This window comes from Bdellovibrio sp. HM001 (assembly GCF_055397275.1).
Genome location: NZ_AP029174.1, coordinates 1 through 56,731, shown reverse-complemented (window position 1 = coordinate 56,731; position 56,731 = coordinate 1). Strand labels below are relative to the sequence as shown.

The 56,731-nt window shown below is 48.1% G+C and carries 58 protein-coding genes (1 of these 58 cut by a window edge); 19 read left to right on the top strand and 39 right to left on the bottom strand.

The window, feature by feature from the left end; all coding sequences use genetic code 11:
• The 6 genes from ACZ5ZZ_RS00290 to gatC form a co-directional block, all read right to left on the bottom strand.
• Window positions 1-1,170, bottom strand: the 5' portion of a protein-coding gene (locus tag ACZ5ZZ_RS00290) for an LPXTG cell wall anchor domain-containing protein (protein ID WP_464132658.1). Its footprint begins 192 nt before the window's first position; 1,170 of the gene's 1,362 nt are visible here — the first part of the coding sequence; it begins with the start codon at window positions 1,168-1,170; the stop codon falls past the left edge of the window.
• Between the two features lie 114 nt (window positions 1,171-1,284).
• Entirely contained in the window at window positions 1,285-1,752 is a 468-nt protein-coding gene (locus ACZ5ZZ_RS00285; RefSeq protein ID WP_464132656.1) for a DUF192 domain-containing protein, read from the bottom strand.
• Window positions 1,718-2,632, bottom strand: a complete 915-nt coding sequence (locus ACZ5ZZ_RS00280; protein ID WP_464132652.1) for a Ppx/GppA phosphatase family protein — start codon at window positions 2,630-2,632, stop codon at window positions 1,718-1,720. The genes ACZ5ZZ_RS00285 and ACZ5ZZ_RS00280 overlap by 35 nt, the downstream gene beginning before the upstream one ends.
• A 12-nt stretch (window positions 2,633-2,644) precedes the next feature.
• Complete coding sequence (gatB, locus tag ACZ5ZZ_RS00275) at window positions 2,645-4,078, bottom strand: Asp-tRNA(Asn)/Glu-tRNA(Gln) amidotransferase subunit GatB (RefSeq protein ID WP_464132651.1); 1,434 nt, start codon at window positions 4,076-4,078, stop codon at window positions 2,645-2,647.
• On the bottom strand, window positions 4,068-5,543 hold the full coding sequence (gene gatA / locus ACZ5ZZ_RS00270) for an Asp-tRNA(Asn)/Glu-tRNA(Gln) amidotransferase subunit GatA (protein WP_464132648.1): 1,476 nt from the start codon (window positions 5,541-5,543) through the stop codon (window positions 4,068-4,070). Before gatA ends, gatB begins: the two co-directional genes overlap by 11 nt.
• Before the next feature lie 8 nt (window positions 5,544-5,551).
• Window positions 5,552-5,833, bottom strand: coding sequence for an Asp-tRNA(Asn)/Glu-tRNA(Gln) amidotransferase subunit GatC (gatC, locus tag ACZ5ZZ_RS00265; protein WP_464119218.1), 282 nt, complete (start codon window positions 5,831-5,833; stop codon window positions 5,552-5,554).
• A gap of 113 nt (window positions 5,834-5,946) precedes the next feature.
• Between gatC and ligA the strand changes: the two genes are divergently transcribed.
• Window positions 5,947-7,944 (top strand): NAD-dependent DNA ligase LigA, encoded by a 1,998-nt coding sequence (gene ligA, locus ACZ5ZZ_RS00260; protein WP_464132646.1) that lies wholly within the window; start codon window positions 5,947-5,949, stop codon window positions 7,942-7,944.
• 72 nt (window positions 7,945-8,016) lie between these two features.
• On the opposite strand, the gene ACZ5ZZ_RS00255 is transcribed toward ligA, so the two are convergent.
• Both ACZ5ZZ_RS00255 and ACZ5ZZ_RS00250 read right to left on the bottom strand, forming a co-directional pair.
• Window positions 8,017-8,211: a histone-like protein gene (locus ACZ5ZZ_RS00255; protein ID WP_011162677.1), complete on the bottom strand. Its 195-nt coding sequence runs from the start codon at window positions 8,209-8,211 to the stop codon at window positions 8,017-8,019.
• A gap of 88 nt (window positions 8,212-8,299) precedes the next feature.
• On the bottom strand, window positions 8,300-9,766 hold the full coding sequence (locus ACZ5ZZ_RS00250) for a metallophosphoesterase (RefSeq protein ID WP_464140732.1): 1,467 nt from the start codon (window positions 9,764-9,766) through the stop codon (window positions 8,300-8,302).
• A 30-nt stretch (window positions 9,767-9,796) separates the two neighbouring features.
• Between ACZ5ZZ_RS00250 and murD the strand changes: the two genes are divergently transcribed.
• Complete coding sequence (murD, locus tag ACZ5ZZ_RS00245) at window positions 9,797-11,098, top strand: UDP-N-acetylmuramoyl-L-alanine--D-glutamate ligase (RefSeq protein WP_464140730.1); 1,302 nt, start codon at window positions 9,797-9,799, stop codon at window positions 11,096-11,098.
• Here murD and ACZ5ZZ_RS00240 read toward each other — a convergent pair whose 3' ends face one another.
• From ACZ5ZZ_RS00240 to ACZ5ZZ_RS00190, 11 genes are all read right to left on the bottom strand, one after another.
• Window positions 11,099-13,132: a hypothetical protein gene (locus tag ACZ5ZZ_RS00240; protein ID WP_464140727.1), complete on the bottom strand. Its 2,034-nt coding sequence runs from the start codon at window positions 13,130-13,132 to the stop codon at window positions 11,099-11,101.
• Between the two features lie 133 nt (window positions 13,133-13,265).
• Entirely contained in the window at window positions 13,266-13,706 is a 441-nt protein-coding gene (locus ACZ5ZZ_RS00235; protein ID WP_464119213.1) for a hypothetical protein, read from the bottom strand.
• Complete coding sequence (gene fsa, locus ACZ5ZZ_RS00230) at window positions 13,706-14,353, bottom strand: fructose-6-phosphate aldolase (RefSeq protein WP_464119212.1); 648 nt, start codon at window positions 14,351-14,353, stop codon at window positions 13,706-13,708. The genes ACZ5ZZ_RS00235 and fsa overlap by 1 nt, the downstream gene beginning before the upstream one ends.
• Before the next feature lie 60 nt (window positions 14,354-14,413).
• Window positions 14,414-14,923, bottom strand: coding sequence for a hypothetical protein (locus tag ACZ5ZZ_RS00225; protein ID WP_464119210.1), 510 nt, complete (start codon window positions 14,921-14,923; stop codon window positions 14,414-14,416).
• A complete protein-coding gene (locus ACZ5ZZ_RS00220) occupies window positions 14,920-15,606 on the bottom strand; it encodes a 4-hydroxy-tetrahydrodipicolinate reductase (protein WP_464140725.1) in 687 nt (228 codons plus the stop codon). The genes ACZ5ZZ_RS00225 and ACZ5ZZ_RS00220 overlap by 4 nt, the downstream gene beginning before the upstream one ends.
• A complete protein-coding gene (gene dapA / locus ACZ5ZZ_RS00215; RefSeq protein WP_464140722.1) occupies window positions 15,603-16,484 on the bottom strand; it encodes a 4-hydroxy-tetrahydrodipicolinate synthase in 882 nt (293 codons plus the stop codon). Before dapA ends, ACZ5ZZ_RS00220 begins: the two co-directional genes overlap by 4 nt.
• On the bottom strand, window positions 16,481-17,338 hold the full coding sequence (gene dapF / locus ACZ5ZZ_RS00210; RefSeq protein ID WP_464119207.1) for a diaminopimelate epimerase: 858 nt from the start codon (window positions 17,336-17,338) through the stop codon (window positions 16,481-16,483). Before dapF ends, dapA begins: the two co-directional genes overlap by 4 nt.
• A complete protein-coding gene (locus tag ACZ5ZZ_RS00205; RefSeq protein ID WP_464119206.1) occupies window positions 17,335-17,526 on the bottom strand; it encodes a hypothetical protein in 192 nt (63 codons plus the stop codon). Before ACZ5ZZ_RS00205 ends, dapF begins: the two co-directional genes overlap by 4 nt.
• Window positions 17,510-18,376, bottom strand: coding sequence for a tetratricopeptide repeat protein (locus ACZ5ZZ_RS00200; protein WP_464119205.1), 867 nt, complete (start codon window positions 18,374-18,376; stop codon window positions 17,510-17,512). Before ACZ5ZZ_RS00200 ends, ACZ5ZZ_RS00205 begins: the two co-directional genes overlap by 17 nt.
• A gap of 4 nt (window positions 18,377-18,380) precedes the next feature.
• Complete coding sequence (locus tag ACZ5ZZ_RS00195) at window positions 18,381-18,953, bottom strand: hypothetical protein (protein ID WP_464132635.1); 573 nt, start codon at window positions 18,951-18,953, stop codon at window positions 18,381-18,383.
• Window positions 18,954-19,026: 73 nt separating this feature from the next.
• Entirely contained in the window at window positions 19,027-21,432 is a 2,406-nt protein-coding gene (locus ACZ5ZZ_RS00190; protein ID WP_464119202.1) for a DNA translocase FtsK, read from the bottom strand.
• 92 nt (window positions 21,433-21,524) lie between these two features.
• Here ACZ5ZZ_RS00190 and ACZ5ZZ_RS00185 point away from each other — a divergent pair, with 92 nt between their 5' ends.
• From ACZ5ZZ_RS00185 to ACZ5ZZ_RS00165, 5 genes are all read left to right on the top strand, one after another.
• Window positions 21,525-22,163, top strand: a complete 639-nt coding sequence (locus tag ACZ5ZZ_RS00185; protein WP_464119201.1) for a radical SAM protein — start codon at window positions 21,525-21,527, stop codon at window positions 22,161-22,163.
• Window positions 22,164-22,257: 94 nt separating this feature from the next.
• Window positions 22,258-22,497, top strand: a complete 240-nt coding sequence (locus ACZ5ZZ_RS00180; protein ID WP_015089245.1) for a helix-turn-helix domain-containing protein — start codon at window positions 22,258-22,260, stop codon at window positions 22,495-22,497.
• 104 nt (window positions 22,498-22,601) lie between these two features.
• The gene (gene dnaB, locus ACZ5ZZ_RS00175; RefSeq protein ID WP_464119200.1) at window positions 22,602-24,014 is read left to right on the top strand and encodes a replicative DNA helicase; all 1,413 of its coding nucleotides are present in this window, start codon (window positions 22,602-22,604) and stop codon (window positions 24,012-24,014) included.
• 14 nt (window positions 24,015-24,028) lie between these two features.
• Window positions 24,029-24,955: an SDR family oxidoreductase gene (locus ACZ5ZZ_RS00170; RefSeq protein WP_464119198.1), complete on the top strand. Its 927-nt coding sequence runs from the start codon at window positions 24,029-24,031 to the stop codon at window positions 24,953-24,955.
• Window positions 24,956-25,080: 125 nt separating this feature from the next.
• Window positions 25,081-25,284 (top strand): hypothetical protein, encoded by a 204-nt coding sequence (locus ACZ5ZZ_RS00165; protein ID WP_464119197.1) that lies wholly within the window; start codon window positions 25,081-25,083, stop codon window positions 25,282-25,284.
• Window positions 25,285-25,340: 56 nt separating this feature from the next.
• Here ACZ5ZZ_RS00165 and ACZ5ZZ_RS00160 read toward each other — a convergent pair whose 3' ends face one another.
• The 4 genes from ACZ5ZZ_RS00160 to rpsF all read right to left on the bottom strand — a co-directional run bounded on the left by ACZ5ZZ_RS00160 (window position 25,341) and on the right by rpsF (window position 28,222).
• Window positions 25,341-26,225, bottom strand: coding sequence for a S1 family peptidase (locus ACZ5ZZ_RS00160; protein WP_464119195.1), 885 nt, complete (start codon window positions 26,223-26,225; stop codon window positions 25,341-25,343).
• A 169-nt stretch (window positions 26,226-26,394) separates the two neighbouring features.
• Window positions 26,395-26,838 (bottom strand): 50S ribosomal protein L9, encoded by a 444-nt coding sequence (rplI, locus tag ACZ5ZZ_RS00155; RefSeq protein WP_464119194.1) that lies wholly within the window; start codon window positions 26,836-26,838, stop codon window positions 26,395-26,397.
• 14 nt (window positions 26,839-26,852) lie between these two features.
• Window positions 26,853-27,743: a DUF2232 domain-containing protein gene (locus tag ACZ5ZZ_RS00150; protein ID WP_464119193.1), complete on the bottom strand. Its 891-nt coding sequence runs from the start codon at window positions 27,741-27,743 to the stop codon at window positions 26,853-26,855.
• Between the two features lie 20 nt (window positions 27,744-27,763).
• Window positions 27,764-28,222 (bottom strand): 30S ribosomal protein S6, encoded by a 459-nt coding sequence (rpsF, locus tag ACZ5ZZ_RS00145; protein ID WP_464119192.1) that lies wholly within the window; start codon window positions 28,220-28,222, stop codon window positions 27,764-27,766.
• A gap of 148 nt (window positions 28,223-28,370) precedes the next feature.
• Here rpsF and ACZ5ZZ_RS00140 point away from each other — a divergent pair, with 148 nt between their 5' ends.
• Together ACZ5ZZ_RS00140 and ACZ5ZZ_RS00135 are read left to right on the top strand one after the other, a co-directional pair.
• Window positions 28,371-29,060 carry an FHA domain-containing protein gene (locus ACZ5ZZ_RS00140; RefSeq protein WP_464119190.1) on the top strand — a complete coding sequence of 230 codons (690 nt, stop codon included), beginning with the start codon at window positions 28,371-28,373 and terminating at the stop codon, window positions 29,058-29,060.
• Window positions 29,061-29,072: 12 nt separating this feature from the next.
• Complete coding sequence (locus tag ACZ5ZZ_RS00135; protein ID WP_464140719.1) at window positions 29,073-29,951, top strand: alpha/beta fold hydrolase; 879 nt, start codon at window positions 29,073-29,075, stop codon at window positions 29,949-29,951.
• Between the two features lie 100 nt (window positions 29,952-30,051).
• On the opposite strand, the gene ACZ5ZZ_RS00130 is transcribed toward ACZ5ZZ_RS00135, so the two are convergent.
• The 5 genes from ACZ5ZZ_RS00130 to ACZ5ZZ_RS00110 form a co-directional block, all read right to left on the bottom strand.
• Window positions 30,052-31,695, bottom strand: coding sequence for a S8 family serine peptidase (locus tag ACZ5ZZ_RS00130; RefSeq protein WP_464140718.1), 1,644 nt, complete (start codon window positions 31,693-31,695; stop codon window positions 30,052-30,054).
• Between the two features lie 211 nt (window positions 31,696-31,906).
• Window positions 31,907-32,155, bottom strand: coding sequence for a hypothetical protein (locus tag ACZ5ZZ_RS00125; RefSeq protein ID WP_464119186.1), 249 nt, complete (start codon window positions 32,153-32,155; stop codon window positions 31,907-31,909).
• Between the two features lie 330 nt (window positions 32,156-32,485).
• Entirely contained in the window at window positions 32,486-33,274 is a 789-nt protein-coding gene (locus ACZ5ZZ_RS00120) for a succinate dehydrogenase/fumarate reductase iron-sulfur subunit (RefSeq protein ID WP_464119184.1), read from the bottom strand.
• Between the two features lie 10 nt (window positions 33,275-33,284).
• Window positions 33,285-35,201, bottom strand: coding sequence for a fumarate reductase/succinate dehydrogenase flavoprotein subunit (locus ACZ5ZZ_RS00115; protein ID WP_464140716.1), 1,917 nt, complete (start codon window positions 35,199-35,201; stop codon window positions 33,285-33,287).
• 12 nt (window positions 35,202-35,213) lie between these two features.
• The gene (locus ACZ5ZZ_RS00110) at window positions 35,214-35,873 is read right to left on the bottom strand and encodes a succinate dehydrogenase cytochrome b subunit (protein WP_464132627.1); all 660 of its coding nucleotides are present in this window, start codon (window positions 35,871-35,873) and stop codon (window positions 35,214-35,216) included.
• A gap of 181 nt (window positions 35,874-36,054) precedes the next feature.
• Here ACZ5ZZ_RS00110 and ACZ5ZZ_RS00105 point away from each other — a divergent pair, with 181 nt between their 5' ends.
• From ACZ5ZZ_RS00105 to ACZ5ZZ_RS00070, 8 genes are all read left to right on the top strand, one after another.
• Entirely contained in the window at window positions 36,055-36,828 is a 774-nt protein-coding gene (locus tag ACZ5ZZ_RS00105) for an electron transfer flavoprotein subunit beta/FixA family protein (protein WP_464140714.1), read from the top strand.
• A 12-nt stretch (window positions 36,829-36,840) separates the two neighbouring features.
• Window positions 36,841-37,809, top strand: coding sequence for an electron transfer flavoprotein subunit alpha/FixB family protein (locus tag ACZ5ZZ_RS00100; RefSeq protein ID WP_464140713.1), 969 nt, complete (start codon window positions 36,841-36,843; stop codon window positions 37,807-37,809).
• A 161-nt stretch (window positions 37,810-37,970) separates the two neighbouring features.
• Window positions 37,971-38,477 carry a lysophospholipid acyltransferase family protein gene (locus ACZ5ZZ_RS00095; protein ID WP_464140710.1) on the top strand — a complete coding sequence of 169 codons (507 nt, stop codon included), beginning with the start codon at window positions 37,971-37,973 and terminating at the stop codon, window positions 38,475-38,477.
• A 103-nt stretch (window positions 38,478-38,580) separates the two neighbouring features.
• On the top strand, window positions 38,581-39,390 hold the full coding sequence (locus ACZ5ZZ_RS00090) for a peptidylprolyl isomerase (protein ID WP_464119177.1): 810 nt from the start codon (window positions 38,581-38,583) through the stop codon (window positions 39,388-39,390).
• Window positions 39,391-39,402: 12 nt separating this feature from the next.
• Complete coding sequence (locus ACZ5ZZ_RS00085) at window positions 39,403-40,371, top strand: peptidylprolyl isomerase (RefSeq protein WP_464132623.1); 969 nt, start codon at window positions 39,403-39,405, stop codon at window positions 40,369-40,371.
• Complete coding sequence (locus tag ACZ5ZZ_RS00080; protein WP_464140708.1) at window positions 40,364-41,308, top strand: peptidylprolyl isomerase; 945 nt, start codon at window positions 40,364-40,366, stop codon at window positions 41,306-41,308. The genes ACZ5ZZ_RS00085 and ACZ5ZZ_RS00080 overlap by 8 nt, the downstream gene beginning before the upstream one ends.
• The gene (locus ACZ5ZZ_RS00075) at window positions 41,301-42,251 is read left to right on the top strand and encodes a 4-hydroxythreonine-4-phosphate dehydrogenase PdxA (RefSeq protein WP_464140706.1); all 951 of its coding nucleotides are present in this window, start codon (window positions 41,301-41,303) and stop codon (window positions 42,249-42,251) included. The genes ACZ5ZZ_RS00080 and ACZ5ZZ_RS00075 overlap by 8 nt, the downstream gene beginning before the upstream one ends.
• Before the next feature lie 47 nt (window positions 42,252-42,298).
• Window positions 42,299-43,666 (top strand): phosphomannomutase/phosphoglucomutase, encoded by a 1,368-nt coding sequence (locus tag ACZ5ZZ_RS00070; RefSeq protein ID WP_464132619.1) that lies wholly within the window; start codon window positions 42,299-42,301, stop codon window positions 43,664-43,666.
• Window positions 43,667-43,702: 36 nt separating this feature from the next.
• On the opposite strand, the gene ACZ5ZZ_RS00065 is transcribed toward ACZ5ZZ_RS00070, so the two are convergent.
• Window positions 43,703-44,149 carry a hypothetical protein gene (locus ACZ5ZZ_RS00065; protein ID WP_464132617.1) on the bottom strand — a complete coding sequence of 149 codons (447 nt, stop codon included), beginning with the start codon at window positions 44,147-44,149 and terminating at the stop codon, window positions 43,703-43,705.
• Between the two features lie 145 nt (window positions 44,150-44,294).
• On the opposite strand from ACZ5ZZ_RS00065, the gene ACZ5ZZ_RS00060 reads away from it, so the two are divergent.
• Together ACZ5ZZ_RS00060 and ACZ5ZZ_RS00055 are read left to right on the top strand one after the other, a co-directional pair.
• Window positions 44,295-44,642 (top strand): hypothetical protein, encoded by a 348-nt coding sequence (locus ACZ5ZZ_RS00060; RefSeq protein WP_464140704.1) that lies wholly within the window; start codon window positions 44,295-44,297, stop codon window positions 44,640-44,642.
• Window positions 44,643-44,663: 21 nt separating this feature from the next.
• A complete protein-coding gene (locus tag ACZ5ZZ_RS00055) occupies window positions 44,664-45,227 on the top strand; it encodes a hypothetical protein (RefSeq protein WP_464140702.1) in 564 nt (187 codons plus the stop codon).
• 101 nt (window positions 45,228-45,328) lie between these two features.
• Here ACZ5ZZ_RS00055 and ACZ5ZZ_RS00050 read toward each other — a convergent pair whose 3' ends face one another.
• The 10 genes from ACZ5ZZ_RS00050 to dnaA all read right to left on the bottom strand — a co-directional run bounded on the left by ACZ5ZZ_RS00050 (window position 45,329) and on the right by dnaA (window position 56,631).
• Entirely contained in the window at window positions 45,329-45,643 is a 315-nt protein-coding gene (locus ACZ5ZZ_RS00050) for an ATP synthase F0 subunit C (RefSeq protein WP_464119165.1), read from the bottom strand.
• Window positions 45,644-45,674: 31 nt separating this feature from the next.
• On the bottom strand, window positions 45,675-46,364 hold the full coding sequence (gene atpB, locus ACZ5ZZ_RS00045; RefSeq protein WP_464119164.1) for a F0F1 ATP synthase subunit A: 690 nt from the start codon (window positions 46,362-46,364) through the stop codon (window positions 45,675-45,677).
• Complete coding sequence (locus ACZ5ZZ_RS00040; protein ID WP_464119162.1) at window positions 46,354-46,710, bottom strand: hypothetical protein; 357 nt, start codon at window positions 46,708-46,710, stop codon at window positions 46,354-46,356. The genes atpB and ACZ5ZZ_RS00040 overlap by 11 nt, the downstream gene beginning before the upstream one ends.
• Complete coding sequence (locus ACZ5ZZ_RS00035) at window positions 46,707-46,943, bottom strand: AtpZ/AtpI family protein (protein WP_464119160.1); 237 nt, start codon at window positions 46,941-46,943, stop codon at window positions 46,707-46,709. Before ACZ5ZZ_RS00035 ends, ACZ5ZZ_RS00040 begins: the two co-directional genes overlap by 4 nt.
• Complete coding sequence (locus tag ACZ5ZZ_RS00030) at window positions 46,943-47,740, bottom strand: tetratricopeptide repeat protein (RefSeq protein ID WP_464140700.1); 798 nt, start codon at window positions 47,738-47,740, stop codon at window positions 46,943-46,945. The genes ACZ5ZZ_RS00035 and ACZ5ZZ_RS00030 overlap by 1 nt, the downstream gene beginning before the upstream one ends.
• Before the next feature lies 1 nt (window position 47,741).
• Entirely contained in the window at window positions 47,742-50,222 is a 2,481-nt protein-coding gene (gyrA, locus tag ACZ5ZZ_RS00025; RefSeq protein ID WP_464140698.1) for a DNA gyrase subunit A, read from the bottom strand.
• A gap of 22 nt (window positions 50,223-50,244) precedes the next feature.
• Window positions 50,245-52,665 carry a DNA topoisomerase (ATP-hydrolyzing) subunit B gene (gene gyrB, locus ACZ5ZZ_RS00020; RefSeq protein ID WP_464119155.1) on the bottom strand — a complete coding sequence of 807 codons (2,421 nt, stop codon included), beginning with the start codon at window positions 52,663-52,665 and terminating at the stop codon, window positions 50,245-50,247.
• A gap of 87 nt (window positions 52,666-52,752) precedes the next feature.
• The gene (gene recF, locus ACZ5ZZ_RS00015; protein ID WP_464119153.1) at window positions 52,753-53,877 is read right to left on the bottom strand and encodes a DNA replication/repair protein RecF; all 1,125 of its coding nucleotides are present in this window, start codon (window positions 53,875-53,877) and stop codon (window positions 52,753-52,755) included.
• A complete protein-coding gene (gene dnaN / locus ACZ5ZZ_RS00010) occupies window positions 53,877-54,983 on the bottom strand; it encodes a DNA polymerase III subunit beta (RefSeq protein ID WP_464119151.1) in 1,107 nt (368 codons plus the stop codon). Before dnaN ends, recF begins: the two co-directional genes overlap by 1 nt.
• 232 nt (window positions 54,984-55,215) lie before the next feature.
• Window positions 55,216-56,631 carry a chromosomal replication initiator protein DnaA gene (dnaA, locus tag ACZ5ZZ_RS00005; protein WP_464119149.1) on the bottom strand — a complete coding sequence of 472 codons (1,416 nt, stop codon included), beginning with the start codon at window positions 56,629-56,631 and terminating at the stop codon, window positions 55,216-55,218.
• Between the last annotated feature and the right edge of the window lie 100 nt (window positions 56,632-56,731).

The window sequence follows — 56,731 nt, the reverse complement described above, 5'->3', positions numbered from 1 at the left end:
AACCGGTGGTGGTGGTGGAGGTGCCATTTCCTGAGCCATATCCGGTGGCGGAGGCGGAGGCGCCATTTCGCCAGCCTGATCCATTGGAGGTGGAGGCGGGATGTCCATCTGCGCCTGCTGCGCCATTGGATCTTCAGGCATTGGTGGAGCTGGAATCTCTTCCTGCATTGCAGGCGGAGCCTGCTCTGGCATCGCTGCCGCTACTTCCTGATGCTGCTGAGGAGCTGGAGCGGCCGGAGCTGCGGCCACTGCGCCACCTCTCCAGTAACGAAGTTCTGTTCCTTCTGCGATCTCACCTTTGGAATCAACAGAGTTGGAAGCCCAAACTTCTTTCCACGCATTATCATAACCCAGAAGAGTCTTGGAAATTTTTCTGATATTGTCGCCAGCTTTTGCCACATATGTTTCAGGAGCCAGTCCGTTGTCTTCATAGTAAGTGATCATACGGGCCGAATCATCCGGACGGTGTGGGGAGTTGTAGTAAACTTTGTCTCCGGCGCGCACATCGCGTGAATGATAAGTGGGGTTTCCTTTTTTCAGCTCAGCTCTTTTATCCGTACCGTAGATCATCTGGCTGATGCTCTTAAGCGTGTCGCCAGGACGGGCAAAGTAAACTGTATTAAACCAAGTGCCGCCGGCTTTCCATGGCGTCGTTGCCACTTTCTGCAAAGGAACGTTGGCTTTTTTCGGAGCTTCCGAAGGGGCTGAATCAACAACTGTTGTGGAGGAATCACTGACTGAGGAGCTTTCAAACACTGAACTGGATGTTTCAGACTGAGCTACAGATGTGGAAGTTTCAACAGGTTCTGGAGTTGTGGCTGTTGTTGTGGTTGATTCCGCGAAAGGATCTGCCGGAAGAGTTTCTGTCGTTGTTGCAACATCTGTTTGTTCCGTTGTCGCCTCACTGTCGGCAACCGTAGTTTCAGTTGTTGTGGTCGTGGTTTCCGTCGTGGTGGTTGTTTCACCCAAAGCGTCTTCAGGAAGTTGATCACTGGCCAGGGAATCATCGCCCGCGATCTCAAGAGCCTCGTCACCTTCCAGCTTCTCAAGGTCAGCAGAGTCAAAATCAGCAGCTACTTCAGAGTCTGCTTGGCTATCCTTAGACGTACAGCTTGTTACTTGGAATGCCAGACCGAGGCACGCTAGTAAGACAACGAGTTTTTTCATCATGTATTCATCCTTGATTGATGCCACGAAACATACTGTTTCAGTTAAGCGTTATTAACAATCTAATGCACAAGATCGAAGGCTTGCAAATACTAAGAAATTCACTGGACTTTCGATCTAGTGAATTTTCAGTTTCGATCCCAGCTTTATCTTATTCTTATCGAACCAACCTGCGTTCATTTCAAGTGCGTACTTTGCTGGTTGTGCGCTGGCATAAGAAGGCAGAGCCGAGTCCGGGACACCTTTGCCAGATTTCATCTCCTTGATATCTATCAGTTTCATTTCTGCATCGAAGTAGCCAATAGACAAATCAATCAGGGTGTTCTTCATCCAGAAAAAACGTGTCTCAGTGTTCTTAAAGATGAAGAGCATTCCTTCATCTTCCCCCATTTTGGTCCTGAACATCAAACCGCGTTCGTGCTGATCCGGAGTCTCCGCCACTTCTACGACAAAGGTCTTGCCACCCAAAGAGATTTTCTTTTTGGAAAAATCCTTGGCAAAAGCTGACGGCATTATAAGGACAACAAGCAGACTGACCTTCGCGAAAAAATTAACGAGACCTAAGCATTTCAAGCGCCACGCCATAACGAACTCCTTTGGTGGATACCATCATCCCGTCCAGGCCCAGGGCCTCGACGACAGCCAGTAAGATGGAAGCCCCCGCAAAAATAATATCAGCTCGTCCACCGAGTTGATACTTGGTCTTTTTTTCTTCGACTGTGGTACGGGCAAACTCTTCCACCCAGTGATGCAGACGATCTTTCTTTAAGAAGTATCCATCCACTTTGGCCTCGTCAAAACCGCCCACCTCAATAGCCACCAGAGATGTCGGAGTTCCGGCCACAGCAATAATTTGATCAATGTTGTGCTTTTCCAGCTCGGGAAGAACTGTCTTCAGCTGTTCCTGAATATATGCTTCCAGGCGACGGCGATCGTCTTCCTTCACTGGTTGAGCGCTGATAAACTTCTCTGTCAGTCGCACGCCACCGATATCTAGGCTTTCCCCGAAAAGAATGTCCGAGGCCTTGCCCACAATCAGTTCTGTTGAGCCGCCCCCCACGTCCACCACCAAAGATGTCAGTTGAGGATTTTTGGCGCCTGCGGTGGCCCCTTGATAGGTGATACGGGCTTCATCTTCGCCAGGGATGATCTCAATCGGAATGCCCAGCTCTTCACCAATACGGAAGAGCTCCTGACCGTTGCGCGCATCACGTGCGGCTGATGTCGCCATCGCCAGAACCTGATCAACTCTTTCAGCGTCAATTTCCTTCTTGAATTCCGTCAGACACTTTCGCGCCCTTGCCAAGGCATCAGGATGAAACTCGCCCGTTTGACCAACACCTTGACCTAAACGCACCACCTGAACAAGATCCCGATGCACTTTGCGAATACCGTTTTCATCACCATCAGCAATCAGACACAAAAATGTGTTCGTTCCCAGATCAAGAGCAGCAACCTTCTTCATTCCTTTTCCTATCTACTTTAACTTTTCCTGCAGAATCTTATTAACCATATCCGGATTTGCCTGCCCCTTGGAAGCCTTCATAACGGCCCCCACGAAGAAACCAAAAAGATTCTTCTTTTTGCCCGAACGGTGGTCCTCCACCACCTGAGGGTTGGCTGCCAGAACTTCATCGACAATCTTTTCAATGGCCGCCGGATCAGAAATCTGCACCAGACCTTTTTCTTTAATCACAACTTCAGGGTCTTTGCCGGTATCCCACATTTCCTGAAAGACAGTCTTGGCTATCTTTCCAGAGATAGTTCCTTTATCAATCAACGCAATCATGCGCCCCAACTGGGCTGGCTTGATCGGGGAGTCCTTGATGCTTTTCCCGGCGCTGTTGAGCTCACGCATCAGCTCCGTCATAATCCAATTTGACGAAGCTTTAAAGTTCTTCGCTTCCCTGGCGGTTTCTTCATAATAGTCCGCCACATCTTTTTCCATGGTCAGAACCGAGGCGTCGTAGGCCGGCAGGGCATGTTCCGTTTCAAATCTTTTGGCCCTTGCAATTGGCAACTCGGGAAGCTCCTGACGGAATTTTTCAATCATGCCGTCTGTCACGATGATTGGCAGCAGATCCGGATCTGCAAAATATCGATAGTCTTGAGCATCCTCTTTACTGCGCATCGAGAACGTCCGGTTCTTATCCGGGTCCCACAAGCGGGTCTCCTGCACGATCTTTTCCCCGCGTTCAACCTCATCAATCTGCCTTTCAATTTCATATTCGATGGCTTTTTCAACGAAGCGGAACGAGTTGATATTCTTAATCTCGACACGAGTCCCAAGCTGCGGATCGCCGATCTTGCGTACGGAAACGTTGCAGTCACAGCGCAACGATCCTTCCTCAAGATTTCCGTCGCAGACATCCAGATAGCGAACTATCTGACGAATGGTGCGTGCGTATTCGGCGGCTTCCGCCGGTGATCTGATATCAGGCCCGGAAACCACCTCCAACAAGGGAATGCCCGAGCGGTTGTAATTGATCAGTGTGTATTCACCAAAGTGTGTGGATTTGCCCGCATCTTCTTCCATGTGCGCACGCGTGATGGAAACGGTTTTTTCCTTCCCATCAACCGTGAATGTCACAGAACCATTTTCACAGAGCGGCAGATCATATTGAGAAATTTGATACCCTTTGGGTAAGTCCGGGTAGAAATAGTTCTTGCGGGCAAAAACAGATTTTCTTCTGATGTCACAGCCCAAAGCCAAACCCGTTTTTATGGAGTACTCAATCGCCTTGGAATTAACGACAGGCAAAGTTCCCGGCATTCCCACACTGACGGGAGAGGTATTTTCATTATCCCCAGCCTCAAAAGAAGTGGAGTCACCACAGAACATTTTTGTTTTTGTGCTGAGCTGAACGTGAATCTCTATGCCGATGACGGCTTCATAACCTCTATACGACATGGGGATTTTTACCTTTCACCGGCGAAGCGCCTTCTAAAGCATAAGCCACATTCAGCATCTTCTGCTCCTCGAAATGCGCCGCCGTCAGTTGCACACCGATCGGCAGCCCCTCTTTGGACATTCCAAAGGGAACACTCATCCCCGGAAGTCCCGCCAAATTTGTGGAGGTGGTAAAGATGTCATTCAAATACATCGTCAAAGGGTCCGAAATGCGCTCGCCCAGCTTAAATGCCGGCGCCGTGGTGACCGGACTTAGAATCACATCACATTGTTTGAAGGCAGACTGATATTCTTCCAGTAACAAACGGCGAACCTGACCCGCCTTGGTGTAATAAGCATCATAGTAACCACTGGACAGGCAGTAGGTCCCCAGCATAATTCGACGCTTTACTTCGGCGCCGAAACCCTGCCCGCGTGTTTGGCTGTAAAACTCTGCCAGATCAACTGACGACAGATTTTTAAATTCGGCTCTGAATCCGTACTTGACCCCGTCGTATCGGGACAGATTCGAAGACGCTTCGCTGGCTGCCACAAGATAGTAAACTGGGACCGCATACTCGGCCAGTGGCAAAGACACTTCAACAATTTCAGCACCGAGTTTTTTAAGCTCAGTGACGGCGTTTTCCACAGTTTTTTGCACATCAGAGTCCAGACCCTGGGCGGATAAATATTCTTTGACCAGCCCGACCTTTAAGCCCTTCATATTGGCATTGAGGTTGTGACTCCAGGCGGGTACGGCTTTCTGAGAAGTGGTGCCATCCTGCGCATCAAAACCTGAAATCACTTCAAGAGTCAGGGCCGCATCTTTGACCGTGCTGACCATGGGGCCGGCCTGGTCCAATGAAGACGCATAGGCGATGATGCCATAACGACTGACACGGCCATAAGTGGGCTTCACACCCACAATGCCGCAAAAGCTGGCGGGTTGGCGAATCGATCCGCCGGTGTCAGTGCCTAGTGTGCCCGCCACTAAGCGCGCCGCCTGTGCCGCCGCAGAACCACCCGATGATCCTCCTGGAACTCTTTCCAGATCCCATGGATTTCTGACAGCTCCATGAAAAGACGTTTCATTGGAGGACCCCATGGCAAACTCATCCTGATTCAATTTTCCCAGAACAACGGCACCAGCAGTTTTTAACCGAGCCACCGCCGTGGCATCATATGGCGGCACAAAGTTTTCCAGCATCTTAGAACCCGCTGTCGTTTTAAGTCCTTTGGTGCAAAACATTTCTTTGATACCAAAAGGAACTCCCGCAAGAACGCCCGCATCTTCACCTTTGGCGATGCGCGCATCAAGAAGTTCGGCTTCTTTCAATGCATTTTCATTCAGCGAGGTGAAGGCGTTGAGTTTTCCATTCAGCGAATCGATGCGATTTTGAAAGTGCGTTGTGACTTCTTTGGCGCTGATCTGTTTGCTCTTCACAGCCTCGGCAATCTCGGACAGGGTGGCAAAAGTTAAATCCATAACGTTCCTTAAACTACCGGTGGCACTTGGAAAAGGTTTCCTGATTTTGCCGGCGCGTTGTTTGTCATCTCTTCGGCAGAGAAGTCCTGTTTTACGACGTCTTCCCGCCAATAGGATTCAATTTCTGTGGGTGTAATCAGGGGCTCAACACCGGCTGTGTTGACCTTGGATATCTTTTCAAAATGCCCTAGGGCTTTCGCCAGCTGGGTGCTGTATTCCAGCGCCTCCTGTTCAGTCACATGAAGTCGGGCCAGTTTGGCAATATGCTCAATGGTTTCTTTATCGATCATTTGAAAAACTCCTTGAGATGGCACATACAAGCTATCTTAAACGGCAACACACGTCACTCTTGGGACGTGCAATTTCTTGGTGACTGGACCTTCAATCATGGTACAAAGAGGGCATGTCCAAGAAACGCCACGAAGAGCTTAAGAAGATCATCTCCGAACACGACCATAGCTATCATGTTCTTGATAAGCCCACCATTACGGATTTTGAATACGACAAACTCTTTTCCGAGCTGTTAGAGCTTGAGAAAACAGAGAAAGGTCTGGACCTGGCGGATTCTCCCTCTCAACGAGTGGGTGGAAGCATTTTAGAGGGGTTTGAAAAAGCCCCGCATCGTCTGCCCATGCTTTCTTTGGCGAATAGTTATTCCCCCGAGGACATCTTTGATTTTGATGAACGCATAAAAAAATTTCTCAATACCGACGAGCCCATAGAATACCTCTGCGAACTGAAATTCGATGGACTGTCCATGGAGCTGATCTATGAAAATGGTCACTTCGTCAGGGCGATCACACGCGGTGATGGTTCCGTAGGCGAAGACGTCACCCAGAACATCAAAACCATCAAAAGTATTCCATTAAAATTACGTCATAAAGATCCGCCGGCTCTTTTTGAGGTTCGCGGAGAGGTTCTGATGTTCAAGCAGGACTTTGCCAAGCTCAATGAAATGCAGCAGGAGAATGGCCAGCAGACGTTTGCCAATCCTCGCAACGCCGCCGCGGGAACAGTTCGTCAATTGGACTCAAAAATTGCAGCCTCCCGTCCTTTGCGGTTCTTTGGATATGCCCTGGGAGCCACCGATGGGGTTGCTTTTGAAACACAAAAAGAGATCCAAGAGTACTTCGCTGCACACGGCATACCGACAACTCTGAAATACAAGGAAGACCTTCTGCGGGTTGCAAAAGGACCTGAAGAGGTGGTCGAGTACTATCACCACATCGAGAAGGTTCGGCCCGCTCTGCCTTTTGATATCGATGGCGTCGTTATCAAGGTCAACTCTCTGAGATTGCAAGAGGACTTGGGACTTGTCGCACGCAGCCCTCGATGGGCCACGGCCGCCAAGTTTAAACCTGAACAGGCTTTGACGACCATTGAAAATATCGTGGTGCAAGTTGGTCGCACAGGGGCGCTGACCCCCGTGGCGATCATGAAGCCCGTCAAAGTCGGCGGCGTCACCATCACCAACGCCACCTTACACAATCAAGACGAGATCACCCGTAAAGATATTCACATCGGGGACACGGTGGTTATCCAACGTGCCGGGGATGTCATCCCTGAAGTCGTCGAGGTTGTGAAGGACAAACGCCCCAAGGGAAGCACGCTGTTCTTGATTCCTGAAAATTGTCCTGCCTGCGGCTCCAAGGCGGTGAAGGCCGAGGGTGAGGTCGTTACCCGCTGTGTGAATCCACTTTGTATCGCCATGGTCAAAGAATCACTGAAACACTTTGTGGCTCGACGTGCGATGAATATCGACAAAGTCGGTGACCGTTTGATTGAGACTCTGGTCGATAATAAACTGCTTTCCAGCTTTTCAGACTTCTATCGCCTGTCCAAAGAAAACATCCTGTCTTTGGATCGCCAGGGCGATAAGTCCGCAGAGAACATCATCAAATCCATCGAAGCCAGCAAACATCCAACACTGGCACGATTCATCTTTGCCCTGGGAATTCGTTTCGTCGGAGAGCAGACCGGAAAACATCTGGCCGATCACTTCCTGACTATTGAAAAGTTCCTTGGCGCCAGTGAGGAAGAGCTGCTTCTGGTGCCAGAGATCGGCCCTAAAGTGGCAAAGTCCATTCGTGATTGGACCTCCAATCAACGTTTGGTGGATGATGTCCATGCCATGATCAAGTTGGGAGTGAAGATCGCAGAACCCCTGCGCTCTCAAGAGGGGGCTTTGTCCGGAATGAGCTTCCTGATCACTGGAACGTTGCCCGTGAAGCGGGATGATGCCAAAGACCTGATTGAAAAGAATGGCGGAAAGATTCTCAGCTCTGTTTCCTCTAAGCTGAACTACTTGGTGGTGGGTGATGATCCCGGCTCTAAAGTTGAAAAAGCTCAAACTCTGGGCGTAAAAATCATCTCTTGGGACGACTTGCAGAAAATGATCTAAGCACCAAAAAACAAAAACCCACGGTTACAAGCCGTGGGTTTTATAAGCGCCTTGCAAAGGCTTTTGACCGAATTAAAGGTGGTCAATAACGATGTCGCGAGCCATTACAGTCTTACGACCGTCAGCTTTCGCGCTCTCAACACCTTTTAGGCAAAGTTGCTCAATTGCCTTACTGAGTACGTCGATAGTCTCAGCAGATGTGTTCATTTGACCTTTTTCTTTGATAAGTTTTTTTACTTTGCTTGTAACTACAAGTACTTCTGCCATGATATACCTCTCCATCCATGTTAAAACGAACAATAAAAGGTTTGCATAGGGTCCTGGGATTGACAATATGAAATCTTCTTGCGCCGCACTAATTTATAGAGCGGCCCGGGTTCAATAAGAGCTCTGACTTGCCATCGACGAACTTGAAAAGCTCTGCCTGCCTTGTCCCACTTTCACCTGGGGATATCCATACAAAAGTTTTTTGATCCAATGGCTTTGTACATTCAACATCCAGGAATGCGGGTGACCAGCAGCCACTATTTAAGTGTTCGACCGAACCGATGATCTCATGCCGGGTGTGGTGTGTGTGTCCATAAACTATTCGATTCACCTTGGTGATTGCACTGGTCATTGCCAGCACACGGTCGTCGGGCTCTTTGTACCCAGAAACCAAAGATGTAACTGACTTACTATAAAACAAGAAGAATGGCAGAAGCAGAAACAACGGAATGAAAGCCCAGAAGAAGGAGATTTCATAGATTGAACGAACAACCACCATCAGCTGAAAGATCAGATAGAACGCGACAAAAATAATAAACGCTCGATCCAGCCACAGCTCTCTGGCCAATAAAAAGGGATTGCTGGCAGCCGGGGCCACAAAGAGTTCTTTCAGTTCGCGAACCATCCGCGGCTCTGCATTTGCTTTTTCAGCAATGAAGGCCACTCGATCTTCGATCTTCAGCGGATTACGTATCGGGGCCGCCAGGCGATCAAAGAACGAATGCAGCAAAGTCACCACCGAACCCCAGAACCACGTCAACACCAGGCCGGGTTGAGCCCGCAACATATACTTTAGGAAGAAGCGAATATACTCCGGAATCGACATGATGTAGTTGCTGTCCACGTGGGGGTTAAAAAATCCCATACCATTCATTAGATAACGGCAGGCCAGATTTCCGAATGGGAGCTTGAGCGACACAAAGTTATAACCCCGAACATAAGGATTGATCGGGTCTTCACACATGCAATACGGATCGTATTGATTGCCATGCTCAATCAAGGTGTCCTGGTTGCTGATGTAGAACCATTCCACAAAACGCACCTGCATCTTTTTGTCTTCTGGCAAAGCCAAGTGCTTATAAACTTCCGCCTGCACTTCCGTGAAATGCAACTCGAGGTCATGATTGCCAATAACAAACACAGCCCGATTCCCACGCAAAATAAATTCCCGTAAAGCACGAACCCACTCGGCGTGATCTTGCAGAATGACTTCAATTTTGTAACGGGACCGCTCTTCGATCGGGAAAAGTCCCCGATGCTTCTCCAGCCAGCTCATGTGGAACACGGGTTCATCAGGCAGCTTTAATACACTGTCAAAGTCGAAAATATCCCCATTCAGCACCAGCTCCACCGGAGCCCCCTGAGCCCGTTCTTCGCAATGCTTTAGGAAAGACTCAAAGACATCGTCAAAGAAAAACTGACGTGTCTTAAACTTCTTCCACAGAGGAAAACGCAGGTTGACCGGTTCGGCTTCGCACAAATGCAGATCACTGATGATTGCCGTATGCGAGGCTGTTTTAAAATCAGGAAAGGGTCTTGAAAAAAAAGTGGGCAAAGCTGCCTCCCACGATCTATGATCGTGCAGATGAAAGAATTTATCAAGAACCTGAAGACTCCAATTGCAATTGTCGGCATGGGTAAAAGTGGTGAAGCCGCTCGACGCCTGCTGCTTCTGGCGGGATATGCCCCAGAATCCATTCTTACCTTTGACGGCAAACTAGAGTCTGCTCACTTTCGTGATCCACAGGCTCTTATGTCGCAAGGCGCACCACGCACTTTGGTGGTTTCTCCCGGGGTGCCGCTGGCTTCGCCATGGATACAGGAAGCTCGCACCAAAGGTGTTGCCATAACCAGCGAAATTTCGTTGGCCTGCGCCACACTGGAGAACGAAAAACTTATCGGTATCACGGGATCTGTTGGCAAAAGCACCACCGTGTCCATACTGGGCGCTGGCTTGCACGCCTTTTCCAAAACGGGTTTTGTGGGGGGCAATCTAGGGACACCCTTTGCCGACTATGCTGCCGATGTTCTGGAAAAAAAACGTCCTCGTGCTGACTGGATCATACTTGAGCTTTCCAGTTATCAGTTGGAAAACTGCGAGGGTCTGGAATTGGATTATTCCGCCATCACGTACTTCACTTCGAACCACCTTGAGCGATATGAAAACCTAGAGCACTACTATCAGACAAAGTGGAAGATCCTTTCTTTGACGAAGAATGTGCTTTTATTGAATCGCGAAGGTGGCGATCTTGTGGAGTACTTCAACAAGAATGGCTCTTCCCAGCAGATTCAGGTCATTTCCCGTCAGGATCCGTCTTTACAAGCCCTGCATCTGGAGCAGGCTGAACTCATTGGACAACACAATCAGGACAACCTGGCACTGGCAAGCTCACTGGCGCTGGCCGCTGGATGGCCAGTGACGGCCATTGCGGGCATGAAGGCGTTCAAGGGGCTTGCCCATCGCCTTGAAAGCGTCGGCACTGTCAAAGGTGTGCGCTTTATCAATGACAGCAAAGCCACGGCCATGGACAGCGTTCTGATTGCCGTCACCGCAGCTCATGACACTCTTCAGTCCGCGGGCAAACTATGGGTTCTTCTTGGTGGCCGCGACAAGAACCTTCCCTGGCAGGATCTGAAACCGCTGGAGGCCCTGCAAAACACTGAGTTTGTATTCTTCGGTGAATGTCGGCAAACGGCTCAAACCAAATCAACCTTGCCAGGAAAATCTTTCGTCAGCATGCAAGACGCCATGGAGTTCATCCTGTCACAGGTAAAACCCGCCGACACAGTATTGTTAAGCCCTGGGGGCACCAGTCTTGATGCCTTTAAGTCCTTTGAAGATCGCGGAGATGTCTTTAAAGCGATTGTGCGGGATTTCGCACGATAGTTATTCTCTGAAGTTCAAAACAGATAGCGTGTTCGGATCCACAGGAAGAACACGCGAATAGATTTTCTGAGTTCTCTCGCCAACGACAACTACTTCATGAATATCTTCAGGGACGTTGTAGATAATAAAGCCCCCGCCAGCGATCCCTTTTCCATTCTGCAGAATGCGACCCTGCATATCAAAGTACACTATCTGACGTGGATTAATATTGTCGTAGGCGGCCAGATACACCTCGAAGTTTTCATCCGGGACAAAACCTACGATCACGCCTGCTGATGGCAAATCATCAATCTTCAGATAGTTCTTAATCGCACTCAACCACGACCAGTGAACAACTGGAGCGTGCACGAACTCATCGTTGTCGTTATAGACATAACGAGCTGCCACGTAATCTGCACCCTCGGGCTGAACACGCATCAGACCGTAACGCTTCAGATTCGGCAGTGTGACTGTTGCGACCCCTGTAACCTGCAGTTCTTCAGAAAGACTTTGCATAGTCACAAGACCCGTCACAGGTTCACCTGTGAAAGCATCGTAAACCCTTAACGGCACGGATTCATTTTTAATCGTAGCGGCAATATCACCCTGAGCAACTGAGCCTTCTTCCACAACCACGTTCTGGTAGCCGAGAATCACATCCGCTCGAGTCGCCAGAAGGGAATGGAATCCGGGGGAAGCATCGACAAAAGCAAACAGACCGTTTTCACTGGTGGCCTGCAGACTTGGATCAGGAAGCATAAATTGATTGAAGTAAACCGGCACCAAGCTTTGATCAGATTCCACCTGCACTTCGATACCAGCCAGGGTCTTGCCATCCAAAGTCACTTTACCCCAAATGACTGTTGGAGCCCCATCAAATGACATCTGCCTTTGCTGAGAAAGAATGTCCTGCAAAGCCTGAATCATCGTATTTGGATAAAGGGGAGTCTTAAATTCCGAACCGGAAACTACAATTGCCGCCGTCTGCATGTGAGAAGGGGCTGCGGCTCGCATTACCGTGGTGGAACCACGGGTGACATTGTCCATCGCCACGGCTCCATCTTTTCTGGGGGCGACTTCTTTAGCACCTTTTACAAAGGTCACAAGTGTTTTTGCTGGGGCTGCATCATCCGGTCGCGGGTTATAGGCGCTTGTCACAATACCCGCAAAGTCAGGATGCGGTTGAATGCGGATCTTGGGTCCCTGCAGAGTGTTCTGGCCCACGGACGCAACCCGGTTCAGGCGGAAGCTGCCTTCGCCCAAAGTCTTACCTTCTTTATCCACCAGCTTGGCGACAATAGATCCGGTCACATCCTCGACCTCAATATTATATTGTCCCTGCACCAGATTCACACGGCCCAGTTCTTTCAGGACACCTTCGTCACTGCGACGGATCTCGATATGATGTTCGTTGGTCACTGCAAGTCCGCCAGTGATTTCCAACGGCCCAGAGATGGTCCGAATTCCAGCCGGCTTTTCTTCCACCAATCCATAGGAAGGCAAGTTCGGATCTTCCCCGGCAGATTCGTTCTTAGGCGCTACATAGACATCTGCTTTGGGGACTGACGTGCTGGCGCGCCCCTTTGAATCGATTCCCGCAACATACACTTTCGAATTTGCTACGCCTGTTTCGGCCGTGATACCGGATTTCTGCAGGACTTCCCGGGCCATGTCCGACCAGGTTGGTTGGCTCCAATCCTGAGACAACACTTCGTTTTTTTGCTGGGCCACCTGCAGGCGTCTGGCTTGCGCAGCAGGAAGTTCATTTATCCACTGCGAAGGATCGCTGTCGATGGTTCCTGGAGTCTGTGCTGATTGCGAGGCAACAAATCTTTCCGGCGTTTTCTGAATGACCATTTCAGTCAGCTCGATCTTCTTGGCAAAAAGAGGAGCAGAGGATTTTTCCGACGCCAGATTCAGTGGTTTGATTTTTTCGATGCGGACCCATTCCGAAAGTTGCCTCTCGGATTCCAGCATCTCTTCAAACGCAATGTGTGGTGGTGAATTTTTCTGAGCCTTGATGACAAGTGCATCGTAAATAGGAATGAACTTCAAGCCACCTGTGGGGCTTGACCAGTATAAGCATCCAGCAAATACGGTCAGCGGTATCAACAACCGCTTCAGTCGCAGTCCTTGCAACAGTCACCTCATTATAAGAATAGTCACTTCTGACCAGTCTTTATCGTATTTAGAAGGAACGGAAGTCGTCAATCACGTTGCGACTGTCGCGACTTTGGTTAAGCGTCTGGCGCAGCTTTTCCGCGATGGGAGCGGCTCTGTCGTCATCGCGGTCAAGGAGGTCAAAACCTCCTTCTTCATTACGACCTTCGACCAGAACCTGCACTTGCACATCATAAGGACGGCGATCGCCCAGAATTGTGACGTGCGTATAATATCTTTCTTTGGCCATATCCATCTTCTCGATATTGCTGCCTTTTTTGTCGTAATAGCGGGACGTCATTTCGCGCCCGTTCTGGCTTACCGTGCGAGGCTCACCAATCACAGACATGACCACACGACGTGTCTCGCTGAGGTTCAGGGGCGTTTCACGTAGAATCACGCCCCCAGTTCGACAACTGGACAAAAGAACAGTCATTAGAAAGACAAATAACAAAGAAAGTTTGTTCATTACTTCTTCTGAGCCTTATTCCAATCGTCCATAAAGGCTTTAATACCTTTGTCGGTCAGTGGGTGATGAGTCATCTGCTGCATCACTTTAAATGGAATTGTAGCGATATCGGCACCCATTTCAGCTGCAAGTTGAATATGCATCGGGCTACGCACGCTTGCGACCAAGACTTCAGTGTCGAAATCATAGTTGCGATACATTTGGATAACCTGATCAACCATCTGCATACCTTCAACACCAATGTCGTCCAAACGACCCACAAACGGGGACACCATGGTCGCACCAGCTTTTGCAGCCAACAAGGCCTGCATTGGAGAGAACACCAACGTGACGTTGGTCTTGATCCCTTCCGCTTTCAGTTTCTTAACAGCAATCATGCCGTCTTCGCACATAGGGATTTTTACAACGACATTTGAAGCCAGCTTTGCCAGCTCTTTACCTTCGCGCACCATCTCTTCATGTTGAAGACTGATCACTTCGGCGGACACTGGACCTGAGATCTCTTTGCAGATTTCTTTGATCACTGTGTGGAAGTCTTTACCGCTTTTTGCGATCAAAGAAGGGTTTGTGGTCACACCATCAACCCAACCACGCAGGTTGGCTTGCTTGATTTCTTCAATTTCTGCCGTGTCGATAAAAAACTTCATGGGAACTCCAAGATTCTAATCAGTGATTTTAGATACTCACAATTTGTACGTTGGCTGATTTTAAAAATCAACCAGGCTTTTACCCTGAATATAAAACTCTGCCTGCTTCGCTGGTTGTGCCGTCTTGGCAATCTCACTGAGGCTTTTTTGATAGATGGGATGCTCATAAGCCCCCCAGGCCTCAGCGGCACAGCGGATAATCAGCGGATCCTGATGCATCTGCGGGTATGGCAGAGTCAGGCGGGGAGACATCACAATCATGTCATCAAAAGTCAGCAGCGTCAGTTCCGCATGGCTGCGCTGAAGTAAACCCGGGGCACCCTGTTCACACTGGGATAAAACCAGATGCAGGCACTGATCCACGGATAGAGATGTCTCAAATCGCACAACAAATTCCATGCGTGCGCTCAGATCCTGACGTTCGTCGGTAAGGTAGCGCTTGTAAACGGAGGAGATGGCAACGATCTCCCCACACTCTGAAAGCTTCTCCAAAAGTCTTTTGGCTTTTTCGACCCCGCCGACAAGATCCAAAGTCAGATAAATCAGCGCGATATGCCGCTTGGAATTCATTTCTTCTTCCCAAAAAGTACATCACGGATCTGATAAAGGCCTGGCTTCTGTTTTACCAGCCATTCCGCCGCCTGGACGGCTCCTTTGGCGAACACCGTGCGATTTAAAGCCGTGTGTTCAAAGGTCAAAACCTCTTCGTCGCTCATCGCGAAAATCTTATGAACCCCGAACACACCACCCCCACGGATGGCCAAGGCGTCTGGCAGTTTTTTGCCAACCGCTTTTTCCAGATTCTCCTGAAGAGTGATCGCCGTTCCTGAAGGACGGTCTTTCTTGCGATTGTGGTGAATTTCTTCAATTTGAAAGTCAAAATGTGAAATAGCCGACAGAGACTTTAAAGCCTCGTTCAGTACCGCCACACCCAGACTCATATTTGAAGACCACAGAACAGGGATCTTCGCGCTGTACTTTTGCAGAAGATCCTTTTCTTTTTTTGAAAAACCCGTCGTGCCACAGACAACAGGGGTTCTGTGCTCGGCCGCCTTTTTTAAGACATCCTTCAAGGCCTCTGGAGATGAAAAATCAATCCACACATCCACAGCCGAAGCTTTCTTTTCATCCCACTTTTCACCCCGCAAGGGCGCATAGACCAGATCGCACCGAGGATTTGCCTCGATAACAGCGGATATTTCCTTGCCCATTCTGCCGGCGGACCCAAACAGTCCGATTTTGATTTTTTTCACAGAAGACCCACTTTTTTCATTTCTGCACGCAAGGCCTCGGTGTGTTCCGGCGCCAGCTCAACCAGCGGCAATCGAAGCTCTGCAGATTCAATCAGACCCAAAAGCTGAACGGCTTTTTTAACCGGGATGGGATTTGCTTCCACAAAAAGAAGATTGATCAGGTCATTGTACTTCGCAATATCAGCGCGAGCTTTTTCGATAGCGCCCTCTGTGACCCACTTCTTCCACTGCACCATTTGTGCAGGGATCACGTGCGTTGCCACCGAGATCACACCATGACCACCGACACCCAGGAACTCCACGTAGGTTCCATCATCACCGGAAAGCATCACAAAGTCCTTCCCGCAGGCAGCAATCAGCTCTTTGGCAACATCGATTTTTCCCGTGGCATCCTTGATGCCGATAACTCCCGCGACCTTGGATAGATCACGAGTGGTTTCTGCGGATAAAGACGTGATCGTTCTTCCCGGGACATTGTATAAGATCGTCGGAATCTTGACTGAACTGGCCACCGCCTTAAAGTGCTCATACAAACCCCGCTGCGGAGGTTTGTTGTAGTAGGGAACAACAACCAGGATTGCATCAGCCCCCAGCTCTTCGGCTTTGCGTGAATCTTCAATCGTTTGCGCCGTGCTGTTCGAACCCGTTCCCATAATCAAAGGAACGCTGTTTCCACAGACTGAACGCAGGTGCTGCAACAGCTCTGCTTTTTCCTGTCCTGTCAGCGTCGGACTTTCCGCTGTTGTCCCATTGACAACGAAACCGTCAATGCCGTTTTGCAATTGGTGCTTCACCAGCTTATCCAAAGACGCAAAGTCTATTTTGCCATTTTTAAATGGCGTAATTAGCGCCGTGAAAGTTCCTTTGAAATTTTTCATCCCACCACCTCAAGATTATATTTAAAATCACCAATAAACACGGCATCGCCCTCCATCAGTGGATGGGGGTCGCCCGCGATGAAGCTGACAAACATCACTCCACCAGGCATCTGCACTTCAACGCGGGATTCTTTGGTTTGTTGCGAATACACAAAGGCAGCGGCCACCGCGCCGGTCCCGCAGGCCAGAGTGTAATCCTCAACGCCACGCTCGAAAGTCACGGCACGAATTTTCGCAACAGATTCTTCGGCATAAAAAGTGACATTGGCCCCCGCAGGCTGCAAGTCATGATGCGAACGTGCTTCACGCGCCATATCCTTCAGCGCAACGGTGTCAGAGAAAGCGTGGATCTTCTGAACCAGATGAGGGACGCCGGTGTTCACCAAAGCAAACGTCTCCGTCGAACTGGATTTGGTTTTTAGTTCAATCTGCTCCTGAATGAATCGTGCCTCAGGCATACGAACGCGGACACGAGTGTCCCCAAGAACATGGGCTGTCACCAGACCCGCACCGGTTTTAAAGCGTAAGGCCCCCGTGGGACTGCCGCCCAGGTTTTCATAACAAAAACGGGCCGCACAGCGTGCAGCATTGCCGCACATTTCTGCGGTTGATCCGTCATTGTTGAAGAAGTCCCAGTTGTAATCAAATCCCTCAGATCCTGATTCAATCAAAAGAAAGCCGTCCGTTCCCACGCCCAGAACCCGGTCACAGACCAGCTTCGCAAATTGAGCCCGGGTCATCTTCAGATGGCTTTCAATGTCCTTCCAGATCGAACCATCGCGAGCATCCACCAAAGCGAAGGTGTTACCCGCGCCAGACATCTTCGTGATCGTGATTGGCAAAAAGGCACTCATGGCTGTCCAGCCTCTGAATCCTTGGACTTCTTTTTAACGGGAGTTGGGGATGTGGAATCTTTGAAAGTCGGCTCACCGCGCCCCAAAGGCGCCGGATTCAGCGGAGGAAGAGGGCGTCCTTTCACTCCGCAACCGAACATCGCTAGTGAAAGAGCTGCCAAAATGATCGTTTTATTCAGATGTTCCATGGATCCCCTTCAAATCGCCTTCCACCTCGGTGATACGGCGACAAAGCATGGGGTCTATCATATACTGTCTATACTGGTTCGCTGAAATGTTTTTGCAGGTCATCACGTATTTCTGAGCTTCCTCAGTATTGGGGCTCTTCTGCATCTGACTGACCTTCCAGATCCAATAGAAAGACTCAGGATATTTATCATCAGCCTTCTTTAATAGAGCCAAGGACTCCTGAGCTTTGACAGGGCTGTTGAGCTCCAGATACTTCTGCACTTCCAGGGCATACCAGAATTTCTGCTGGGGACTCTTTTTAACTGCCACTGAGTCGATAACTTTCTGATATTCAACCCATTTCGACTGGCAGGCCAATGCCTGAGCCTGGGTCAATTTCAGCTCTTCATCAAAAGGGACCACCAAAAGCTGCTTTCTAACAGTCTCAAGACCACCTTTGCAGTCTCCTTTTGCGATCATCAGACGTGAAAGTTCGTTCACGATCGGGAAGTTATCAGGCTCGATACGAGCGGCCTCAGCCACCTTGTCCAGAGCTTGATTGATCTCGGACTTACGCAAGGACACGCCGGTCTCAAAAAGTTGCTGAGCCTTGTCACTGAAGAAGATGTTGGAAACCTCATTCACTGTCTTTTTCAGTTCACTGACAGCCTGAGGACGGGTTTCTCGTTGAATCGCGCTGGACAGAATATTGAGCGCCTGTTGGCGATCGCGCTGCAGACTCAAGTTATAGGCTTTTTCAATAATGTCTTTATAGGTCTCAGACTTGGGAGCTTTGGCCTGAGCAAAAACGAAAGGGCTGGAAAGAGTAAGAGCCGCTAAGACAGCGGCTCTTAAGAACTTCAACTTCATTGAACTATTTCTTTTGGAAAGACTTCAAAGCAACAGTCACGTTACCGAACTGGCTTGGAGCCACTTGTTTCAAAAGACCGGACATTGGGATTTGCTGTGGGTTGATCCAAGCATTGATCTCAGAGTTGTCTTCTTTGTTTTTCAAACGAGCGTGGATGCAATCGAAAGTACCTGCTGGAACAGTGATACGATCTTCTTTAACTTCAATTACTTCTACGTCTTGTTTAGGTACTTGTTGTTCTTTACCGTTCACCAACAACTTTTTAGTTTCGCCAGTGTTTGGATCGATCAACATTTCCATTTTTTGCTTACCAGCAAAACCAAGATCCACGTCCTGATTCAACCAGATGCCATCAGCTCCGATGGATTTTACAGACATGATCATGGAACCTTTGATGAAACCCATGTCCACGCTGTAGTCAGCTCTGTCGCCAACTTTCCAGTCCAAACCGGTTGTCTGAGCTTGCTCCAGAATACCAGGCATTTGTGCCTGAACCAGAACGTCCGTTACAGATGGTGCTGCAACTGCATTAACAGAGAACGCCAAACCTAGGGCCGCAATAAGAGCCTTGAACATAAAATTCCTCCTTGAATGGTTATATGGTCCCCTAATGAGACCACGACCAAGGGTAGTGCAGTCAAGACTCTATTTACTGTTCTCTGTAACTACTCACCAGAACTTGACGCGGCTTGCTGCCATTCGCTGGGCCGACGACGCCTTCTTTTTCGAAGATCTCAATCATGCGTGCTGCTCGCGGATATCCGAGTCTGAATTTGCGCTGAATTAAAGACGCAGAGATTTCTTTCTGCTCAGAAGCCCACGACAGAATTTCATCGTATCTCTCATCGTACTCTTCTTCACCAAAGCCACCACCGTCGCCGCCGCCAGCTTCACCGCCATCCCCCCCAGCAAATCCATCCAGCGCTTTCATGGCCAGAGGATCGTATTCAGGTTCTGCTTGAGATGCCCAGTGTTTTACAACATTGCCAATTTCACCATCAGACAAATAAGGACCGTGGTGACGGGTCGGCTTACCAACACCTGGTGCCTGGAACAACATATCCCCATTCGGAAGCAGGCGTTCCGCACCCGAGTCATCAATGATGATTCGCGAGTCCATCTTAGAAGCCACCTTCAGGGCCACGCGGCCCGGGATGTTTGTTTTAATCAAACCCGTCACGACGTCTTTACGCGGAGACTGGGTCGCCAGAATCAAGTGGATACCGCAGGCGCGCGCTTTTTGTGTCAAACGCTGGATCGGCTCTTCGATGTTTTGTTTTTCCACGATCATCAAGTCTGCCAACTCGTCTACCACAATCACGATATAAGGAAGTGGCTGATAGTAGTACTGATCCAGCTTCGCTTTGCCTTCTTCCAGCTCCAGGTTGATCTTTTCATGCTCTTCAACTTCAGCCTTGGAAAGGTTGCCGGTTTTTTCGTTGAACGCCTCAATTTTACCAACACCGAATTTGGACAAAGACTTATAACGCTTTTCCATTTCACGCACAGCCCACTTCAGTGCTGTTGCCGCCTTCTTCGGCTCGGTCACGTGTGGTAGCACCAGATGCGGAACAGTGGAGAACGGCGCCAGGTCGACCATCTTCGGGTCAATCAAAACCAAACGAAGTGTTTTAGGGGAGTGACGGAACAAAAGCCCCGTGATGATAGAACCCACAAACACCGACTTACCCGACCCCGTTGTACCGGCAATCAGCAAATGCGGCATCTTTCTTAGATCCACCACCTTCGGCTCTCCATCCACCGCACGGCCCACGGCCATCGGCAGCGCCAGGTCTTCGCTCCAGAACTGATCCTCGGCAATCAGGTCTTTGTAATAAACGGTTTCACGCTTCAGGTTCGCGGTTTCGATACCAACCACATCCGTGCCCGGAATGTGACCCACCACACGCACAGATTCTGAAGATAGGGCCAAAGACAGGTCATCTTCCAGCTCCGAAATCTTCGAAATTTTCACATCGGCATTGGGCTTAAATTCATACATGGTCACCAAAGGACCCGGCTTGGCATCCTGAATGGTTCCTTCGATCGAGAAGTTTTTCAGCTTCTCGACCAAAGAGTCGGCTTTGCGCTGAATCTCGGCCTTGTCAATCTTGATACGGGACGCTGGAGGGTCTTCCAGCAGCGCCAGTTTCGGCATATCCCAGTTTTCAATACGACGAGGCGGCTTGGCCTTCATCACAACTTTGCGCTTCTGTGCCAGACGAACCGCAGGAACCTCTTCTTCCTCTTCTTCGTCAGACTCCTCGGAATCCTCTTCGTCAGATTCTTCTTCGTCTTCTTCTTCGGCGGCGGCCAGAAGTTCTTCCAGCTCTTCGTCCTCTTCTTCTTCCTCGGCGTCTTTTTCTACGAACTTCTTGTCAGAAAGAGGAAAGATGCTCTTGGCTTTGGTTTCTTTGGCATCAGATTTTTTAGATTTTCCTTTTTTACCTTCCTGCACAAACATTCCAGAGAAGAATGCCGCCACCTTATCCATGACTTTCTTTTTCTTCATGGAGGCCAGAAGTCCCTGTGGAACTTCGGCAAGCTCTTGCAGTGTTTTTTCAGAATAGAAGACCACCAACACGGCCATCAGTGACCACAGAATGACCTGCACGCCCACAGAGTTAAAGGCCCCCATCAAAGCCTGAGAAACGCCCAGACCCAATAAGCCGCCTAAATAGATTTGCCCCTGGAAAATCTTGGTGTTCGGCAAATACAACGAGAATAGAGCGGCCACATTCACTATCAGCAGAAAGGCCCAGACAAAACGAATGTTTTTAAGATTCAGGGACTCACCTTTGAAAGCAGCATAGGCAATTTTGACAAAACAGGCCACGACCACCCAGGCCGCCAGGCCCATGCCCTGATACAGCATATCGGCAAGGAAACTGCCCACAATTCCGCAATAATTTACAGCTTTTAGCCCTTGCCCTATGGAATTTAGGGAGGGGTCTAGGGGGTTGTAGCTAATCAGGGAAAGAGCAAAGAACAGCCCTAAACCCAAAAAGCCTATTGCAATGACGTCCTGTCGAAACTTTTTAAGGAATTGGTTCATTTAAAAAATTTACGAAATTCCCAGCAGTTAGTCATGCACCCTGGGGCCTTCCTTGACTTAAGCCCCGGGGTGCAGGACAAAGAGCCAGTCAAATGCTTAAAATAAATGAGATTTTCTATAGTATTCAAGGTGAAACCACCTATGTCGGCTGTCCAACAGTCTTTGTGCGCCTGACCGCCTGCAATCTGCGCTGCACCTATTGCGACACCAAATATTCCTATTATGAAGGCGAGATGCAAACGCTGGAAAATATTCTGGCGGAAATCGATTCCCACAAAGCCCCGAACGTCTGCATCACGGGTGGAGAACCTTTGTTGCAAAAAGAAGTGCACACATTGATGAGAATTCTTTGCGATCGCGGTTACAAAGTTTCTTTGGAAACAAGTGGATCAAAAAGCATTGCTGAAGTTGATGCGCGTGTGAAAATTATTTTGGATGTGAAAACTCCAGATAGTGGTGCAGCAAATTCATTTGTGATGGAGAACATCGGCTTTTCCACTCCCAGCACGGAATACAAGTTCGTGATTTGTTCAGAAAAAGATTTCGAATGGTCTGAGGAATTCTGCCGTCAACATAATTTATTTGAAAAATTTGTGGTTTTATACAGCCCATCATACGGCCAAGTCTCTGAACGCTGGTTGGCAGAAAAAATTTTGCAGAAAAATTCATCAGCAAGGTTGCAATTACAGCTGCATAAGTATATTTGGAATCCCGAAACACGCGGAGTATAGTCCTTAACGATTCATCTGAAATTTTGGGAGTTCCATGACGCCGAACCTAAACAGTTCCGATAATCTTTTTGTCGCCAACCTTCAATCTGTAAGCTTGGAGAAGTTAGTTAAAAGCAAACTTGAAGTTTTGTTTGCTCAACAAAAAGAAGCACAAGTTGAGTTGAATGGTTTGTACAATGTAGTTCTGGAACAAGTAGAAAAGCCACTTCTTGAGCTTGCTTTGCGCGCCTATAATGGCAACCAGGTGAAAACCGCGCAAATGCTGGGCATCAATCGCAACACTCTTAAGAAGAAAATTGACAACTACAAGATTCGTGTAAAGAAAATGAACTAAGATTCGTTCAAGTCTTGCATCAGCGGGCCAACCGAGAACCACCACCACGCACGAGGCCCGCAAACTTTGAGTTCTATTAATTTTCGCCACTCTAGAGGGGTTCAATGAGTACGCGAATACCACCACAAAATATTGACGCCGAACAGTCCATTCTGGGCGGTTTGATGCTTGATCGTGAAGCACTCGATCAGGTCGGTGACGTTCTGATGGCTGATGACTTTTATAAGCCAGGCCATCAAAAGATCTACGAAGCCATTAAAGAGTTGCACGCCAAAGGCCAGCCTATTGATATCATCACTGTGACGAACGTTTTGCAGTCACAGGGACACATGGATATTGCCGGCGGCCCTGAATATCTGATCAGCCTTTTGGATAAAACCATTTCTTCTGCCAATATCGGCACGCATGCCAAGATCGTTAAAGACAAGGCCACTTTGCGTCGCTTGATTGCAATTAATTCCTCTTTGATCGAAAAAGCCTACGAACAAGATTTCGTGGACGTGGAATCTTTCGTAGATCAGGCAGAATCTGAAATCTTTAAAGTGGGCGAAAACAAAACCAAAACAGGTCTTGTGGGCTCTATGGAAATCGTCAAGGCTTCCATTCAAAAGATTGAAGAACTTTACAAGAACAAAGCCGAGATCACCGGCCTTGCCACAGGCTTCAAGAAGCTGGATGAAATGACCGCCGGTCTACACCCGGGCGAGATGACGATCATCGCCGCTCGTCCGTCCATGGGTAAGACAGCCTTCTCTCTGAACATTGCTCAGCACGTGGCCCTTCGTCTGAAAAAGACTGTGGCTTACTTCTCTTTGGAGATGGGTAAAGAGTCCATGATGATGCGTATGCTGTCTGCGGAATCCAAAGTCAGCATGAGTGAAATCCGTAACGGTCGTATTCAGGATTCGGCATGGCCGAAGCTGATCAACGCGGCCAGTGCGCTTTCTGAAGCATCTATCTTCATTGATGATACGCCGGGTGTTTCTCCGTTTGAGATCCGTTCCCGTGCACGTCGTTTGAAAGCCGAACACGGCCTTGATCTGATCATGATCGACTACTTGCAGTTGATGAGCATGAAACAAAAGATGCAATCACGTGAGCAAGAGGTTGCCGAGATTTCCAAATCTTTGAAAGCCATCGCCAAGGAACTTCAGATTCCGGTGATCGCTCTGGCCCAGCTGAACCGTGGGGTTGAGGGACGTACAGAGAAGAAACCAATGCTTTCTGACCTGCGTGAGTCCGGATCTATCGAGCAGGATGCCGACGTTATCATGATGCTTTATCGTGATGACTACTACGACAAAGAAAATCCAGACAAACAAGGTCACGCCGAAGTGATCGTGGGTAAGCAGCGTAACGGTGCCACAGGCCCTGTGAAAATGCGCTTCGATGCCCAGTACAATAGATTCCGCGATGCAGACCCGGAAGGCCCAGTGAGTCCACTGCCTCCACCGCAGGCGCCCCCACCAATGCCGGGCGGCAGACCTAAAAACTTTGCACCTGGATCAACCGTCTAAGATAATGGGGCCCTATGAGGCCCCTTATTTATTTTTTCCAACGTAAGAAACCTCAACACTATAAGCCTGTCGTTCTGATCACGGGATGCAGCTCGGGTATCGGCATGGCTGTCGCCAAACTTCTGCATGAACGCACAGAATATCGTGTGGTCGCCACCGCTCGCGAAAAAAGCCTGGAAAAAGTTCGCAATGAGTTTCGCGAAGACGATCGTTTCCTGATCCGGGCTCTGGATGTGACTGACGAAAAAAGCCGCCAGCATCTGATCCACGATATCAGTCGCACCTGGGGTGGCGTGGATATTTTAATTAACAACGCCGGCATTTCCTATCGCGCCGTGGTTGAGCACATGACGGAACAAGATGAAGAACTTCAGATGGCCACCAACTATTTCGGTCCCATGGGGTTGATTCGTCTGTGTCTGCCACATATGCGTGAAACGGGTCGGGGCAAGATCATCAATATCTCCTCGGTCAGCGGGATGCTGGCCATGCCGACGATGTCTTCATATTCAGCCTCTAAGTTCGCCCTGGAAGGCGCCAGCGAGGCTTTGTGGTATGAGATGCGCCCCTTTGGCGTCAGAATCTGTCTGGTTCAACCGGGCTTTATCCACAGCCCTTCGCACAAGAACGTCTATCACACGCCGCAATCAGATCCGACTCGGAACTGGAGCGGGCCGTACTGCGATTTCTACAAGAACATGACCCCCTTTGTGGAGCGTATGATGAACATGTCGCTCACAACGCCAGAAAAGGTGGCCAAGCAGATCCTGAAGGCCATGAAAACTGAAAATCCGCCACTGTGGCTTCCGGCCACTCTGGATGCCACAGTGTTTTACTATATTCGCCGCTTGCTGCCGCGACGGGTGCTTTTGCCGTTCCTGTACTGGTGCCTGCCGGGCGCACGGAATTGGGCCAAGGAACATTCCCATCGGCGCAGCTAGGGGTTTTGTAAGTCCAAACTGGACCTTGGACTTGATTGCGCCTTTGGGGTTGAGTTCGCGTTAACCTCTTGATGGACTGGATTCGTCTTCACTACAGAGACCTTTGAAAAGCATGGAGGCTGATCATGGGAAATAAACTGGCGAAGGCAGTGGTTGCGGCAACAGGACTGCCCCAGGACCCTGTCGAAAGAGAATTTAACAACCTGCTGGAAAAGCATGGCAAGAACCCCGAAAGCCTCACGCTCGAGGAACTGCGGGAAGTGATGGCAGACTACCTGCAAACTGTGTTTTTGGAAATGCAGGTCGAAAACAGCGCCGAGAGCGCATAAAAAAAAGGGTCCTCATCGGGACCCTTTTCTATTTTCTAAATCTCTTCAGATGAAGATTATTGTTGTTGAGCCAGGCGCTGTTGTTGTTGCTCTCTTTTGCTCAAAGTTTTGATCGCTTTGTTGATGAATGTCGCTTGAGATTTTACCTTCGTGTAAACCGCTACAAGTGAACAGTCATCTTTGCCGTCCTTACCAGCTCCACGGCTTGTGATGCCCCAAACGTATTGAACACCATTCACTTCAAGGAATGCTGGGCCACCAGAGTCACCATGGCAAGCGCCTTTACCTTGAGTTTGATCCAACAGCATTTCAGTTTTACCGAAGCTGTCAGCGATCTCGACATCCACCTTGCGAAGACGATCGTCAGATTTTGTATTCACACCATCGGTTTCAATCAATCCGTAACCTGCCAATGTCACCTTTGTGCCCGGAACAAGAAGTGATTCGTCAGACAAGAACTTTGCAATCTGGTAGCCCGGCGCCATGCCGCCTGCGAATCTTAGAACCGCAACGTCACTGGCGTCTTCGCCATCCTGACCGATTTTACCGTAGTCTTCATGAACTTCAGAATCCACCACCAGGCGGATGTCAGTTCTTTGCATTTTATTGATGTCTGTATTGAAGATCACATACAAAGACACTTCTTTGTATTCTTCACCCACCTGAGGAACACAGTGGCCTGCAGTCAGAACCATATTGTGTTTAAGAAGGGAGCCTGTACAGATGAACTGACCTTCTTGATCGTCCGCTGTCTTTACAGAAGCGATGATCGCCACAGTCGTCTTTGCAATGCTGTCTTTGGTATCCACCGGCTGACCACCGATAATACCTGTGCTTTGTGTGCCGGACTGAACAGAGTTTTGAGTTGCTGGGGAACAAGCCGCCAAGGCCGCCGCCACACCCGTAAGAACCAAAGATTTTGTAACATTGATAAGTTTCATATGCCCCCCACCTTCCCCTAAAAGGTGAGGCCTTTAAACACCCAAAATGGCACCGGTGCAATACAATTTTTCAAATCAAATCCATAAGAAAGTCTTATGGCAAAAAAGTAAAAGGGACCCGTTGGGGTCCCTTTTAAAGAAACTTTCGCTTCAGATGCTATAAATCGGCTTACGCGCGCTCAACAGCGATCTGGATCTTTGCTTCCATACCTTCAGAGTAGCGAACCACAGCTTTGTGTTGACCCAAAACTTTGATTGGCTCTTCAAGATGGATGTCACGACGATCTACGGAGTGACCCATTTTTTGAAGTTCTTTGGAAATGTCTGTAGTAGTTACAGTGCCGAAAAGCTTATCAGTTTCACCAGCAGCCAACTTGAATGTGATAGTTGTGCCGTTGATCTTGTTAAGAAGCTCTTGTCTTTCAGCTTGAGCTTTTTTCTTCTTAGCTTCAGCAACGCGTTTCAAGTGTTCGTACTCTTTTACGCGTTTTTCAGTAGCTTCCGCAGCCAATTTGCGTGGGAACAGGAAGTTTCTTGCGAAACCTTCAGAAACGTTCACCAACTCACCAACACGACCTACATCTTTAACATCTTTTTGAAGAATAACTTTCATGTGATCTCCATTTTTTAGCTGTTTTCAGTCGGAGTCTTCATCTTGCGAAGACGCGCCCTGAAATCAACCCAGTAATCGACCAAGCCAACCACTGCCAGAATCGGCAATAACTGACCGACCAAGATTATGTACGTCAAAACTCGCATGAACAATCCTGCTCGCATCGAGTTTAGAAATACCTCCAACACCGCCAGCCCCTGAAAGAAATAAAGAACGATTGAAACGTTCAGTATATTAACTGCGAGGATAGCAGTGGCCTTACCGCCAAAACTCACCATTGTTAGAAGGAAGGCTGTCATCGCCACCCAAATAAAATAATCGGGCAAACGATATTCCAACAACTTGAGCTGAGAGGCAATTTTCTCGCGGGGCAAATTGAGCCACGAAAAAACCCTTCTCTCAAAAATAAGTCCCAAACCCAGGGCTAACACTAACATGATAACCACGGCTGAGGGCACCTGCTGGATCAAAACACCCGGATCCAACTTCACCGCCGGATTCATTTCCTGAACCTTTTGGGAGAACTGTTCCACCAGCTTCTGAACTTCAGCATACGTGTTGATCCCGTTTCTTTTGAAAGCTCCCATGATCCCCAGGCCCGCAGCCACAGATCCCACAGCAACACTCAAGAGTCCCGAAATCCACCACCCAAGTCCTCTTTGTTCTAATTCCATGTAGGCACCTAAAGTCATCCAAACGGAGCCTAAGAACAGAGCCAGAGGTTGAGCGTTCAGGAGCCACGCAGCTCCTGTGACTACGATCCCTAAAATCCAAAAGGCGATAGGACCGTAGGCTTTGCGCAAGACACGGAGAAGGGGGGCGCCCATAATCCCTGTGAGCATCGACAACAAAATCGAGAGTGATGAAATTGTGATGAACTTTTGGGGGGTCGCCGTCTTCTTCATGGCTTACGCCTTTACTTTAATTATTCGCCTTTATCGAAACGCTCAGAACGCTCTGCTTTTGCAGCTGCGAAAGCAGCTTTACGAGCAGCAGCTTTTGCTTCACGTTCTTTTTCACGAGCAGCAGATTCAGCAAGACCTTTTTTGAAGCCTTCCATGAATTTTGCCAAAGAAACGCGATCATCCAAGCGAGTGTGCATGAAGCGAAGAACTTTATCGTTGATGCGCATTGTACGTTCCAACTCAGCGATAGCTTGTGTGTCAGCTTCGAATGTAGAGTGGAAGTAGATTGCCTTTTTCAACTTGCCAATTGGAGTTGCCAAAGTTCTTTTGCCCCAAGTTTCCAAAGAGTTAACAGAACCTTTGTAAGATTCGATTGTCGCTTTGTTCTTCTTGAATAGATCTTTTTGATCTTCCAGAGTTGCATCTGGATGCATGATAACGACAACCTCGTAAGGTTTTTTCGTTGTAGTAGTTTCCATTGAACTATCCTTTCGGTTTATAGCCCCCACTTCTGTAAGCGGGAGCAAGGATGACTTTTTTAAATGTTTAACGGGTTTAGCACGGCTTTGGCCCAAGCACAAGGATTAGGCAATTGAATCCCCAAGAAACCAGTCCTAGAATGTGTAAATGGTCACTTTTATTGAGATAATGGACGGCCCCAACGAAGGCTCCCGATTTAAGGTGGAAGAGGGTTTGACCCTCGGTCGATCGAAAGCCGACATCATCATTAAAGACGGTAAAGTCTCTAGCACCCACGCCCAGTTTGCCCTGGACGGGAAGGGGCAGTACGTTCTGCAGGATCTGGATTCCTCTAACGGGATTCACATTAACGGCCGGCGTGTGAAAAAAGTGGCGTTATTACCGGGGGTTATCTTTGAGCTGGGCAGAACCCAGTTCAAAGTCGTGACCGTCGAAGAAGAGCTCGCATTGGACTTTTCCCGCCTCATAACTTGGCGCAGCATTTTGCGGGACCGTCTTGGGGACATCCCTGCGCCGGAAAACTCAACGCCTGCCAATCTGCAAAGCTTCAGTCCGGCTTTGCGGCTTCAGTTCATTCAGGGCATTCAAACTGATGAGGAAATTATTTTAGGGTACGGACCCCGATCGGCGGGGGCGGACTCTTTGGATATTGAGCTTCTGGATGACGAGGCCCCGCAAGAGGCCTTCGAACTGCACCCCGGTCCAGGCATGGTCGAAATTAAAATCAAAGCCAAGGGGCGGGTGACCCTTAACCAGAAGACAATAGATGCCGAAATGCTCAAAGACGGGGATTTGATTTCAGTAGGAAATACCCTTATTAAGGTCAGCTACGTCTAGAGGAAAGGCATCATGGAGACCACACCGAAAACCACCGGCAGCTTTGAAAGCTTCGATGGCACACCCATCTACTACGAAGTTCGTGGAGAAGGAGAGCCACTGGTGCTGGTGTATGGCATCGCCTGCCTTTTGAATCACTGGCATCATCAAATAGAATACTTTTCAAAAAAATATAAAGTCATCAGCTTTGATCTGCGTGGCCACCAGAAAAGTTGTCCCGTAGCCGACGCCAGTCAACTGACCGTGGAAGCCCTTTCCAAAGACATGATCGGCCTGCTAAAGCATCTGAACATCAAGAAAGCTCATTTTGCCGGGCACAGCTTCGGCGCACCGTTGCTTTTGGATCTATATTCACGCCAACCGGATCTGTTCATGTCGATGATCTTCATCAATGGATTTGCCAAAAATCCGATTAAGGGCATGTTTGGTTTGGACGTGATTGAGCCATTCTTTTATTTTGTGAAATCCCAGTACGAACATCAGCCGGACCTGTGGAATACTCTGTGGAAATTGGCGGTGGATAATCCAATGTCGATGTACCTTGCGGCCTTGGCTGGTGGATTCAATTTAAAAGTGACACACTTTAAAGACATCGAAGTCTATGCCCGCGGTGTCGCGCGCATGAATCTGGAAGTGTTTCTGCGACTGTTTGAAGAGCTGATGAAATACGACGGCGAAAGTGTGCTGGAAACCATCGAGGTGCCGGTACTGATTATTTCGGGTGAAAAGGACATGGTCACACCCATTCGATTCCAGTATCACTTCAAAGAAAAAATCAAACACTCCGAGTTCGTGCTTGTTCCTTACGGATCTCACTGCACACAGCTGGATTTCCCCGACTATACCAACCTGAAGATGGAAAAGTTTCTTGTCGAAAGCTCCGTCAAATAGATCTTGGCATTCCTGATTTTGATTTCGGATAAAAATAGAATATGAAAAAGGCCACTCCTGAGAGTGGCCTTCCTCTTTTGATAGATCACGGAGCTAGCCTTTATCTCCAAGCAGCTTTTGTGATGTCAAATCCGTATTTGTTAACAGAGTCGTCGGAAGTGAACACGATTTTCACGTAGTCACCATCGATCACTGGAGAGAACGTTTCATCGTTCTTACCGCTCATAGTGCCGTAAAGTTTGCCCGCGGCATCGTAGAACTTCACGTTGTCATAATCTCTCTCCGTGTCGAACTTAGAGAAGAAGATGGAGATCTGTTTTGCACCTGGAACAGAAACCTCATACGTCAGGTTCGCCTTGCCAGCATAAGGGTGAGGAGTGGAGTGAGCCACATCCACCGTCTGCCAGTTCACTGGATCGTTTGGATCCGGCTGTGGAAGAGTGTTTGTCAGCATGGCGTAGGCATTTGCCAAACCACCTCTTGCTTTACCACGCAGACCTGCAATTGGCTTGGATGTGGAAACAATTCTTTCCTTCATTTCAATACCAGTCAGGTTGGGCTCAGCGGAAGCCAGAAGAACTGCCATACCAGACACGTGAGGTGTCGCCATGGAAGTACCAGACCAAGAGTCATAACCAGTTCCAGTGATGGAAGAAACGATATTCACACCAGGCGCACCCACGTGAACTTTTGTCTTACCGTAGTTAGAGAAGGAAGCAATCTGACCACGATTGTCGATCGCCGCAACAGAAAGCACGTTTGGCACATCGTAAGTTGCAGGGTAAGTCGGGTTGGAATCATTGTTATTGGATTCGTTGCCCGCAGCTGCCACAAACAAAGCTCCGGCTGCATTGGATCTTTCGATCGCCTGCTTCAGTGTTTCAGAGTAGCCGCCGCCACCCCAGGAGTTGGAAAGAATCTTTGCACCTTTGGAAGTCGCATAGTCAATCGCTTTCAAAGCTCCATCCAAAGAACCCGAACCGCTTGCAGAAAGGAACTTCACACCCATAATGCGCACATTCCAAGCCACACCCACGATACCTTTACCATCGTCGCCAGTAGCACCGATCGTACCAGAGCAGTGAGAACCGTGACCGTGGTCATCCAGAGGGTTGCCGGTTGGTTTAGCAGCTGTCACGAAGTTCGCGCCGTAGATGTCGTCGATGATTCCGTTGCCATCATCGTCAACGCCAGGCTGACCGTTCAACTCTGCATCGTTTGTCCACATGTTACCTTTAAGATCTGGGTGGTTGTAGTTCACACCCGTGTCGATCACCGCCACGATAACGTCTTTAGAACCTGTGGTGATATCCCAGGCTTGAGCGGCTCCGATATCCACGCCGGCAATGCCTTCGCGCTTTTGAGAATCCGGTTGACCGTTATTGATCATGCCCCAAAGTTGACCCAGCATCGGATCGTTTGGAGTTTTGTTGATTCTGTAGATATAGTTTGGCTCGATGATGTCGATGTTTGGATTTTGTGCCAATGATTTTACAACATTGGATTGAATCTCAAACACGGGACGTTTGATCACCACGATATTTTGACCAGGGATGGTGTCCTTCACGTAAGAACCTAATTCTTGGCTCAAGATATTCAAAGAAGATGTCGCGACTGCGTCGTCTTTGAATTTTACGATGAATTCACCAGGTACTGCCTCAGGTGCAGCCGCAAATGCGTTTAATCCAGTAAGCAACAAGCCAAGTGCCAGCGCTTTGGAGGCTCTTTCCATAAGCCTTTTCATGTGATCCCCTCCTTCAATGGGTGATTTTCTATCGACAGAGAGGGGAAAAATTTTCCCCAGACGTCCCTAGTTCCAAAATGGTACCAATGAGGGTAGGGGCTGGTTATCTATTTTTTATTGTGGTTAAGAATTTCTGAATTTTTGGCTGAAAGTCCAGCTTATCCCACGACCATGGTCTAGGAGAAGCCGGACTTTGCACTTGTTAGCTGGACTAAGAAACGGCTTTTTTACCGGTCTTAGGTGTGGGATTTTCATCAATAAAATCAAAACTCATTTGTTGAGGAGCTTTGAATTGTACGATTCTTTGCGGATTCGCTGCGATCTCTTTGCGCTCTGAGGGTGTCACGACATTGACGCCCGCGGAAGCCTTAATAAGGTGTTTGATAAAGGCTTCTTTCACGCTGTCAGGTGCATCGTTTTTGAAACCTAGTTCTGCCATTAGTTCATTGATCTTCTTCATAAGCCCAATCCTTGGTCTAGTTTCGGAAGTTTGTTGAACGAGCTTTAGAAGAATGTCGAAGAAGAAAAGATCAAAGATGTCTCTCAATGAGAAAGACCCATGCCGCAGAATTTAAAGGTTAAAGTTGCCTGGTTTTTTTCTGGCTACAGCGCAACAAAGTGCTCTAAATCCGTAATTAAGCATTCAATATTAAAGGACTATTTCAGAACTAAGAATTTGGGGTGACGCTTGCTTTAGGGAAGGATTTGATGCGGCTTAGCCAGAAAAAACAACCAGGCACCTTTTGAGGACGGAAATAAAAAGGGAGTCCGTGGACTCCCTTTTCTTTTTTTAGCCGGCGCCGCCGTCTTTGTGTTTTTCACGTTTGGTGACGTTGGCTACGAAGAATTCGCGGTTCATGCGCGAGATGTTCGTCAGTTGAATCTCTTTCGGGCAGGCCGCTTCACAAGCACCCGTTGTTGTGCATGAGCCGAAGCCTTCTGCATCCATCGCGCCCACCATACGGATGGCGCGTTCTTTTCTTTCCACCTGACCCTGTGGCAACAACGCCATATGGGAGATCTTGGCAGAAGTGAACAAAGCAGCAGATGCATTCTTACAAGCCGCCACACACGCACCGCAACCGATACAAGTTGCTGAAGACATTGCTTCATCAGCATCTGCCTTCGGAACCAGAATCGCGTTGGCGTCCACAGCATTACCCGTGTTCGCAGTGATATAACCACCAGCGGAGATAATGCGATCCAAAGCGGATCTGTCCACCATCAAATCTTTGATCATCGGGAAAGCTTTCGCGCGGAATGGTTCAATCGTCAGGGTTGCGCCATCAGCGAAGTTTCTCATGTGCAACTGGCACACGGTTGTGGATTTCATCGGGCCGTGAGCTTCGCCGTCGATCACAAAGCCGCAAGTCCCGCAGATGCCTTCACGGCAGTCATGGTCAAAGGCGATAGGCTCATCACCCTTTGCGACCAGTTCTTCGTTTACTGCATCCAGCATTTCCAGGAAAGAAGCGTCTTCAGAAACATTCTTTGCCTGATACTCTGCAAAGCCCCCTTGGTCTTTAGGGCCCTTTTGTCTCCAAACTTTCAAGGTCAGATTAATATTTTTTCCAGACATGCTACGCCTCTTATTTATAGCTACGAGTTGCTAGATGTACGTTTTCAAACTTCAGCTCTTCTTTGTGGCGAACAGAAGTCTCGATTTTGCCAGTGTATTCCCACGCAGCCACGTGACAGAAATTCGTATCGTCACGTTTAGCTTCACCATCCACCTGGTATTCTTCACGGAAGTGACCACCGCAGGATTCTTGTCTTTCCAGGGCATCACGACACATCAACTCACCCAGTTCCAGGAAGTCTGCCACGCGACCGGCTTTTTCAAGCTCTGTATTCAGGTAATTTGCCTCACCTGGGATACGCACGTTGTTCCAGAACTCTTCGCGGATTTTCGGGATTTCCTGAAGTGCTTTTTTCAAGCCCGCTTCATTACGACCCATACCGCAGTATTCCCACATCACATGACCCAGCTCTTTGTGGAAGCTGTCAACGGTGCGAGAACCCTTGATGTTCATCATCTTATTGATTTCTTCTTTCACGCCGTGTTCAGCCGCTTTGAAGGCTTCGTTCGTTGTGAAAACTTTCTCTAGCTTCGTGCCGCCCAGGTAATTACCCAAAGTGTACGGAAGAACGAAGTAACCATCCGCCAGACCCTGCATCAATGCAGAAGCCCCCAGACGATTGGCTCCGTGGTCAGAGAAGTTTGCTTCACCAGCAACAAACAGACCTGGAATTGTGGATTCCAGATTGTAGTCCACCCACAATCCACCCATGGTGTAGTGAGGAGCCGGATAGATCATCATCGGTTGCTTGTATGGATTCTGACCTGTGATTTTTTCATACATTTCAAACAGGTTACCGTAACGCTCAGAGATTTTTTCTTCGCCCAAACGCTTGATCGCATCAGCGAAATCCAAATAAACAGCCTTTCCAGATTCATTCACGCCACGGCCTTCATCACAACGATACTTCGCTTGACGAGAAGCCACGTCACGAGGAGCCAGGTTACCGAAAGACGGGTACACGCGCTCCAAGTAGTAATCGCGTTCATTTTCTGGAATCTGGTTCGGATGACGTTTGTCACCGACAGCCTTAGGAACCCAAACACGTCCGTCATTACGCAAAGATTCAGACATCAACGTCAGCTTGGATTGGTTTTCACCGTGAACCGGAATGCACGTTGGATGGATCTGTGTGTAACAAGGGTTTGCGAAGTAAGCACCACGCTTGTGCGCCTTCCAAGCTGCTGTCACCGCGCAATTCATCGCGTTCGTGGAAAGGAAGAACACGTTTGAATAACCACCGGACGCGATCACCACCGCATCGGCTTCGTGAGATTCAATTTCACCTGTTAACAGGTTGCGCACAATGATGCCGCGGGCTTTTCCGTCGATCACGACAAGATCCAGCATTTCACGACGGCTGCGAAGCTCGACGTTTCCTGCATCCACCTGTCTCATCATTTCAGAATAAGCGCCCAACAAAAGCTGCTGACCGGTCTGACCGCGGGCATAGAAAGTACGGGAAACCTGCGCACCACCGAAGGAACGGTTTGCCAAAGTTCCGCCGTATTCACGCGCGAATGGAACCCCTTGAGCCACCATCTGATCGATGATGTTCGCTGACACTTCTGCCAGACGATAAACGTTGGCTTCACGAGCGCGGAAGTCACCACCTTTTACGGTGTCGTAGAAAAGACGGTAAGTGGAGTCACCATCGTTTTGATAGTTTTTTGCAGCATTGATACCACCCTGAGCCGCCACAGAGTGGGCACGGCGAGGGGATTCATGCACGCAGAAGGCTTTAACTTTGTAACCCAGTTCCCCCAAAGAAGCTGCCGCGGAAGCGCCGGCAAGACCGGTGCCCACGACGATGATGGAGTGCTTTCTTTTGTTCGCAGGGTTCACCAACTTGTAGTCAAATTTGGTTTTAGTCCATTTGGATTCAATTGGGCCGCTTGGAATTTTGCTGTCTAATTTGTTAGCCATTGATTCGTCCCCTTAGTTGCCGTTCAGGAAAATAAATACGGGTTGAGAAATGAAACCCAAAGCAACGACCACCGCGTAGGCGTAGCTCAGTTTTTTCCATGTATTGCGGTAAGTGCCTTCCATCAGACCCAAAGACTGGAACGTGGAACCCACACCGTGACTGAGGTGGAAGCCCAAAAGGATCAAACACACCACATACCATGCGATGTAGCCCGGGCTTTGGAAAACTTCGACCATCAGCTTCGCCAGGTCACGCATCACGACGCCGTTTACTGTCGTTTCGTAGTGAGTTCCGTATTTGAAGGTGATCAGGTGAAGAATGATGAAGACAAGAATCAGACTTCCCTGAACCGCCATGGTTCTGGAAGCCAATGAAACCTTCTTTTGGCCGCTGGCTGCAACCGCGTAACGTTGCTCTTTGGCTTCACGATTGTGCTTCGTAAGGCTGAGGGCGCAGAAAACGTGAACTATCAACGCCAGAACCAGAACAGCTTCTGCGACGTAAATGATGTTACCGCTTGTTAACGCGTGTCCGTAAGCATTGTAGGCATCATGGCTTACGAAGATTAAAAGATTACCGGCCATGTGTGCGAGAACAAATCCCGCCCAAATTAAACCGGTGATTCCCATTAGGTACTTTTTCCCGACGGTAGAACCGAGAAATCCAGACATGGTGTAGAACCCCTTGTTTTTTGGTGTGTATTTTCTCAATAAGTTTCCACTTACCTTACTCCCGCGGGTTGCTTTTTGTCCATGTCCCCCGTCATGTTTCGCGACACGTTAAATATACAATTTAGTTTTGCCTTTCCTGGACTTGCGATAGAACAAAGCCCTCTTAAAAACGGGGTAAAATATGAAGATTTTTGTGTGTATCAAGCAGGTGCCTGACACCGAAACAAAGATTAAGATCTCTCCCGACCAAACCGGAATCGACACGGCGGGTATTAAATGGGTTATGAACCCATATGACGAGTATGCAGTTGAGGAGGCCAACAAACTTCGCGACGCAAACCCAGGGTCCCAAGTATGGGTTCTGAGTGTTGGACCAAAGGCTCGTGTTGTTGAATCTTTGCGCACAGCTTTGGCTATGGGTGCTGATGAAGCCATCGTGGTCAACGGCGAGGGTCTGGACAACTTCTCTACCGCAAAAACTTTGGCTGAGGTGATCAAGGCCGAAGGCGGCGCGAAAGTCATCTTCTCCGGTAAACTTGCGATTGACGACAATGCCTCTTCTGTCAGCCAGATGCTTGCTGAATTCCTGAATGTTCCTCACACTACAGTGGTATCGAAATTCAATTTCAATGGCGAAAACGTTCTTGTTGAGCGTGACATTGAAGGCGGTGCCAAAGAAGTGGTGCAGATGATGACTCCGGCGGTTGTGGCTGCGAACAAAGGCCTGAATATGCCTCGTTACGCAAGTCTTCCGGGCATCATGAAAGCCAAAAAGAAAGTGATCAAAGAAATCGAATTCGCTTCTTTGAACATCCCGGCTTCTGACATCAAAGTTAAATACACAGGTTTTGCTCTTCCACCGGAAAAACCGGCTGTGAAAATGATCTCTGGTGATGCTTCTGCACAGGCATCCGAACTGGTTAAACTTCTTCGCGACGAAGCGAAGGTTCTGTAAGGAGCTTGCGACATGGGTAAAATTCTAGTTTTTGCGGAACACACAAACGGTAAAATCAAACGCAGCGCTCAAGAACTGGTTCAGGCAGCGGCGGCATCCGGTAACACGGTTGTGGTAGTGGCTTTCGGTTCTCACGCAGGTGATGTAACAGCTGCTTTGGGTCACAATGGAGCTTCTGAGGTTCACGTTGTTAAAGACGCCTCTTTGGATGCTTACAATCCAGAGTCCTTCACTGCAAACATGGCGGCGATCATCGCGAAAGTTCAGCCTTCCATCATCCTGGCTTCTGCTTCTTCTACAGGGAAAGATCTTTTCCCGCGTGTAGCAGCTCGCTTGGGTGTGGGTGTGGCAAGTGATTGCACATCTTTGACTATTTCCGGTGACAACGTGACGGCTGTTAAGCCTATGTACTCCGGTAAGTGCTTTGCGACTGTAAACTTTGAAAACAGCTCCACTAAAATTGTTTTGATGCGTGCAAACCAACTTCCAGTTGCAGCAGTGGACACTTCCAAAACTGCAAGCGTGGTTGAACACGCAGCAGCTGCGGTGGATCTGAAAACTTTGGTAAAAGAAATCGTCAAAGGCGCCAGCGAAAAGTTGGATCTGACGGAGGCTAACATCATCGTTTCCGGCGGTCGTGGACTTAAAGAGGCTGCGAACTTCAAGGTTTTGAATGATCTTGCTGATGTTTTGGGTGCAACAGTCGGCGCTTCTCGCGCAGTTGTTGATGCTGGTTGGGTTGGTCACGGTATGCAAGTGGGCCAAACAGGTAAAACTGTAGCTCCAACTTTGTACATCGCGGTTGGTATTTCCGGCGCGATCCAGCACTTGGCAGGCATGAGCGGATCCAAAGTGATCGTTGCGATCAACAACGATCCAAATGCTCCAATCTTCCAAAAAGCGACTTACGGTATCGTGGGTGACGCTTTGGAAATCGTTCCGAAACTGACTGAAGAGTTCAAGAAGGCTCTTCACCACTAATCGTGTTTAGAAAATATATTCTTCCGATTATTGTTTTCATCTTTTACCGAACCCTCTCATGGACATGGAGGGTTCGGCTTATTGAGCCTGATTCCCTGAAAAATTCGCTTGATTCTTCCACTCCATCGCCGGTGGTGCTAGCGCACTTTCACGGAGATGAGTTGGCACTTTTATCTGTCGTAAAAAGATATCGTATTGCCACGATTGCTTCGCAATCCAAAGACGGTGAGCTGATGGCCACCGTCTTGAAATGGTTAGGGGCAAGAACCAGCCGCGGTTCTTCCACGCGCGGTGGTGTGCAGGCGTTAAAAGGTCTTTTGCGTTTGGTAAAAGACGGGGGAAATTGCAGCTTTGCCGTGGATGGTCCAAAAGGCCCGTTACACAAAGTCAAACCCGGGGTCTTTGAACTTTCGCGCATGATTCATGGCCCGATCTACGCGGCGGGCGTGGCGTGCGATCGCGCGATTCACTTTCCTAAATCGTGGAATAAAACCTTCCTACCAAAACCTTTCGCCAAAGTGATCATCTACTGGATTGGCCCCATGTCTCCGGTGAGTAAAGAGGTTGATCCAAGAAACCCAGACCTTGCTCTAGAGTTAGAGGGGCTTTTACACCAAGCTAGACAGCAAGCTCTTAAATTCATTGCGGATAATGATGCTCAGTGCTAGCCTTTTAGCGTAGAACTCGCTTTCAGATCTTCGAGGCAATGACGCCACTTGATTTGGAAATAGCGCTAGTGTGTCTTCAACTTTTTAGAGGGACTTTTAAAGTATGAAACTTGTAATCAGCATCTTGTTGCTCATCTCTGCGACCTCTTTCGCTCAGAAATCCAATGAAGTCGTGGCTCAGGTGGGTAAAAAAACCATCACACTTGAAGATTTCAATAAAAAGTACAATGAGGTGAAGTCACAAACGATCAATCCTCCAACCAAGGAACAATTCCTGGAAGATCTGGTTCGTTTTGAAATGGGTGTGCAAGAGGCTGAAAAACGCAATTTGCAAAAAGACCCTATCGTTCAAGAGCGCTTCGATCAGGAAATGTACAAGGCTCTTCTTGAAAAAGACATTGGTCAAAGAATTCAGAAGATCCAGGTTTCTGATGCTGAGATGAAGGCTTGGTATGCCAAGAATCCAGAGCTTCGCACCAGCCATATCCTGATTGAGTTCAAAGCAGGCGCCACTCCAACTCAGGTTGCAGAAGCGAAGAAACGTGCCACTGAAATTTATGACGAAGTTAAAAAAAGCAAAAGACCGTTTGAGGAACTGGTGAAGTTGTACTCTGACGATGCGCTTTCCAAACAGGTTGGTGGTGACATCGGATGGCAGTCTCGTATAACTCTGGTTCCGAACTACTATGATGCTGTTGCCAACATGAAAGTCGGTGAGATTACGGGGCTTATCGAGACGAAGTTTGGCTTCCACATCATTAAGTTGACGGGTCGTAGAAGCTATGAGAACGCGAACAAACGCCAGATCAGAGCGGCTGTTTACGACGAGAAAAGAAAAGACGTCTTCAATGACTACTTTGAGAAGATGAAGAAGTCTTATCCGATCAAAGAAAACAAAAGTCTTTTAAAATAAGGATTTGATTCGATGAAAATCAATAAGAGCCCCGCACTGACGGGGCTTTTTATTTTTATGAGCCTCGCCCTGGCGGGATGTCCATCAAGCTATCAGAAGATCTCTACCAAGCCGGTAGAGAAGGTGAATGATCACGTTCTGACCTCAAAACAGTTCGCCAATCAGCTGGCGCGCCGGCTGCGCAACTTCGATGCTCTGGCCGCCAAAGACCCGAACAATATCCACCGAATCAAAGAAGAAATTCTGCGTGATTTCCTGGTGAAGAGCCTGACGCTGGATTGGTCCCGTGCTCAGAGCATCGTGATTTCAGAGGCCACCCTGGATAAAGAGGTCGATACCCTGCGCGCCAACTATCCGGACGATCTTTCCTTCCGACGGGCCCTGGCGCAGGAAAATCTGTCCTTCTCGGAATGGCGTGAAGAGCTTCGCTATTCTCTGATCGAGCGTGAGGTCTTTAAAAAGATCAATGAAAAGGTCAAGGCGCCCACAGAAGAAGAGATTAAGCGCTATTACGAAGACAACAAAGACCGCTACAAACGCAAAGAACGCATTTATCTGCGCCAGATTGTTGTGGATGAAGATGCCAAGGCCGATGCCATCAAGGTCGATCTGAAATCCGGGGACTTCGCGGAGCTGGCTCGAAAATACTCGATCACACCTGATGCAAAACAAGGCGGCGTCGTGGGGTGGATCGAAAAGGGGACCGTGGACTACTTTGATCCCCTGTTCAGTGCCGGATCCGGAGTGCAAACAATCAAAAGTCCCTTCGGAATCCATCTCATTCGCGTGGAAAAGAAGGCCGCAGCCTCCACGTTGCCACTTGAGGAGGTCAAACCACAAATCATCAGGGCCCTGCGCGCACAACGCGAGCAGGCGGAATACGTCGCATGGCTTGATGCTCAGCTCAGAAGTAGTAAAGTCTTAAAGGACTACGAATTGATGAACTCCATTAAAGTGGATACAAGAGGAACCAATGATTAATCTTCTTTTTGCTTTGCTAGTGGCTACACCAAGTCATGCTGAGGTTGTGGAAAAAACTGTGGCTATCGTCAACAGCGAATTGGTTTTGGAATCAGACTTTAAAGATCTTGAAAAACGCATTCCCAAGCCCGGCATGGTTGATGAAGCTCTGTTGTTTGATAAGCCCGTCACCAGCCTGAAGGGGAACCGCAAGGCGCAGCTGGATTATCTGATCCATGAAAAGATCCTTCAATCCGAGATCAAACGCCTGAACCTGACGGTGACAAGTGACCGCGTGGATTCCGAACTGAAAGAGATGGCGAAAAAGAATAACGTCTCTGAGGCCGAGCTTGCCAATGTGATCAAGCAGCAAGGCGTGACTCTTGAAGACTACCGTCGATTCCTGAAAGACAGCATTGAAAAACGTTCTTTGATGGACGCCGAGATCATTTCCAAACTGCGCATTTCAGATGAAGACGCCTTAAATGAGTATCTGAAATCCAATCCGAACAATCGTCCCTCGATCGATGAATTTAGCGTATCCCACATCTTCTTTAACCCCAAAAAAGGGGGCGCAGAGGCGGCCATCAAACGCGCAGAGACTGTTTTGGGTAAACTTCGCAGCGGTGACAACTTTGAAAATCTGGCGCAGCAGTACAGTGAAGATCCGAACTTTTCTTCTGGTGGGGCCCTGGGAACCTTCAAGTCCGGTGAATTCCTGCCAGAAATTGAAGAAGCGATTTCAAGCCTGAAGGCGAATGAAACCACTCCTATTGTCAGATCCCGCATGGGCTTTCATATCGTGAAACTGACTGGGAAAAAGCTGACAACAGATCCGAAGTTTCAGGCAGCAAAAGAAAGAATCAAATCTCAGTTGCTGGAGATCAGCTTCCGTCGTCAGCTGACGAACTGGCTGCAAACCAAACGTGACGAGTCTTTCGTTCGTATCAATGAGTAGAAAAAGAATTGCGCTTACTACAGGGGATGCTGATGGTATAGGGCTGGAGGTCACAGCCAAGGCTTTGCATCACCTGGGGCCTCAGTCCAACACACAGTTCATCATGTGGCGAGCTGAGGGGGCTCCGGATAAGTATTTGAAACTTATCGACAGGAAATTTGAGCGCATTGTGGTGGATTCACTTTCAGAAGCCCTGAAGGTGACAGGACCCTACCTGATCGACATTGCCTCAGAAGAATCACCAGCCCACTGGGTGGAAACATCTGCCAAGGCCTGTCTGAGAAATGAATTGCAGGCCATGGCTACAGCCCCTCTGTCCAAAACCTCGATCAAAGAGGCTGGGTATAAGGATCTGGGACATACAGATATACTCAAACGTGTCTCCAAAACCCGTCATGTTCATATGGGTTTTTTGGGGGATAAGTTCAATGTGGTGCTGACCACCGCCCATATTCCCGTTCGTGATATTTCAAAACACCTAAGTTTTAGCACCCTGGCTGAAGCTCTTTTAAATGCCGATGATCTTCGTAAAAAGCTGCCTGCGGTTCAAGCGAAAAAACCTATCGGTATTCTGGGATTGAATCCCCATGCGGGCGAGCAGGGATTGATCGGACAGGAAGAGCTTTTGTTCTTCCCGGAATTGATCTCTTTCGCGAAGGAAAGAAAGATACCTGTTCAAGGGCCTCTGGTCCCCGATGCGGCCTTCTTCCCGGCGAATTGGCGCAAATATTCGATATACCTTTGCCTGTATCATGACCAGGGACTTATTCCCTTTAAAATGATCCACGGACAGGATTCCGGCGTGCATATGACCCTGGGTATCCCTTTCATACGCACCAGTGTGGACCATGGCACAGCCAAGGATATTTTCGGTCAGAACAAGGCCAATCCCCATTCGATGATTGATGCCGTTCGCTGGGCGGTAAAATTAGCTCGACTCTAGAGCGCAAAAATTATACTCCTAAGCCCTTGAAATAATTGAGGTGATATATGTTTCAACCTGTGATTTTTAGAGAATACGACATTCGTGGTGTCTATAACGGACAGTTCGACGATAACTTCGCTTACCTTCTGGGTCGCGCTTATGTCGTGTACATGAAACAAAATAAGAACATCGACAACCCGACAGTGGCTTTGGGTTGCGATGCCCGTGAAAGCTCTCCAGCGATCATCAAAAATCTTGCAAAGGGTTTGATGGACTCTGGAGCTAAAGTCATTCACTTGGGCCTCGTAACAACTCCCGTATGCTATTTTGCCACTTTCGAACTGAAAGTGGACGGCGCGGTTCAGGTGACCGGTTCCCACAATCCGCCAGAATACAACGGCTTTAAAATCTCTGTTGGTAAGGGCACTATCTTTGGTGCAGAAATCCAGAAACTTCTGCACATCATTCAAAAAGGCGAATTCATCGACGGAAAAGGTTCTGAAGAGTCCTTCGACATCAAGCCGATGTACTATGCTCGTTACGCAAAAGAGTTTGGCACAATCAAAGACACAAAAGTTGTTTTGGACTGCGGAAATGGTGCCGGTGGTTCTGTCGTAAGAGGTCTTTTCAACGCCGTTGGTCTGAACCCAACCATTTTGTTCGAACAGCCAGATGGTACTTTCCCGAATCATCATCCAGATCCAACAGTGGAAGAAAACCTTGTTGATTTGAAAGCCCAGGTTCTGAAAGAAGGCGCTGTGGCCGGTATTGGTTTTGACGGTGATGCGGACCGCATCGGTGTCGTCGATCACACAGGCCGCATGGTTTATGGTGATGAGTTGATGGTGATTATCTCCCGCGCGATTTTGGCTGAACAAAAGGGCGCAAAAATCATCGGCGATGTGAAGTGTTCTGATCGCCTGTACCACGATGTTGCAAAACACGGTGGTCAGCCGATCATGTGGAAAACAGGTCACTCTTTAGTGAAAGAAAAAATCAAAGTTGAAAAAGCACCTTTCGGTGGCGAGATGTCAGGCCACGTGTTCTTCGCGGATCGCAATTACGGTTACGATGATGCTCCTTATGCAGCTTTGCGTTTGGTAGAGATTCTGGCGAAAACTGGTAAAACCATTCCACAACTTTTGGAAGGCTTGCCACCATCTTTCAACACACCAGAAATCCGTATCGACACCACGGAAGAGAAAAAAGTTTTGATCGTCCAAAAGATGATCGAAGCTTTCCCGAACACTCCGGATGCTGACTACAAAGTGGACTTCACTGATGGCATTCGATTGAGCTTTGCCGACGGTTGGGCTTTGTGCCGTTCTTCGAATACCCAGCCTGTGGTGGTGGTTCGCTATGAGTCTTCTTCGCAGGAAGGCTTGGATAAAATCCGCGGCCGTGTGGAAGCGATTGTAAATAAGTATCTTTAAAAAAGAGCCGGGTGAATAGCCCGGCTTTTTTTATGTCTATTTTCTTTTTGTTTTCCTGGAGGTCGAGATCTTTTTCGAAACCTTCTTGCGAGAGACTTTCTTTTTTTTCTTTTGCTGTGGCCAGACACCGATTCTTGGGTCTCCGGAGCGAACAAGTTTTATGATGGAATCTGCCAAGGATTCCCAGCTTTCTGACGTGAAGGGCACATAAAGCCACTTAGGCAATACCGGATGTAGAACAAGTGAAGGAAACTGGGCCTGCAGGGCAGGGTGCTGTTCACGCGATGTGCAGATCAGCAGACCATTCCAGATATCATAGGGATACTTCTTTCCGCGATAGAGATCATTTCCAGCATCCTCCATGATCACGAGCTTCAATTGCCCCTGATAGTACAAGGCCAGTCCGCCGAACATGGATTTGATAATGGCATCAGGTTTTTCCTCGAAAAATTCATAGATCCAGCGGTTTTCAAAATGCTTCATAGATCAAAAGTAACAAGGCCTGCAAAGCCCCTCAAGACAGAAAAAGTCCCCTGTCAAAGTCTTAGACACCTGGTGTGTCTCCTCTGTAATCTAGAGCCTCTGAGATGTCATAAGCTTTGCAACTCAATATCCCCGAGGTGCGACTATGAATCTGATTCGACACACAAAAATTCTTGGCGCCGCTGTTCTTTCATTGCTGCTATCAACTTCCGTGGCCTTGGCGGACTGCCGGGATTGCACCACTTTGGACTTCGAAAAGCAGATCCAACTAAATCTGCTCACACCCATGCTAAGCATGAATCTGAAGCAGAAGATCGACTATATACAATCTCAGGGCATTGACGTTTATCGAGTGAAAGATACAGAAGATCTTCCCGTGACTGTTCCTTTTTTACCTTACGCCACTGAGGATATGATTCCCAAGAAGTTCCTAAAAGTATTTTCCGAAGGCGCCATCGGTCTTTACATGACCGAGTCCAACTACGCCTATTGAGTTGAAAAACCCACCATCCTCTTGATTGAAAGCACTGATGACTGGACCGTCATTCATGAATACGCTCACTATCTTTTTGACCGAGCCCGCATGATGACTGACAACACCCGCGAGTCCCTTCATCTGATGCACACCGAAGACGCACAGGAAGACTTTTTTGAAGCCAAAGAGATTTATCGCAACATGGGTCAGTATCGCGACGAAGACCACAAGCGCAGAACCATTCAGAGCTTTGTGTTGTTTGCAAAGATGCAGGTGTTCTTCGAGCGTTCGGCCAGTCTTGAAGAAACCACAATTGAAAAACTTCTGCGTAGTTACTATGTCTCACACGGGCCGCATGGCTTCGGCCACAAAGATATTGAAAGAAGCGACCGGTATGTCTTCAACACTTCACAAAAGGCTCAGCAGTCTTTGCGCCTTGTTCTGGAGGATTGTGTGGATTTGGCGAAGACTTTAAATAGTCAGGACCAGGCTCTTCTTAAAGAGCTATCTGACGTCTGCACTCAAGCGGATCTTTTAAAAAAAGAAAGTGTGAAGGTTTACGAGAGCACCGGTCTTAAAAAACCCCTGGAAGAGTCGAACTAGAGGGATTCATATTTTGAAAATAAAAAACCCACAACCGATGAAAGTTGTGGGTTTGTAAAAGCTGTTTAAGCAGCCTTTTTGATCAAGAGATCAAGCCAGAATTACTTCAAGCCCAAAGCGATGATCAATGCGTAGATAACTAGGGATTCGATAAGAGCTAGACCCAAGATCATTGGGATCAAAAGCTTACCAGAAGCCGCTGGGTTACGAGCGATACCTTCCAAAGCTGTGGAAGCTGTTTTACCTTGAGCCATAGCGCCCGCGAAAACAGACAAAGAGATAGCGATAGCTGCTGCGATAGCAACAAGACCGCGGTCTGCGTTAGCAACAACAGTTTCAGTTACAGCAACAGCTGCGTCTTGAGCGAAAGCGGAAGAAGCAAGCAAAGTGATAGCTGCGATGATCATTTTTTTCATGTGAACTCCTTATGGTTTAAAATTTTGCCTTTTAGTGATCGTGTGCAATCGCGAATGCCACGTAGACCATTGAAAGCAAAGTAAATACAAAAGCCTGAACAAAACAAACGAACAATCCCATGATGTAGAATGGAATTGGTACACCGATTGGTACCAGATCCAGGAACACGGAAAGAACCGTGTGGTCACCCATCATAACGTTCGCAAGACGAAGACCCAAAGAGAACGGACGAACAACGTGAGACACGATCTCGATCACGAACATCAATGGCGCCAAGAAAATAACCGGACCCATGAAGTGTTTAAGATAAGCCACCGGGCCATTTTCTTTCACACCTTGGAAGTTATAGAACAAGAACATCAAAACACCGAAACCGAAAGTGGTGTTCATGTTCTCTGTCGCAGGAGTCATACCCGGAATCATACCCAACAAGTTGTTGAACAAGATGAAGAAGAAGACGGAAGCAAAGAACGGGATGTAGTGCTTACCGTGTTCACCGATAACCATCTCAGCCAGGCCGGATGTCATTTCAGTTAGAAGTTCGAAGATCCCACGAAGAGAGAACTTGCTCGCAGGCATAACAGCAGTTTCACCTTTTCCAAGTGAAGCTCTTGCCATCAAACCAATTCCAAACGCTGCGACAGTTGCGATACCCAAAGTAGCAACGTGTGCGTATTCGTGACCTACTCCAGGAGCCAGTTGTGTCCAGTTAAATGACATCTTCTTTTCCTTCTCTTAAGGCTTCTTTCGTCGCGTAAGCGAGTGCTGAAAGAATAAAACTTGCAACACCGAGAGCGAACCACAAGGTATCGAACCACGGCAAGGCAACAAGCTTAAAGATAATAATCCCTAAAATCGCGTACTTAAATACAATGATCCCGATAGCTAGGGCAACCAATTTCTTATTGAAGATCAAGACCCAGGCAATTCCCGCCAGAAAGAAGCTCAGAAAAATGACCAAGCTACCGGAAATGAAGGAATAATTGTGTTGTGGCGCAGCAAAAAGCCCTAAAAGAAGGCCTCCTAGGAGGATAAGAAGGGCTTGAATGGTAAGAACAAATTTCATGGCGTTCCGGGTGGTTTCTTGGATTCTGATTCTTTCTCATCTTGTTTCTGCATTCTTTGCAGCAACCAGATGACCCTCCACAACCAGCCCACCAAACTGGCCAGGCTTAATCCGGCAAAGATTAGGCCCTTTGTTTGATATTTCTGATCAAGGTATTGCCCAAGGTAAAAACATCCCAGAATCAAACCGACAAGCTCAAAGCCGATGGATGCAAAGATTATATACTTTTTCATTACTTCCTGAAGCCTTTCGCGCCGGGGGCATTCTTCATACGTTCCTGAAGGCGCTTGATTCGCAGTTCAATATACTCCGGAGGACTGTATTTCCCGCGATGTTCTTCCAAAACGGCAATCGCACTCTTGAAATCAAGATTCTCTTCGTAACAAACCGCCAGGGTCAATGCGACATTCTCCTGCACGGCTTTGTCAGGATAGTCATCAATCAGATCCTTAAAGATCACTGCGGCGTTCTTAAAGTCTTTCTTCGCAACCAGAATATTCCCTTTTAACATCATCGCGCTAAAACGGATATTGTCGTCACTTTTAAGCTTCAAAAGGGAATCAATCTCCGACTCGGCCTGAAAGAAGTTGTTCAGGTAGTACTGAGCCCGCGCGATGTTCATTTTATATTGAGCAGCCTCCAGATCCGTGTGAGGCATCTGCTGCAACTTACTGAACTCAATAATGGATGCCTGATAATCCTGAAGGTTATTGAAGTAGATCGAAGCAATCTGTCTTTGGGATTCCAGCCGTTCTTTTTCGTCAGTGGAATTCAGCACAATATAGTGGTGATAAGCGACGGCCTTTTTAAAGTCCTTGATTTCAAAATAGGAAATTCGGGCGGCTTCGCGAGCGGCCTCCAGTGGGTATTTACTGGGGGCGTCTCGTTTAATGACTTGATCCAGGTACCCCAGGGCAATTCGATAATGTCCCTGGGATATGGATTTTTGCGCTTGTTTAAAGTCTGCTTCCTCCTGAGAAGAGCAGGCTGACAGAGCCAAAACTAGGGCAACCAGCAAGGCTCTGATCATTTTAGTGAGTGACTCCCTCTGGAGCTGCTTCTTCAGCCGCAGATTCATCCTCTGTTACAACAGCAACACCGGTTACAGTCTCTTCCTTCTCATCAATGTTGATCAGGCGGACACCTTGAGTGTTACGGCCAAGAACAGAGATATCAGTCACCTTCATGCGGATAACCTGACCCTTGTCTGTAGAAAGGATAAGTTCCATGTTGTCGGCCACTTTTTTGGTGCCGATAACAACACCAACTTTGTCTGTGGTTTTTTGAGTGATAATACCCACGCCACCACGAGACTGAATACGGTACTCGGCCACTTCGGAGCGTTTTCCATAACCTTTGGAGGTCACCATCAAAATAGTGTCTTTGGTGTTCTTTTCAAGAACTTCCATCGCCACCACGATATCGTCCTTCGCCAGAGTGATCGCTTTCACGCCGCGGGCGGTACGGCCCATGCCACGCACATCAGCCTCATTGAAGCGGATGGACATACCTTCTTTGGTTGCAATGAAGATATCACTTTGACCGTCAGAAATTTTCACGTCGATAATCGCGTCATCCAGATCGGTCGTCAGCGCAATCACGCCGGCCGTTCTTGGGTTGGAGAAGGCATCCAAAGATGTTTTCTTGATCACACCTTTTTCCGTCAGCATCACCACGTATTTACTTTCACTGAACTCATTCACCGGCAAAATCGCACGTACGCTTTCACCATTGGAAAGCTGAACCACGTTGGCCAAAGACTTCCCTTTGGAAGTTCTGGTGCCCAGAGGCAGACGGTGAACTTTACACCAGTAAACTTTACCTTTGTCAGTGAAGACCAACAGCATGGTTTTGGTGCTCGCAGAGAAGATGTCCGTGACGTAGTCTTCTTCTTTGGTCTCCATGCCTTTCAGACCTTTACCGCCACGTTTTTGCACGCGGTATTCTTCCACCGGGATACGCTTGATCAGGCCTGTGTTAGTCACAGTCACAACCATTTGTTCGTCGGCAATCAGGTCTTCATCTTCCAGATCACTCAGGTCACCCGTGATTTGGGTGCGTCTTGGATCGGCATAACGTTTTTTCAGGTCTTCAAGTTCGGTAACGATGATTTTGTAGATTTCGCGAACATCAGAAAGAACGAACTTCAACCAGTCGATTTGTTTCATCAACTCAGCCAGTTCAGCGATGATCTTGTCACGCTCTAGACCCGTCAGACGCTGCAAACGCATTTCCAGGATCGCAACGGCTTGTCTTTCAGAGAATTCAAATTTTTCCATCAAAGCTTCACGAGCGGCATTGGCCTCTTTGGAAGCACGAATGGTTTTGATCACTTCTTCAATGTGATCCAGGGCTTTTTTCAGACCTTCCAGGATGTGGGCGCGCTCCTGGGCTTTTTTCAATTCGAAGATACAACGTTTCGTAACAACGTCACGGCGGTGATCCACGAACGCTTCCAGCATGCCCTTCAAATCGAAAGTCACTGGCTGATTCTTCGCATCCAGCGCCAGCATGATGATACCGAAGCTCGTCTGCATTTGAGTAAACTTATAAAGTCTGTTCAGGATCACGCTGGCGTTTTCACCGCGTTTCAGAACAACCACGATACGCATACCTTCACGCGAAGACTCATCACGGATGTCCGAAATGCCTTCGATTTGTTTGTCACGAACCAGGTCCGCCATGCTTTCAATCAGCTTGGCTTTATTCACCTGGTACGGGATTTCAGTGATGATGATCTCTTCACGGTCTTTGACCTGAACGATTTCAGCAACTGCCTTGATTGTGACGATACCACGACCTTTTTTGTAAGCCTGCAAGATACCTTCACGACCGGCAATCACACCACAAGTCGGGAAGTCCGGACCCTTAATGTGTTGCATGAGATCTTCAATCTGACAGTCAGGGTGATTGATCAGATGAATACATCCGTCGATAACCTCTCCCAGATTGTGCGGAGGAATGTTCGTTGCCATACCAACCGCGATACCCGCAGAACCGTTCACCAAAAGATTTGGGAACTTGGAGGGCAGAACCGTTGGGATCAACAAAGAGTCATCATAGTTCGGACCGAAAGAAACTGTTTCTTTTTCAAGATCGTTCAGCAGTTCTTCCGCCAACGCCGTCAGACGGATCTCGGTGTAACGCATGGCTGCCGGAGAGTCACCATCGATGGAACCGAAGTTCCCTTGACCATCTTCAAGCGGGTAGCGCAGAGAGAAATCCTGGGCCATACGAACCATGGTATCGTAAACGGAAGCATCACCGTGCGGGTGATATTTACCGATCACGTCACCCACCACACGGGCAGACTTCAAATACGGTCTGTTGTGGCGGTTGTTCATTTCACTTTGAGCAAACAAAACACGGCGGTGAACCGGTTTCAAACCGTCACGCACATCGGGAAGCGCACGGCCCACGATCACGGACATGGAGTACTGCAGATAAGCTCCGCGCATCTCCTTGCTGATATCAACTAACGTGACGCCTTTTTCTTCTTGATTATTTTCCATAAAATTTCAAATCCCTTAAAAATTAAACGTCCAGGCTTCGTGCCAACAATGCGTTGTCGTGGATGAATTGACGACGAGGTTCAACCATTTCACCCATCAGGATGGAGAAGGTTTCGTCGGCGGCAACAGCATCGTCGATAGTCACTTTCAGAAGAGTTCTGTTTTCCTTGTTCAGAGTGGTTTCCCACAGCTGCTCTGGATTCATCTCTCCCAATCCTTTATAGCGCTGGATGTAGATTCCTTTTTTCGTGGATTCCATCACGTGAGTGTAGAAGTCGTTGTAGTTCTCAAACTGAACTTCGTTTTCACCTTCAAGAATGGTCAAAGGCAGAGTGCTGATCGCCTGAATATCGGCCCAGATTTTTCTAAGCTCGATGATTTCAGAAGAACGCAGATTGTCCGTGCTGAATTTCGTCGTCATGCGGTCAGCATAACGAACGGTGTAGATGTCAGCATAGATTTTGCCTGTTTCAGCTTCTGTTTTAACTTCGCCTTTGTATTCAGTAATACCCAGGGTCTGATCAGAGTTAACCCAGGCACCCAGATCGGTAAGAACCTGTTCAATCTTTTTGGCATCTGTGAAGGTTTTTTCAAAGTCAGATACTTTACTCAACAGGAAGTATAAAACGTCCTTGTCGTATTTCTTGGAGGAAACACGCAGAAGATCATTGAAGCGCTGGATGTTCAGGATCAACTGACGCAGTTCTGTTTCCGGCAGGGACTCTTTACCTTTGATTTTGAAGTTTCCAAGACCGGAGCTAAGAAGATATTCCGTCAAAGCCGCTTCATTTTTCAGGTAAGTTTCCTCTTTGCCTTTTTTCGCGCGGTACAGAGGTGGCTGGGCGATATACACATAACCACGCTCAAGCACCAACGGCATCTGGCGATAGAAGAAGGTCAGAAGCAACGTCATGATGTGTGATCCATCGACGTCGGCATCGGTCATGATGATGATTTTGTGATAGCGGATTTTATCCACATTCACGTTGTCTTTGCCGATACCGGTACCCAATGCAGAGATGATGACCTTAATCTCTTCCGAAGAAATGATTTTATCGAAACGCGCTTTTTCGACGTTCAGGATTTTACCCTTCAACGGCAAGATCGCCTGAGTGCGACGGTCACGTCCTTGCTTTGCGGAACCACCCGCGGAGTCACCCTCCACCAGGTACAGTTCACAAAGAGCCGGATCACGTTCCTGACAGTCAGCCATTTTCCCTGGCAGGGATCCGCCATCCAAAACAGTTTTACGACGGGTCAGATCACGGGCTTTTCTGGCAGCTTCACGGGCACGTGCTGATTCCACACACTTGCCGATGATATTTTTTGCCACTGATGGATTGCGATCCATCCAGTCCGCAAGCTTTTCATTCACCATCGTCTCGACAATACCCTTAACTTCGGCATTACCAAGTTTGGTTTTTGTCTGACCTTCGAACTGAGGTTCACGAACTTTGACAGAGATCACAGCCGCCAAACCTTCACGGATGTCCTCACCCTCAAGGTTGGCTTTCAAATCTTTCAGAAGATTTTTTTCGGTCGCATACGCATTCGTTGTACGAGTCAAAGCGGCACGGAAGCCGACCAGGTGAGTACCACCTTCATGCGTGTTGATGTTGTTGCAATAAGTGAAAATGGATTCAGAGTAGGAGTCATTCCACTGCATGGCGATTTCCACGTCGACATTGTCTTTTTCGCCCTTGAAGTAAATCACTTCGTTGTGCAGGGATTTTTTGGACTGATTCATGTATTTGACGAATTCAGCCACACCTTCGGAGTACTGGAAGTCCTGTTTTTTACCGTTGCGTTCGTCGGTCAAAGAGATATGCAGGCCAGCATTCAAGAAAGCCAGTTCACGGAAACGGTTGGCAAGAGTGGTGAAATCGTAACTGAGAGTTTCGTCTTTGAAGATGGTGCGATCCGGTTTGAAAGTTACTTTCGTTCCGGTTTTTGTTGTTACTTCACCTTTTGCTACAGGAGCCAGAATTTTTCCACGCTCGTAGTTTTGTCTCCAGAAGTGTCCATCGCGCTGAACTTCAACTGACACACGGTCAGATAGTGCATTCACAACTGAAGCACCAACCCCGTGCAGACCGCCGGAAACTTTATAACCACCGCCGTCGAATTTACCACCAGCGTGCAAAACGGTCATAACCAGTTCCAGAGCGGATTTACCAGTTTGTGTTTGAGTCGCCACCGGAATACCACGACCGTCGTCTTCAACGGTGATGGATTCATCGGCATTGATGGACACACTGATTTTTTTGCAGTAGCCAGCCAAATGTTCGTCTACCGAGTTATCCACAATCTCATACACAAGGTGGTGATAACCTTTGAAAGCGGTATCCCCGATATACATCCCGGGACGCTTACGAACTGCTTCAAGACCTTCAAGAACCTGAATTGAATCGGCCGAATAGGATTTTTGTTCTTCTACTGACACTGGAACCCCTCATTGCTTTGCATACCCTTCGACACTCTCGAAGAAGTCGCGTTCATCATTCGCTTCCGGTTTAGAAACCGAAAGGATCTACTCAAGGATATGACCATCCTTGATGCGCACAACGGAAAGCTGATCGAGGCTGAAAGAGTCGGGTAACGTGAAATCCGTGGTCGTCACAAAAATCTGCGTATTGATCTCGTGTAAGAACGTAATCAGTGCATCTCTTTTGGCTTTATCGAGCTCGGAAAGTACGTCATCCAACATCAGCACAGGATAGGTCCCGTGAGCCTTCCTATGATACACAATTTGGGCCATTTTGAAAGAAAGAATGATCGCTCTCTGCTGCCCCTGGCTACAGAAAAATCGTGAGTCTTTTTGCCCATATAGGAACACAATATCGTGCTTATGTGGACCGACCAAACTTGTCCCGCTTGAGAGCTCCGCATCATGCAGTTCACGCAGACGTTTGGTGAGCGCATTTTCGACTTCTTCTCGTGTAAAACTCACCGCGTTTTGATCGGAAATCAGGTATTCCACCGAGATATCCACATTCATGTTACCGGAAATGTATTGCATGGCATTATTAAACTCTTTGGAGAGTCCTGCCAAAGCGGTGATGCGGGCATGGGTCAAATCGGTCGCTAAACGCACAAATTGGGGCTCCAGGGACTCCAAAAGTCCTTCCGTGACCGTTTTGTCCTGTAAGCCCTCTAAAAAGTTCTTAAGGATCTTGTTGCGCGTTTTCAGGGCTTTTCGATAATCCGCAATCAAACTCACATTTCGGCGGTCAAAAGTGACTAGCAGTTCATCCACCAATTCACGGCGATGATCAGCCCCTTCTTTGATTGAAGCCAGACTTTCCGGACTAAACACAACACTAGCGAAGATTTTTCGAACATCGGCCGAGTTCACACGTTTTTCGTTTAACGTCAGAACCTTGCGACTTTTTGAAAGTCCCATCTTCAGTTTGTAGTGAAGTTCATTTTGACTGATCAGCGCCTGGATGACGGATTCGCTGTACTGGGAATTAATCAAAGTGGAATTGTCAGAGTAGCGGAAGGAGTCCCCTTGAGAGATCATGTACATGGCCTCAAGGAGATTTGTTTTCCCTTGTCCGTTTTCCCCGAGGAAGACATTCACTCGAGGAGAAAAGGACAAGACCACGTCCCGATAATTTCGGAAATTAACCAGACGCAGTCGTTCGAAGATCATTAGATTCTCATCGGCATCACAACGCAGGTGTAAGTCTGATCGTTGTGAGGTCTCATCAAACCAGGGGACAGGTGATCGTTCAATTCAAAATCGATCTTGTCCTGGTTCATACTTGTCAGGATGTCGGTGATGTACTTGGCATTGAAACCAATTTTGATTTCGTTACCTGCGTAATCCACTTCGATTTCCTCTTTCGCATCACCCAGCTCTGGATTGTTGGAAGAAATTTCCATACGACCGTTGGATAGATTCAACAACACCGCTTTGGACTTTTGATTTGCCAACAAAGAAACGCGCTTCAGTGAAGTCAGGAATGCATCACGGCTGATCATCACTTTTTGCGGAAGCTTCTGTGGAATAAACTGTTGATAATTCGGGTACTTTCCTTCGATCAAACGAATCATCAGAATTGTTGATGAATGTTTCAATACGAATTGGGAGCCTTCCACAGCTATTTCCACAGTGCCTTCGATGCTTTCAAGAATTTTCTTAATTTCATGAAGACCTTTGCGTGGAATGATCACACCTTGAGTCGCATTCACTTTGATTTCTGAGGATGGTTTATTCACCAAACTCATACGGTGACCGTCAGTTGCCACCATTTTGAATCCAGACTGTGGATTGAGCTCAAAGAAGACGCCATTGAGGTGATAGCGAGTTTCGTCTGTGGAAACGGAGTAGATTGTTTTATCAATCATCTCTTTCAAAACTTGTGCATCAATTTTAATAAAAGCCTGAGAGTTGTAAGTTGGGAAGATTGGATATTCTTCAGCAGAGATACCCACAATCTTGGATGTGTACTTCCCTTGTTTGATCTCCAGCCAGTTATTTTCTTTTTTAATCAGAGTGATAGGGCCTTCAGAAAGTTCTTTGGCAATATCGAATAAACTTTTTGCACTGACGGCGACTTTGCCTGGTTGATGAACTTGAACTTTGATTTGGTCTGTCAGGCTGACTTCCAGATCTGTGGCAAAAACCTTCAACGTGTTTTGGTCTGCTTCCAGCAAAACATTGATCAAGATTGGCATTGTGTTGCGTTTCTCAACAATGTTCTGAGTTTTTCCGATAAGGCTTAACAGATCTCGCTTATCAATTTCTAATTTCATGAAAGACCCTCTTTTGAACGCTCTTATTATCTAATTCTATATATATAAATATCTAGTAGTAGTAGTAGGGGCGTGGAAAACCTAACAAATCCCCTAAGTGCATGTAAACACTAAAAAACATTTGTGGATAAAGACCCTGTACAACTTTGCAGTTTTTGAGCCTTTTTTGGGGGTAACTTTGATCCACATTTTAAGCCCCAAACTCTTCCACAACTCTTTCCACAGTCCACATTCACACCCCTGTGATATTGTGGATACGCTGTTCTAAATCTTCGATATCCTTGGCAATATCCTGGTCCGCTGCTTGTAGATTCTTAACCCGTTCCAGAGCATTCATCACAGTTGTGTGATCTTTACCACCAAAAGACTTCCCGATATCCACCAAAGATTTATCCAGGAACTTCTTAATCAGATACATCGCGATTTGACGTGGAACGACAATCGGCTTCGCTCGGGTGGAAGATTTTAGATCCAAAACACGCACCTTAAAGTGGTCAGCGACCAGCTTCATGATCTCTTCCACAGAAATAGTGGATTGAGTTTCGTGGTGCGATAGAATGCGCTTCACCAAGTCATAATCAATCGGAAGACCCTGGAGCTCAGAGAACATCTTTACTTTTTTCAGATTGCCTTCCAACTCTCTGATCGAGCGTTTGGATATTCTGGCTATGTAGTTCACGACGTCTTCAGGAAGGCGCACATTGAACTTTTCGGCCTTGTAGCGAAGGATGGCAATACGCGTTTCCAGATCCGGCATGGTGATGTCTGCGATCAACCCACGCTCCAAACGGGTGCGGCTGCGGTCTTCCAGGCCGTGGATATCTTTAGGCATCCGGTCACTGGCCAAGATGACCTGCTTACGGCTGTCGATGAAGCTGTTCACAGTGTGGAAAAACTCTTCCTGGACAGCCTCACCACGAGCAATAAACTGCACGTCGTCGACCAGAAGGATGTCGGAGTTCTCGCGGTATTTTTGGCGGAACTTATCCATTTCATGGCGGCGGATGGCTGAAATACACTCATTCATAAAGCGTTCAGCCGAGATGTATGTAATTCTAAGTTGCGGATATTGTTCGCGAATATGATTTCCAGCAGCGTGCAGCAAGTGGGTTTTACCCATTCCCACAGGTCCATATATATAGAGTGGGTTATAATCATCGGCCCCCGGATTACGGGCGACGTTAAAACAGGCGGCATGGGCAAATTCTGAGTTCTTCCCCACGACAAAGGTAGAGAATGTCAGATCTGAATTGAGACTATCCGTACTAGACCTTGGTTGAGTAGGCTGGATATTCTGAGCACGCGCCAATTGTGCCTGCAGGATCTCAGATCCACTTAAAAGCTCGTCCGGGGTGGAGGATGTCTCAATATGAGAATTTATTTTGTTCCCCGTAATACTGAACTCGACTTCAAAGGGTTTTCCATAAGTATCTGAAATCTCTGTATAAATCTTATCCTGAAGGTTCTCAATCACGAAGTATTGATGAAGGGCGTTGGGCACACCAAGGACCAGACGAGGGCGTTCGCTTGGCCCCGTGGTGCTGACGTACTCAATAGGGTCCAGCCAGGTATCCAACAACTTGTTATTGTCGTTCCTGCTTTTCATCTTGGTTTTGATAAGTGTCCAAAAAGACGAGTTTAATTCCACGTGTTTCCCCTCAAGTACCGGGTCCTCTTAACAAGGGGAGCTGAAGTTTTCAACAGTTGACCTTATTGCCGCATTGTGCTTTATTAATGCCCCACGTATC

Bases quoted from the DNA above. Each gene is read 5' to 3' on its own strand.
- dnaN (WP_464119151.1), bottom strand. From the start codon at position 54,983: ATGAAATTAGAAATTGATAAGCGAGATCTGTTAAGCCTTATCGGAAAA.
- ACZ5ZZ_RS00170 (WP_464119198.1), top strand. From the start codon at position 24,029: ATGAGGCCCCTTATTTATTTTTTCCAACGTAAGAAACCTCAACACTAT.
- ACZ5ZZ_RS00075 (WP_464140706.1), top strand. From the start codon at position 41,301: ATGAGTAGAAAAAGAATTGCGCTTACTACAGGGGATGCTGATGGTATA.
- ACZ5ZZ_RS00085 (WP_464132623.1), top strand. From the start codon at position 39,403: ATGAAAATCAATAAGAGCCCCGCACTGACGGGGCTTTTTATTTTTATG.
- ACZ5ZZ_RS00185 (WP_464119201.1), top strand. From the start codon at position 21,525: ATGCTTAAAATAAATGAGATTTTCTATAGTATTCAAGGTGAAACCACC.
- gyrA (WP_464140698.1), bottom strand. From the start codon at position 50,222: ATGGAAAATAATCAAGAAGAAAAAGGCGTCACGTTAGTTGATATCAGC.
- ACZ5ZZ_RS00165 (WP_464119197.1), top strand. From the start codon at position 25,081: ATGGGAAATAAACTGGCGAAGGCAGTGGTTGCGGCAACAGGACTGCCC.
- ACZ5ZZ_RS00235 (WP_464119213.1), bottom strand. From the start codon at position 13,706: ATGAACAAACTTTCTTTGTTATTTGTCTTTCTAATGACTGTTCTTTTG.
- ACZ5ZZ_RS00205 (WP_464119206.1), bottom strand. From the start codon at position 17,526: ATGGAACATCTGAATAAAACGATCATTTTGGCAGCTCTTTCACTAGCG.
- ACZ5ZZ_RS00080 (WP_464140708.1), top strand. From the start codon at position 40,364: ATGATTAATCTTCTTTTTGCTTTGCTAGTGGCTACACCAAGTCATGCT.
- murD (WP_464140730.1), top strand. From the start codon at position 9,797: ATGAAAGAATTTATCAAGAACCTGAAGACTCCAATTGCAATTGTCGGC.
- ACZ5ZZ_RS00120 (WP_464119184.1), bottom strand. From the start codon at position 33,274: ATGTCTGGAAAAAATATTAATCTGACCTTGAAAGTTTGGAGACAAAAG.
- gatB (WP_464132651.1), bottom strand. From the start codon at position 4,078: ATGTCGTATAGAGGTTATGAAGCCGTCATCGGCATAGAGATTCACGTT.
- ACZ5ZZ_RS00110 (WP_464132627.1), bottom strand. From the start codon at position 35,873: ATGTCTGGATTTCTCGGTTCTACCGTCGGGAAAAAGTACCTAATGGGA.
- ACZ5ZZ_RS00115 (WP_464140716.1), bottom strand. From the start codon at position 35,201: ATGGCTAACAAATTAGACAGCAAAATTCCAAGCGGCCCAATTGAATCC.
- ACZ5ZZ_RS00105 (WP_464140714.1), top strand. From the start codon at position 36,055: ATGAAGATTTTTGTGTGTATCAAGCAGGTGCCTGACACCGAAACAAAG.
- ACZ5ZZ_RS00140 (WP_464119190.1), top strand. From the start codon at position 28,371: ATGGTCACTTTTATTGAGATAATGGACGGCCCCAACGAAGGCTCCCGA.
- ACZ5ZZ_RS00130 (WP_464140718.1), bottom strand. From the start codon at position 31,695: ATGAAAAGGCTTATGGAAAGAGCCTCCAAAGCGCTGGCACTTGGCTTG.
- ACZ5ZZ_RS00255 (WP_011162677.1), bottom strand. From the start codon at position 8,211: ATGGCAGAAGTACTTGTAGTTACAAGCAAAGTAAAAAAACTTATCAAA.
- ACZ5ZZ_RS00225 (WP_464119210.1), bottom strand. From the start codon at position 14,923: ATGAATTCCAAGCGGCATATCGCGCTGATTTATCTGACTTTGGATCTT.
- ACZ5ZZ_RS00060 (WP_464140704.1), top strand. From the start codon at position 44,295: ATGAATCTGATTCGACACACAAAAATTCTTGGCGCCGCTGTTCTTTCA.
- ACZ5ZZ_RS00100 (WP_464140713.1), top strand. From the start codon at position 36,841: ATGGGTAAAATTCTAGTTTTTGCGGAACACACAAACGGTAAAATCAAA.
- recF (WP_464119153.1), bottom strand. From the start codon at position 53,877: ATGATCTTCGAACGACTGCGTCTGGTTAATTTCCGAAATTATCGGGAC.
- ACZ5ZZ_RS00090 (WP_464119177.1), top strand. From the start codon at position 38,581: ATGAAACTTGTAATCAGCATCTTGTTGCTCATCTCTGCGACCTCTTTC.
- ACZ5ZZ_RS00280 (WP_464132652.1), bottom strand. From the start codon at position 2,632: ATGAAGAAGGTTGCTGCTCTTGATCTGGGAACGAACACATTTTTGTGT.
- dapA (WP_464140722.1), bottom strand. From the start codon at position 16,484: ATGAAAAATTTCAAAGGAACTTTCACGGCGCTAATTACGCCATTTAAA.
- ACZ5ZZ_RS00050 (WP_464119165.1), bottom strand. From the start codon at position 45,643: ATGAAAAAAATGATCATCGCAGCTATCACTTTGCTTGCTTCTTCCGCT.
- ACZ5ZZ_RS00070 (WP_464132619.1), top strand. From the start codon at position 42,299: ATGTTTCAACCTGTGATTTTTAGAGAATACGACATTCGTGGTGTCTAT.
- ACZ5ZZ_RS00135 (WP_464140719.1), top strand. From the start codon at position 29,073: ATGGAGACCACACCGAAAACCACCGGCAGCTTTGAAAGCTTCGATGGC.
- dnaB (WP_464119200.1), top strand. From the start codon at position 22,602: ATGAGTACGCGAATACCACCACAAAATATTGACGCCGAACAGTCCATT.
- rplI (WP_464119194.1), bottom strand. From the start codon at position 26,838: ATGAAAGTTATTCTTCAAAAAGATGTTAAAGATGTAGGTCGTGTTGGT.
- ACZ5ZZ_RS00065 (WP_464132617.1), bottom strand. From the start codon at position 44,149: ATGAAGCATTTTGAAAACCGCTGGATCTATGAATTTTTCGAGGAAAAA.
- ACZ5ZZ_RS00040 (WP_464119162.1), bottom strand. From the start codon at position 46,710: ATGAAATTTGTTCTTACCATTCAAGCCCTTCTTATCCTCCTAGGAGGC.
- ACZ5ZZ_RS00030 (WP_464140700.1), bottom strand. From the start codon at position 47,740: ATGATCAGAGCCTTGCTGGTTGCCCTAGTTTTGGCTCTGTCAGCCTGC.
- ACZ5ZZ_RS00125 (WP_464119186.1), bottom strand. From the start codon at position 32,155: ATGAAGAAGATCAATGAACTAATGGCAGAACTAGGTTTCAAAAACGAT.
- ligA (WP_464132646.1), top strand. From the start codon at position 5,947: ATGTCCAAGAAACGCCACGAAGAGCTTAAGAAGATCATCTCCGAACAC.
- ACZ5ZZ_RS00285 (WP_464132656.1), bottom strand. From the start codon at position 1,752: ATGGCGTGGCGCTTGAAATGCTTAGGTCTCGTTAATTTTTTCGCGAAG.
- dapF (WP_464119207.1), bottom strand. From the start codon at position 17,338: ATGAGTGCCTTTTTGCCAATCACGATCACGAAGATGTCTGGCGCGGGT.
- ACZ5ZZ_RS00160 (WP_464119195.1), bottom strand. From the start codon at position 26,225: ATGAAACTTATCAATGTTACAAAATCTTTGGTTCTTACGGGTGTGGCG.
- ACZ5ZZ_RS00195 (WP_464132635.1), bottom strand. From the start codon at position 18,953: ATGTTCAAGGCTCTTATTGCGGCCCTAGGTTTGGCGTTCTCTGTTAAT.
- rpsF (WP_464119192.1), bottom strand. From the start codon at position 28,222: ATGGAAACTACTACAACGAAAAAACCTTACGAGGTTGTCGTTATCATG.
- ACZ5ZZ_RS00190 (WP_464119202.1), bottom strand. From the start codon at position 21,432: ATGAACCAATTCCTTAAAAAGTTTCGACAGGACGTCATTGCAATAGGC.
- ACZ5ZZ_RS00035 (WP_464119160.1), bottom strand. From the start codon at position 46,943: ATGAAAAAGTATATAATCTTTGCATCCATCGGCTTTGAGCTTGTCGGT.
- fsa (WP_464119212.1), bottom strand. From the start codon at position 14,353: ATGAAGTTTTTTATCGACACGGCAGAAATTGAAGAAATCAAGCAAGCC.
- atpB (WP_464119164.1), bottom strand. From the start codon at position 46,364: ATGTCATTTAACTGGACACAACTGGCTCCTGGAGTAGGTCACGAATAC.
- ACZ5ZZ_RS00200 (WP_464119205.1), bottom strand. From the start codon at position 18,376: ATGAAGTTGAAGTTCTTAAGAGCCGCTGTCTTAGCGGCTCTTACTCTT.
- gatC (WP_464119218.1), bottom strand. From the start codon at position 5,833: ATGATCGATAAAGAAACCATTGAGCATATTGCCAAACTGGCCCGACTT.
- ACZ5ZZ_RS00150 (WP_464119193.1), bottom strand. From the start codon at position 27,743: ATGAAGAAGACGGCGACCCCCCAAAAGTTCATCACAATTTCATCACTC.
- gatA (WP_464132648.1), bottom strand. From the start codon at position 5,543: ATGGATTTAACTTTTGCCACCCTGTCCGAGATTGCCGAGGCTGTGAAG.